The organism is Streptomyces viridochromogenes, from assembly GCF_001270495.1.
In the GTDB taxonomy this organism is placed as follows: domain Bacteria; phylum Actinomycetota; class Actinomycetes; order Streptomycetales; family Streptomycetaceae; genus Streptomyces; species Streptomyces viridochromogenes_A.
Map to the genome: position 1 here is coordinate 1 of NZ_LGUR01000195.1, position 57,671 is coordinate 57,671.

The window sequence follows — 57,671 nt, forward strand, 5'->3', positions numbered from 1 at the left end:
GGGCGGGGGTGGGGTGTGCGTGGTGGCGCTGGCGTCGTGGGGGCGCCGGGCCGCTGCGGCTCGCGGAGACCGCGGCGATGTTGATGCTCTCGGCGTTCCTGGTCGCCAGGCCCTCGTACGACCACTATCTGCTGGTCGTCGTGCCGGTGGTGGTGGCCGGGGTGCCGTGTGCGGGGGCGGTCGCCCGGGGGCCGTGGTTCTGGCTGGCGCTGGTGCCGCAGCTGCCGGGGGTGAGCTGGCCCTATCTGGAGGCGGTTCAGCGGCGGGCCTTCAGGGACGCGGTGACGCTGTGTGGTGTGGCGGTGACGCTGGCCGTCCACTGCGGTCGGGGTGGCCGCGGATTCTCGCCCCCGCCGCCCCTACCCGTCCCGTCCTCCAGGGGCGCCGCCCCTTCGGTCCCGCCAGGGGCGCTGCGCCTGGACTCCGCCGAGGGCGCCGCCCCCGGACCCCCGGCCTCGCCCGCCGCCCACCACCCGACTCGGTCGGCCAAGAGGTCGGCCTCCGGGACGTCGGAGGGGCCCGGGGTGGGGGAGTGAGCGTCGCTGTCGCACTCGATTGCGCTGAACGTCACGCCGCGGGAACGAGGGCTGCGGCGGCAGCTGCCGGGCGGGGCGTTTACGCTGGTAAGCGGGCAGCAGGGGCCAGTCGCAGTCAGGTCATTTTGACCCGGCCGAGGCGGCGAAGGTATCCTGCCTGTTCGTTGTGTATTGGCTTGCTCATTCTCACGGGACGGGCCCTTACACCGGTCCACCGGGCCGATGACCAGCAACCCCACGTACGCGGTATGCGTCGCCGCAGTGGCTCAGGCTGTCGTGATCGTTTCGGTGACCTGTTCAGGACCATTCACTCGAAGCGAAGGCTACGAACCGTGCGTACGTACAGCCCCAAGCCCGGCGATGTGACGCGCCAGTGGCACGTCATTGACGCTCAGGACGTCGTCCTGGGCCGTCTCGCCAGCACCGCCGCCTCCATCCTGCGGGGCAAGCACAAGCCGATCTACGCGCCCCACGTCGACACCGGTGACTTCGTCATCATCATCAACGCCGACAAGGTGCACCTGTCCGGCAACAAGCGGACCCAGAAGATGGCGTACCGCCACTCCGGCTACCCGGGTGGTCTGCGCTCCGTCCGTTACGACGAGCTCCTCGACAAGAACCCTGAGAAGGCGATCGAGAAGGCCGTCAAGGGCATGCTCCCCAAGAACACTCTGGGCCGTCAGATGCTCTCGAAGCTGAAGGTCTACAAGGGTGACCAGCACCCGCACGGCGCGCAGCAGCCGCAGCCGTACGAGATCACCCAGGTCGCGCAGTAAGTCCGGCCACCCCCTAAGACTGAAGAGAATCTGAGGAGAATCGTGGCCGAGACCACCGTTGAGCAGCCGGTCGAAGAGACTGAGCTCGTCGACATTGACAGCTACACCACCGAGTCCGAGGTGCCCGTCGAGGGCGAGTACACCTCCGAGTCCCTCGCCTCGCGCTTCGGTGAGCCCCAGCCGGCCGCCGGCCTGGGCCGTCGCAAGAACGCCATCGCCCGCGTCCGGATCGTTCCGGGCACCGGCAAGTGGAAGATCAACGGTCGCACCCTTGAGGACTACTTCCCCAACAAGGTGCACCAGCAGGAAGTCAACGAGCCGTTCAAGGTTCTCGAGCTCGAGGGCCGTTACGACGTCGTCGCCCGCATCGCCGGTGGCGGTGTCTCCGGTCAGGCCGGTGCGCTCCGTCTCGGTGTCGCCCGCGCGCTGAACGAGGCCGACGTCGACAACAACCGCGGCCCGCTGAAGAAGGCCGGCTTCCTCAAGCGCGACGACCGTGCGGTCGAGCGCAAGAAGGCCGGTCTGAAGAAGGCCCGCAAGGCTCCGCAGTACAGCAAGCGTTAAGCTTCGCTGCCTGTACGTCCGAACGCCCCGGCGGCACGCCACAGTGCCGCCGGGGCGTTCGTTTTCTCACAGGCTTGGGCGTATAACGGCACAAGGTGTTCAAAGGCTGGTGTGCTCGTGTGCCTGTGCGCTCGCGCTCATGCGATCGGGAGATCGGACGATGGGACGATCGGGTGATCTCCGGAAACTGATGCTTCCTCAGGAGGACAAGTGGGACGACTCTTCGGCACGGACGGCGTGCGCGGCGTCGCCAACGCGGATCTGACGGCCGAGATGGCGCTCGGTCTGTCCGTGGCGGCGGCGCACGTACTGGCCGAGGCGGGCACCTTCGAGGGCCACCGGCCGAAAGCGGTGGTCGGACGGGACCCGCGTGCGTCCGGGGAGTTCCTGGAGGCCGCCGTGGTGGCCGGTCTGGCCAGTGCGGGTGTCGACGTGCTGCGGGTCGGCGTGCTGCCGACGCCGGCGGTGGCCTTTCTGACCGGCTCGCTCGGCGCGGACCTCGGTGTCATGCTCTCCGCCAGCCACAACGCCATGCCCGACAACGGCGTCAAGTTCTTCGCCCGCGGCGGCCACAAGCTCGCCGACGAGCTGGAGGACCGTATCGAGACCGTCTACGACGAGCACCGGCACGGTGAGCCGTGGGAGCGGCCGACGGGTGCCGCGGTCGGGCGCGTGCGGTCGTACGACGAGGGGTTCGAGGAGTACGTCGCCCACCTCCTCGGCGCCCTGCCGAACCGGCTGGACGGACTGAAGATCGTCCTCGACGAGGCGCACGGCGCCGCGGCGGGTGTCTCGCCGGAGACGTTCACGCGGGCCGGGGCCGAGGTCGTCACCATCGGTGCCGAGCCCGACGGGCTCAACATCAACGACGGCTGCGGATCCACTCATCTGGACAAGCTGAAGGCCGCCGTCATCGAGCACGGTGCCGCCCTCGGGATCGCGCACGACGGTGACGCCGACCGCTGCCTCGCCGTGGACCACACCGGCGAGGAGGTGGACGGCGACCAGATCCTGGCCGTGCTCGCTCTGGCCATGCGGGAACGCTCCGTGCTGCGCGCCGACACCGTGGTGGCGACCGTCATGTCCAACCTCGGCTTCAAGCTGGCGCTGGAGCGCGAGGGGCTGAAGCTGGTACAGACCGCCGTCGGTGACCGGTATGTGCTGGAGGAGATGAAGGAGCACGGCTACGCCCTCGGCGGTGAGCAGTCCGGGCATGTGATCATCCTCGATCACGCCACGACCGGTGACGGCACGCTGACCGGGCTGCTGCTGGCCGCTCGGGTCGCGCAGAGCGGGCGTACGCTGCGGGATCTCGCCGCTGTGATGAAGCGGCTGCCGCAGGTGCTGATCAATGTGCCGGACGTGGACCGGTCCCGGGTCGGGGAGTCGGGCGAGCTGGCTGCCGCCGTTGCGGAGGCGGAGCGGGAACTCGGCTCTACTGGGCGGGTGTTGTTGCGGCCGTCGGGCACCGAGCCGTTGGTGCGGGTGATGGTCGAGGCCGCGGATATCGAGCAGGCCCGGTCTGTGGCGGGGCGGCTGGCTGACGCCGTGAAGTCCGCGCTGGGCTAGTTCTTCGGGACGGGCGCCCCTGGGGGCGTCTTGTCACGTCGGGATGAAAAGCCGGCGCTGAGGACTCAACCTCCCCACACGTCCTCCTGAATCGCCCAGCACCCTGCTCTCGCGCTGCCATATTCGACAACCACTTCGGAGGTGGTTGTGACGAACGAGGTTGCGCATGTGGCCGGAGGTACCGCTGAGCGCATCACCGATCTGGGCCGGCGGGCGGAGCAGGCGGTGCTGGGGGGTGGGGCGCGCAGGCGCGGGGAGTTCGGGGCCCGGGAGCGGATCGAGCGGCTGGTGGACAAGGGGTCCTTCAGCGAGACCGGGCTGTTCGTCCGGGCCCGGCCCACCGGGGACGGCGGTCGGCGGCCCTACGGTGACGGTGTCGTCACCGGGTACGGCACCGTCGACGGGCGTCGGGTGTGCGTGTTCGCCCAGGACTCCGCCGTGTTCGGCGGGAGCATGGGCGAGGCGTTCGGCGAGAAGACCGTCGCGCTGATGGACCTCGCCCTGAAGACCGGCTGCCCGGTCGTCGGGCTCAACGACTCCGGCGGTGCGCGCATCCAGGAGGGCGTCGCCTCGCTCGCCCTCTACGCCGAGCTGGTGCGCCGCAATGTGCAGGCGTCCGGCGTCATTCCGCAGATCTCGGTGGTGCTGGGGCCCTGTGCCGGCGGGGCCGCCTACTCGCCCGCGATCACCGACTTCACGGTGATGGTCGACGGGGCCTCGCACATGTTCGTCACCGGCCCGGACGTCATCGAGGCGGTCACCGGTGAGCGCGCCACCGCCGAGGAGCTGGGCGGCGCCCGCACCAGCAACGCCGTCAACGGCAACGCGCACTTCCTCGCCGCCGACGAGGAGGACGCCCTGGACGTCGTACGCGATCTGCTGTCGTATCTGCCGGCCAACAATCTGGAGCGGCCTCCGGAGTACGCGCCCGGGGACGCCCCGGGCGGGGACCGGCTCGACTGTCTCGTGCCGGATCGGCTCGGGCAGGTCTACGACATGCGGGAGATCCTGCGGGCGGTCGTCGACGACGGTGAACTGCTCGAGGTGCAGGAGCTGTTCGCGCCGAACATCATCTGTGCCCTGGCCCGCGTCGAGGGGCAGTCGGTCGGTGTCGTCGCGAACCAGCCGCTGCGTGCCGCCGGTGTCCTCGACATCGACGCCTCCGAGAAGGCCGCGCGCTTCGTGCGATTCTGCGACGCGTTCGGGATCCCCCTGCTGACGTTCACCGATGTGCCGGGCTATCTGTCCGGCGTACGGCAGGAGCAGGGCGGCATCATCCGGCGCGGCGCCAAACTGCTGTACGCCTACGCCGAGGCGACCGTCCCCAAGGTCACGGTCGTGGTGCGCAAGGCGTACGGCGGGGGCTACGCCGTGATGGGCTCCAAGCATCTGGGGGCCGACATCAACCTCGCGTGGCCCACCGCGCGGATCGCCGTGATGGGTGCCGAGGGCGCGGTGGGCGTGCTGCACCGGCGTGAACTCGCCGCCGCCGACGATCCGGAGGCGTTGCGCGCCCGCCTGGTCGCCACCTACGAACGCACCCACGGCACGCCCTATCTCGCCGCCGAACGCGGCTACGTCGACGCCGTCATCGCCCCCCGCGACACCCGCGACCACATCTGCCGTGCCCTGCGCGCCCTGCGCGGCAAACGCGCGCCCCTGCCGCAGCGTCGGCACGGCAACATCCCGCTCTGACCAGCCCCCACTGCCCCTACTGCCCCCACAGCCCCACATCTGACCCGCCGGGACCGGCAGCCGCTCGCCGGCCGGTCCCGGACGTGAGGAGCCACGCCAGATGGACAGTCGCCGCCCCCCGCTCGCGCCCTCCTGCCCGTCCCTGCCGCAGTACGTGCGGCACTGGGCCGAGGCCACCCCGGACCGCCGGGCGTTCACCTTCGTCGATCACCCCGCGCCACACTCGCGCGGCGTCCACCGCACGCTGACCTGGCGGCGCCTGGACCTGCGGGTGCGCGCCCTCGCCGCCCGTCTCGCCGAGGAGGCGAAACCGGGGGCGCGGGTGGCGTTGCTGTGTCCGCAGGGAGTGGAGTACGTCACCGGGTTCCTCGGGGTGCTCGCCGCCGGGATGGTGGCCGTACCGCTGTATCCGCCGGGTCTGCCGGGGCACGCGGACCGGCTCGCGGGCGTTCTGGCGGACGCGCGCCCGGCGGTCGTGGTGACCACGAGCCGGGCACGGGAGGAGGTGCGGGAGTTCTGCGGACGGACGCCGGTCGTCTGCGTCGACGAGGTGGCCGACGACGAGGCCGGCGGGTGGCGGCCGGTCGACCCGGACGCCGAGGCCGTCGCGTATCTCCAGTACACCTCCGGTTCGACGCGCGCTCCGGCCGGTGTGGAGATCACCCACGCCAATGTCGTCGCCAACGCCCGCCAGGCGCTGACCGCTTACGGTGTCGACGTCCGTCCCGTGACGTGCGTGGGGTGGCTGCCGCTCTACCACGACATGGGGCTGGTGCTCAGCGTGGCCGCTCCCGTGGCGCGGGGGCTGCTGTCGGTGCTGATGGATCCGGCCGCGTTCCTGCACGAGCCCGTGCGGTGGCTGAGGCTGCTCGCCGCGCACCCGCGTGCCCTGAGCGCGGCGCCCAACTTCGCCTACGACTACTGCGCGTCCGCCGTCACCGACGCCCAGAAGGCGGACCTGCGGCTCGACTCGGTCGCCGCGCTGATCAACGGCAGCGAGCCGGTCCGCCCCGGCACGGCCGACCGCTTCCACGCAGCCTTCGCCGGCCAGGGGCTGGCGCCCACCACGCACTGCCCCTCGTACGGGCTCGCCGAGGCCACCGTCTTCGTCAGTGCCGCCCGGCCCGGTCAACCGCTCGGCCGGTTCGCCCTGGACCGAGACGCCCTCGCCGCCGGGAAGGCGCTGCCCGCGCGGCCCGACGACCCCCGGGCCGTGCTGCTGGCCGGCTGCGGGACTCCGGCCGGGCAGCGCGTCCGTATCGCCGACCCCGCCGGGCGGGTCGCCCTGCCCGAGGGGGAGGTCGGCGAGATATGGGTGCAGGGGCCCAACGTCGGCCGCGGCTACCGGAACCGGGACGAGGAGAGCGAGCGGGTCTTCGGGGCAGGGTTCGCGGACACCGCGGACGCGCCGGGCGGCCGCTGGCTGCGCACCGGTGACCTGGGCGCCGTGCTGGACGGACAGCTGATCGTCACCGGCCGGCTGAAGGACCTCGTCATCGTCGACGGCCGCAATCACTACCCGCAGGACATCGAGGCCACGGCCCAGGAGGCGCACGCGGCCGTACGACGGGACCGGCTCGCCGCGTTCGCCGTTCCCGGCGGGTCGGGGGAGCGGGCCGTGCTGGTGGCCGAGCACGTGCGGACCGCCGTCCTGGCCGACCTCGACGTGCCGGGCGTGGTGCGTGCCGTGCGCGGTGCCGTCTCCTCCCGGCACGGCCTGCGGCTCGACGACGTCGTGCTCGTTCCGCCCGGGACGGTCGCCCGTACCTCCAGCGGCAAGGTGTCACGGGCGCTGACTCGGGCGCGGTACCTGGAGGGGGCGTACCGGGAGGTCGCCGACGCGGGGGCGGGCGGCGCGTCACCGGTCCAGGCGGGGGCGGATGCGCCTGCGGGCGGCAGTGCGGTGGCGCAGGCGGTGGCCGGGCGCAGGGCGGCGGCTGACGCGGTGGCGGGCGGCACCGCATCCGTCGGCGTGACGGCCGGCCGCACGTCTCCGGCCGGCTCGGCGGTGGGCAGCGCGCCCGCGGCCGACATCCTGGCGCACGGCACGTCGGCCGTCGCCCCGGCCGTCGGCGACGCCGCGAGGGCCGTCGGATGAGGGCCGCCGACGCGAACGCGCTGCGGCGGGTGATCGCCGAGCGGGTGGCCTCGTGGCACGGTGGGGCGCCCGAGGAGGTGCCGATGGACCGGCAGCTGGCCGATCTCGGTATGTCGTCGCGGGACGCCGTCGCCCTGGCCGGGGAGCTGTCCCGGGTCACGGGCTGCGAGCTGTCGCCGACGCTGCTGTGGGAGGCGCCGACCGGGGAGGCGCTGGTGGCGCGGCTGTGCGGTACGGCTCCCGGGCCGGCGCCGCTCGTGATGGCGCCCTCCGCGCCCGGTGAGCCGATCGCGGTCATCGGCGTCGGCTGCCGGCTGCCCGGCGGGGTGCACGGGCCCGACGACTACTGGCGGCTGCTGTGCGAGGGCGGTGACGGGATCCGGCGTGTACCGGAGGACCGCTGGCGTGACTTCACCGCTTTCCCGCCCGCCGACGCGCATCCGTACGGCGGCTATCTCGACGACATCGCCGGGTTCGACGCGGACTTCTTCCGGATCACGCCGCGTGAGGCCGCGGTGATGGACCCCCAGCAGCGGATCCTGCTGGAGGTCGTCCACGAGGCGCTCGACCACGCCGCCGTTCCGGCCGCGTCCCTGGCGGGCACCGCCACGGGCGTCTTCGTCGGCGTCTCCGCCCCGGAGTACGGCCAGCTCACCGGCGCCGACCCGGCCGCCGTCGACCCCTGGGCACCGGCCGGGGCGGCACTCAGCGTCACCGCGGGCCGGCTGGCGTACGTCCTGGACACGCGCGGTCCCTGTCTGGCCGTGGACACCGCCTGCTCCTCCTCGCTGGTCGCCGTGCACCACGCCTGCGTCAGCCTGCGGGCCGGCGAGAGCGAGACGGCGATCGCGGCCGGGGTCAACCTGCTGCTGTCACCGGCCGTCACCGTCGCCTTCGAGCGGGCGGGCGTCCTCGCGCCGGACGGGCGCTGCAAGCCATTCTCGGCGGCGGCCGACGGCATCGGACGCGGCGAGGGCTGCGCGGCCGTGGTCCTGAAGCGGCTGTCGCACGCCGAGCGGGACGGCGACCGGGTGCTGGCCGTGATCCGGACGACGGCCGTCAACTCCGACGGCAGGTCGAACGGGCTGATGGCACCCAACCCCGCCGCCCAACGGGCCCTGCTGGAGACCGCGTACACGAGGGCCGGGCTCACCCCGGGGCAGGTCGACTTCGTCGAGGCGCACGGCACCGGCACCCCGCTCGGCGACCCCATCGAGGCGGGCGCGCTCGCCGCGGTGCTCGGCGTCGGCCGCGACCCCGACCAGCCGCTGCTGCTCGGCTCCGTCAAGGGCAACCTCGGCCACCTGGAGTCGGCCGCGGGCATCGCGGGCCTGGTCAAGACGGTCCTCGCCCTGCACCACGACGTCATCCCGCCCTCCCCGCACCACACCGACGGCAGCGCGCTCGGCGACGACCGGCTGCGCGTGGTGACCGAGCCCGAGCCATGGCCCCGCTACGGCGGCACGGCCGTCGCCGGTGTCTCCGGATTCGGCTTCGGCGGCACCAACGCCCATGCCGTACTGGAGGAATGGCGGCCCCTCGGCCCACCGCCGACGCCGGCCGTGGAGCCCGCCGTCCGGCTGCACCTCCTCTCCGACGCCGACATCGGGCGGGTGCGCGACACCGCGGCCCGGGTCGCCGACTGGCTGGACAGCAGTGCCGCGCACCCGGCCGACATCGCCCGTACCCTCGCCGGACGCACCCGGCGGGGGCCCGTACGCGCCGCCGTGGCCGCCCGTGACCGGGCCGACCTCGCCGAGGGGTTGCGCGCGTTGGCGGCGGGCCGCCCGGACGCACGCGTCGTCACCGGCGACCGTGACCTCGTCGGCGGCGACCCGGTGTGGGTCTTCTCCGGCTACGGCTGCCAGTGGCCCGGCATGGGGCGCCGGCTGCTGGAGGAGGAGCCCGCGTTCGCGGCGGCCGTGGAGAAGCTCGACCCGCAGCTCGCCGCGGAGTGCGGCGGCCTGTCCCTGTACGACCACCTGACGTCCGGCACCGGACTGGACCGGCTGGAGACGGCCCAACCTCTGCTGTTCGGCGTCCAGTTGGCGCTCGCGGAGCTGTGGCGTTCGTACGGCGTCGAACCCGCGGCCGTGATAGGCCACTCCATGGGCGAGGTGGCCGCCGCGGTGTGCGCGGGCGCGCTGGACGTGTCGGACGGCGCGCGGGTCATCGCCGTACGCGCCCGGCTGCTGAGCGGGCTGCGGGGCGGGGCGATGGCCGTCGTCGACCTCGACGACTGCGAACTCGACCGCCTGGCGGAGGACTTCCCGGGCGTCCATGTCGCCGTGCACTCCTCGCCTCGGCAGAAGGTCGTCACCGGTGAGGAGGCGGCGGTGGGACGGCTGGTGCGGCTGCTGGAGGGGGAGGGCCGGGCCGCCCGGTCGATGCGGGTCGTCGGCGCCGGGCACTCCCCGCAGGTCGACGGGCTGCTGCCGGAGCTGGCCGCCGGGCTGGCCGGTGTGACGGGACGCCGGCCGCGCCTGCCCGTGTACTCCACCGTCCTTGACGACGCGCGTGGCGCGAGCGCGTTCGACGCCGGCCACTGGGCCGCCAACCTGCGGCGGCCGGTTCGCCTGGACCGGGCCGTCGCGGCGGCAGCGGCCGACGGACACACCGCGTTCCTGGAGATCTCCCCCCACCCGGTCCTCACGGGCGCCGTCACCGACTCCGCGCCCGGCGCGCTCGCCCTGGCCACCCTGCGCCGTGACGCCGACGGCTCGGCCGGGTTCGCCGCACAACTGGGCGCCCTGTACGCGGCCGGGCAGCAACTGCCGCTCCCGCCCGGCCGGGTGGTCGACGTACCAGGGCCGCGCTGGCGTCATGTGCGGCACTGGTGGACGGACGGGAGGGCGGTCCCGGCCACACCCGCGGTGCCGGGACCGACGGGCGGACCCGCGGCCGGCGCGCCCCGGACCGGTGGGCCCGCGGGCGCGGCACAGCTTCCGGCGGGCACGCACGGGCCGCGCTACGGCACGACGAGCGAGCCGCCCGCCGAGGCCACCGCGCCCACGGCGGACCCCTCCCCGGTCCTGGCCCGCCTCAGTCACCACATCGCCGCCGTCAGCGGCCATCCCCCGACCCGGGTCACCGCGGCCACCGCCCTCGCCGACCTCGGCCTCGACTCGCTGATGGCCGTCCGCGTCCGTACGGCCCTGGAGCGCGAGTTCGGCATCGAGCTGCCCCTGCGTGACCTGCTCGGCGCGGCCACCGTCGGTGAGGCCGCCGCCCGCGTCGAGCGGGCCCTTCCCCAGCCGGCCGGTGGCGTGCGGCCGCGTCCCCTGCGCGCCACCGGCTCCCGTCCACCCCTCTTCCTCGTGCACGCGGCCGGGGGACCGACCACCGTGTACGGGCCGCTCACCGAACGGCTCGGCGACGACCAGCCGGTGCTCGGGCTCGACCGGATCGAGCAGGCCCGTACGGTCTCGGACAAAGCGCGGCTCTACGCCGAGGCGATCACCACCGCACACCCCGACGGGCCCGTGCTGCTGGGCGGTTGGTCCTTCGGCGGGTTCGTCGCCCAGGAGACCGCGCGGCAGCTGAGCGACGCGGGACGGGACGTACGGCTGCTGGTGCTCATCGACTCCGTACGCCCCCTCGTCCGCCCCGGACCGGCGCCGGCGGACCGGGTCCGGGCGCACTTCGAGGGCTTCGCCGCCCACGTCGCCGACGCCTACGGGGTCCGGCTGGAGCTGCCGTACGACGACCTTCTGGAGACGGACGACGAGGAGCAGCGCATCGACGCCGTGCTGAAGGCCCTGCGCTCGGCCACCGACGTGCCGTCCGCCGCGCTGGAGCACCAGCGGGCCTCCTACCTGGACCTGAGGATCGGCGAGGCACACCGTCCGGGCCCCTACGACGGCCGAGTGGTCCTCTACCGGGCGACCGACCCCGCCCCGCACACCGTGCGCGACCCTGCCTACGAGCGGGACGACGAGGCTCTGGGCTGGGACGAGGTGTGCCCGGACCTGGAGGTCGTCCGAGTGGCCGGACACCATCTGGCGCTGCTCGACCCGCCGTACGTCGACGAGATCGCCGCCCATCTGGGGCGGGCGCTCGACCGGCCTGCCCCGTCCCCCTGAACCGGAACCCGATTCGCACCGGAACCCGAGGAGCCACCATGTCCCACCACACCACCGGAGTGTCCCGGCGCACCGCCGCCAAGGCGACGGCCGCCGCCGGTCTGGCCGTCCTGTTCGGCGCCGCGACCGGCACCGGTCGTGCCCGGGCGGCGACCGGCCCGGGACCACGCACCCTGGACCTCACCGTGTCCTCCGCCGCACTGGGCCGCGGCGCGCCGGTGCGGCTGATCCTGCCGTCGGGCTTCGCCACGGACACCGGGAAGACGTACCCCGTGCTGTATCTGCTGCACGGCGCCCACGACGACTACACGTCCTGGACCCGGGAGACGGACATCGAGGCCTTCACGGAGGGCCGCGACCTGATCGTGGCCATGCCGGACGCGGGCCCCACGGGCATCCCCAGCGTCTGGCGCGACGGCCAGGACTACGAGACCTTCCAGGTCGAGGAGGTTCCGGCACTGCTCGCGCGGGACTACCGGGCCTCCGGTGTACGGGCCGTCGCCGGCGTGTCCACCGGCGGCTACGGGGCGATGGCGCACGCGGCCCGCCACCCGGGCGCCTTCACCGCCGCCGCCTCCTACAGCGGTGTCCTCGACACCACCGCACCCGGCGTGCCGACCATCGTGGACGCGATCGTCGCCCGCGAAGGCCTGTCGCCGGCCTCGCTGTGGGGCAACCCCCTTCTCAACCTCCTCACCTGGCGGGACTTCAACCCACGCGCCCGCGCCGGGGCGCTGCGTGGCACGGCCCTGTACGTCTCGCAGGGCAGCGGACTGGCCGGTGGCAGCGGCGATCTGCTGCCCGAGGCCCTGGAGAGCGCCTTGTGGCCCTCGGCCCGTGGCTTCACCGCCGGGCTCGCCAGACAAGGCATCCCCGTCACCACTCACCTCTACCCCGGAGGAGGGCACAGCTGGACGTACTGGAAAAGGGAGTTCACGGCGTCGTGGCCTATGCTCGCCGGTGCCCTGGGCGTGCCGGAGTGATGTCCGTGCCGTGGGGGCACGGAACGGAGCGGAAGGGACGTCCGTCATACACAGGACGTCCCACTCGTCCCACGGGCAACGGCCTGTCGGCGAGCCGTTTCCGGGCGAAAGGAGTGTCCGCCATGGCTGTCCCCACCCCGCACGAGGTGCCGGACGCTCGCAGGGCCGCGCCCATGCCGCCCGAGCTGGCGGTGCTGCTGCGGGCCCGGCTGGAGGGCGTGGCGGACGAGGTGGAGGAGGAGGTCCGCAGCCGGGTTCCCGAGTACGCGCGGCCCGGCGACGGTGTCTACCGCAAGCGGCTGCGCGACGGGGTGGTGCAGGCGCTCACCCTGTTCGTCGACCACATCGCCGACCCGCGCGACAACGGGGACGCGATCGCGGCGACGTACTACGCGCTCGGGCGCGGCGAGGCCCTGGAAGGGCGCGGACTGGACGCGTTGCAGTCCGCGCTGCGCATCGGCGGGATGCACGCCTGGCGGGCGCTGGGCCGCACGGCGGAGGAACTGGGGCTGGACTCGACGGTCGTGGCCGCGCTCGGAGAGATCGCCTTCCGGACGGTGCACGAGGTCGCGGAGGCGGCCGCCGCCGGTTACGCGGAGGCCCAGCTGCGCAGCACGGACGAGGTGGAGCGCCGCCGCAGGCGCCTGCTGGATCTGCTCCTGGGCGAGGGCCCGGTGGCCCCGGAGGCCGTGCAGGACCTGGCGCACCAGGCCCGTTGGCCGGTGCCGCGGCAGGTCGCCGTCGTCGCGCTCGCGGCCGCCCCCGAACGGCGCGAGGAGGACCGGCCGTTGGCCATGGCGGGCGCGCTCGTGGACATGGAGTCCCGCCCGCCCCGCATGCTGGTGCCCGACCCCGACGGCTCCGGGCGCTGGGCCGGGCGCGCGTTCGCGCTCGCGCTGCGCGGCCGGCCCGCGGCGATCGGCCCGACGGTGCCGCTCGTCGAAGCCGCGCAGTCGCTGCGCTGGGCCACCCGGGCCCTGGGGCTGATGGGGCGCGGGATCCTGCCCCGGCAGGGCGTGGTGCGGTGCGCCGACCATCTGTCGGCCCTCCTCCTGCACGCCGACGAACCACTCCTCGACACCCTCCGGGCCACCGCCCTCGCCCCGCTCGACGAGGTCTCGGCGGGGCAGCGCGCCCGGCTCGCCGAGACGCTGCTGGCCTGGCTGCTCAGCGGCAGCAACGTGCCCGACGTCGCCGCCCGGCTGCACATCCATCCGCAGACGGTCCGCTACCGCCTGCGCCAGCTGGAGAAGCTGTTCGGCGACTCCCTGCACGATCCGGGAACCCGCCTCGACCTCGTGCTCGCCCTGCGTGCCGAATCGCTGCGGGCACAACAGGACCAGTGCAACCAGGGCTAGTGCAACCAGGACCAGTCCGACTACTCATTCGGCGAAGAAAAAGCCGCCGCTTTTCTTGATTCCGGCAATAACACCCGGCACAGCCGGGCGAATACGTTCGGGGCCTCCTTTCTCGCAGGCGCGTTCACGCGCTCCCCACATGGAGGATGGCTCATGCGTATTCGTTTGTGTCTGGCCGCGCTCTCGCTGCTCGGCGGGGCCTCGGTCACCACCCTCGCGGCGCCCCCGGCAGCGGCCGCGGCCTGCTCGGACATCGACGTCGTCGCGGCTCGCGGCACCTTCGAGCCGGGCACGCTCGGCTTCATCGTCGGCGACCCGGTGTATTCCGCACTGCAGAAGAAGCTGACCGGTAAAAGCCTTTCCAGCTACAAGGTGAATTACCCGGCGGACCTTTCGCTCACCTCGGCCGCACAGGGAAACGCTGACCTGGTGAACCACGTCAAGCAGCAGGCGTCGGCGTGCCCGAACCAGCGGTTCGTTCTCGTGGGCTATTCACAGGGCGCGAACGTGGTCGACAACTCGATCGGCATCAGCAGCCAGGGCGCGGTGGTCGGCAGCCCCATCGTGGCCACCCTGCCGGCCGCGGTCGAGCCGAAGGTCGCCGCGGTGCTGCTGTTCGGCAACCCGATCCGGGCCCTCGGCAAGAGCGTTACCGGCACCTACCAGAGCCGGACGATCGACTTCTGCGCCAAGGGCGACCCCATCTGTGAGAACGGCGGGAACGACGTCGGGGCACACCTCGGCTACACGGCCGACGCGGACGCGGCTGCCACGTTCGCGGCGGGCAAGGTCTGAGCCGTACCCAAGAAGGGCCCGGGAAGCCAGGCTTCCCGGGCCCTTCCTCGCGTACGGCTACCGCGGGTCCGCGGCGAACCCGGCGAGGTGGGTGGAGACCGGCTCGGGCCGGCCGTCGTTCTGCGCCGGTGCCGCGGTCAGCACATCGAGGTGCTGGTAGCCGTCGGCCACCACGGGGTTCAGGTCGGACGGGACGCGGCCCGCCAGCAGCCCGTCTCCCGCGAGCACCGTCAGGGTCGGGTTGGCGGTGAGCCCGTCGGGGTGCACGACGAGCTTCTTCACCTGCGGCGAAGTGGCCAGCTGCAGATCGGTGACCAGCTTGGTCGGGAAGTACTGCTCGGTGAAGTCCAGCGGCTGCTCGGCCAGGCTCCGGGCCAGTTCCTGGATGTCGGTGACCTCCTTGCCGGCCTCGGTGAACGGTGTGCCGTCGGCCGACCGGTACCCGGGGTCGTCGGCGTCACCGACACGGTCGTAGTTGCGCCAGCTGTACAGCGGTCCCCGGGGCCGGTCCGGGATGGCCTTGTACTCGGTGCCGAACAGCGCTGGCTGCTCCTGACCGCCGTTGGCGGCGGGGAAGTCCTTGTCGGCGATCGGCCCGCCGTCGAAGAACCCGACGCTGCTCTGCAGGAACGCCAGCGGTACGGAGTTGTCGTCCATCAGGGCGCCCAGCACGGCCTCGTTGGTGAGCCGGAAGTCCTTCACGCCGGGGGAGCCGGTGAGGAAGGCGGCGGTGTCCTTGGAGAACAGGAACCTGTTGGTGGCCTCGATGTTGAGGCCGGAGGGCAGATAGCGGGGCAGGTCGGCCTCGGCTCCGGGAGCCTGTACGGCGCCGACACCGGCGATGGCGAGCAGCGTCATGGTCTCGGGGTTGAGCAGCACAGGCGCGGACAGCGAGCGCGGCAGCACGCCGCTGTCGAGACCGGCCTGTACGACGCCGTGACCGAGGCCGATGTCGGGCAGGTTGGTGTCGTCCGGGATGCTGCCGCTGAGGTCGGCGAGCGAGGTGGAGACGGTGGTGTCGAGGGCGAAGTAGCCCGCGCACTGGTTGTACCCGGCGTCGGCCGTGGTCGCCGGGTTCCCGTCGAAGTCGGCGGCGGCGAAGTACCCGGTGACGACGCCGCCCAGCGAGTGCCCGCCGCACAGCACCTTGCGCCCCCGCAGCGTCTGGTCGGGCAGTTCGGCGGCGAGCAGGTCGTACTGGTCGCGGACGGTCTGCTCGATGCCGAGCCGTGCCATCCACCCCAACTGGCCGTTCTCCGCGAACCCCTCGAAGGTCCGGCCGTCGACCTGCTTGCCGCGGTAGTAGTAGTCGACGGCCGTGTGCTGGTCGCCGGAGGCGATGCCGGTGCGGTCCTCCAGGCAGTTGGAGCGCCGGTCCAACGCCCAGAACTCGATGTGCCGCCCCTGCGCGGCGGCCGCCGCGACCGTGTTGCGGGCGACGCTGTCGAACGCCCCGGCGCCCTCCAGGATGCCCGGCTGGGCGACCAGGATCCGGTCCGCGTCGGCGGCGGCGTCCGGTCCGTCGGCGGCGCGGTAGCGCAGATACGACAGCCAGTCGCACGCGGCCGGGCGGGGCCCCGCCGACTCGGGCAACGGCACCTTCACCCGCACCACGGACTCCCGCACCCCGGCGACCGGTGACGGCGCCGCGACCGACGACGACACCGCGACCGGCGTCTCGGTCCGTGCGTCGTCCGCGCGGGCACCCGGGGCCGCCGCCGTGAGCGTCCCCGCGGTCAACAGCACCGCCAGCGCGGCGCCGCGCCATGTTCTTTCCCTGCCGCTAATCGTGTCCATGCCACGGACGCTAGGTTCCGGGGCCCGTCCGGCTCAGGAGGTGCTGACAGGAACTCAAGATTCCGCGGCGGCCTTGTCACCGGCGGACAGTGCCGTGCCCGTCACGGGCGACGCGTCGGCGGCGCTGGTTGGCCCACAGCCACTTCTGGGCCAGAAGTGTCAGAGTGCCGGCCAGGATGATGCCCAGGAGGTTCAGGAGCAGCTGGCCTGTCGAGAGCCAGGTCTGCTTTGCGTCGTCGTAGATCAGGGCCACGGCCGCGTTGGCGGCGGCGGGGACCGTCGTCACCGAGATGGCGACTCCGACGAGGGCACCGGACTTGGCGGACGTCAGGGAGAGGGTGCCGGCGGCGCCGGCGAGGACCGCCACGACGAAGGAGAACCAGTCGGGGGCGTAGATGAAGCCGGTGTTGGGCCGCTCGGCCTCCAGCTTGGCCTCGGTGAACAGGCCGACGGCGTCCATGAAGTAGCTGAAGCCGACCGTCACCGCCATCGCCACAGCGAAGCCCACCAGCAGGGCGATCAGCGAGCGCAGCGCCAGCCGCGGTGCCCGCTGGACGATCGCCGTGCAGATGCCCGCCAGTGGGCCGAACTCCGGGCCGACCGCCATCGCGCCCACGATCAGGATCGCGTTGTCGAGCACCACACCGCAGGCCGCGATCATCGTGGCGAGCGTGATGAAGGCGAGGTAGGTGATGGAGAGGGTCGACTCCTCGTGCGTCGCGTCCGTCAGGTGCTCCCACAACACCGCGTCCGCGCCCTCGCCGGGGGCCTCCGCCTCGGCCTTGTCGGCCCGCTTGGAGAGCGACAGGTCGATGTTCTCGACGGCGATGGAGCCGCACTCCTCGATGCCCAGCTGCTGGAGGCTGGTGAGGAGTTCGTCGCCCGCCTCACGTGCCACGTCGCACAGCACCAGGTCCCCGACGGGGTTGCGGGCGGCGCCCGGCACGACGGCGAGATGGGCCGTTCCCACCGTCCTCTCGATCAGGCGGACCACGTCGTCGGTCTTGTCGGACGGCGTGATCAGGCGGAGGTGAAGCATGGAGGCAGCGTAGCCGTCACAGCTTGCGCAGGCTCAGGCGCTGGACCTTGTGGTCCGGGCCCTTGCGGACGACCAGGGTGGCTCGGCCGCGGGTGGGGGCGATGTTCTCCACCAGGTTGGGCTTGTTGATGGTGCGCCACATCGTGCGGGCGTAGTCCAGGGCCTCCTCCTCGGACACCTGGGTGTACTTGCGGAAGTACGAGGAGGGGTTCTGGAAGGCGGTCTCGCGCAGCCGCTTGAAGCGGTTGAGGTACCAGTGCTCGATGTCCTCGGTGCGCGCGTCGACGTACACGCTGAAGTCGAAGTAGTCGGCGAGCCCGACCCGGGTGCGGCCGTCCTTGCCGGGCAGGGCGGGCTGCAGGACGTTCAGGCCCTCGACGATCAGGATGTCGGGGCGGCGGACCGTGAGCTTCTGGTCCGGGACGATGTCGTAGATCAGGTGGGAGTAGACGGGGGCCGTGACCTCGTCCTTGCCCGCCTTGATGTCGGCGACGAAGCGGGTGAGGGCGCGCCGGTCGAAGGACTCGGGGAAACCCTTCCGCGACATCAGACCGCGGGCCTGGAGCTCCTTGGTGGGGAGCAGGAAGCCGTCCGTCGTCACCAGCTCGACGCGCGGGTGCTCGGGCCAGCGGGAGAGCAGGGCCTGGAGGAGGCGGGCCACCGTGGACTTTCCTACGGCGACCGAGCCGGCGACCCCTATGACGAACGGCGTGCCGGACTGGGAGCCCTGTTCGCCGAGGAAGGTGTTCAGGGCGCCGCGCAGGCCGTCGGTGGCGCCCACGTAGAGGTTGAGGAGGCGGGAGAGCGGGAGGTAGATGTCACGGACCTCGTCGAGGTCGATGACGTCGCCCAGACCGCGCAGCTTCTCGACCTCCTCCGCGGTGAGCGGCAGCGGGGTCTTGTCGCGCAACGCGCTCCACTCCGAGCGGGTGAGGTCGACGTAGGGAGTCGCCTCCGGCCTGGGCCGGTGGGCGCTCCGGGGCATCGAGGAGACCGGAGAGATCACAGTCCATTGTTACGGGAGTACGAACGGACGGTGAGGTGGGATCCGTCACGCGGGTCCTCGTCTCGGTCATTTCTGGGAGAAGTGGGGCAAAAGGGGAATGTCAGTGCCGTGCGTCACAGTTGTGGGAGAGGTGGGCCCGGGCCGGGCCCGCTGAACCGAACCCCCGAGGGGTGACCCATGACGTATGCGATAGAGGCGGAAGGTCTGGTCAAACGGTTCAAGGAGACCGAGGCGCTGGCCGGTGTCGATCTCGGGGCCCGCAAAGGCAGCGTGCTCGGACTGCTGGGGCCCAACGGCGCCGGGAAGACGACCGCGGTGCGGATCTTCGCGACGCTGCTCCGGCCCGACGGGGGCCGCGCGCAGGTCGCCGGGCACGACGTGGTCCGGGAGGCCGGGGTCGTACGCGCCATGGTCGGGCTGACCGGGCAGTACGCCGCGGTGGACGAGAACCTGACCGGCACGGAGAACCTGCTGCTCATCGGCCGGCTGCTCGGTCTGTCACGGCGGGACGCCAGAGCGCGGGCGCGTGAGCTGCTGGAGCGCTTTCAGCTCACGGACGCGGCCGGGCGGGCCGTGAAGACCTTCTCCGGCGGCATGCGCAGGCGTCTGGACCTCGCGGCCAGCCTCGTGGGCCGGCCCAGCATCCTCTTCCTCGACGAGCCGACCACCGGCCTGGATCCGCACAGCCGCGGTGAGCTGTGGGACCTGCTGCGGGGGCTGGTCGCGGACGGTGCGACGGCCCTGCTGACCACGCAGTATCTGAACGAGGCCGATGTGCTCGCCGACGACATCGTGGTGATCGACAAGGGGCGGGTGATCGCCGAGGGCACCCCGGATCAGCTGAAGTCGCAGGTCGGAGGGCAGGTGCTGGAGCTGCGGCCGGTGCTGGGGCAGGACCTCGCGCGGGCGCATGTGCTGGTGGCCGGGGCCGCCGGACCGGAGGCCCGGATCGAGGGCGAGACGATCACCGCCCCGGTGAAGGACCCCGAGCTGATGCCGGCCGTCGTGCGCACGCTCGACCGTGAGGGGATCGCGGTGGGGGAGCTCGCCCTGCGCCGCTCCTCGCTCGACGAGGTCTTCCTGGCCCTGACCGGCCACCGCGCCGAACCCGGCGATCCCGAGGGCAACGGCGGCGCGGCAGTCCGGGACGAGGACGCCGACGCGGACGCCGAGCTGCGGAAGGCGGTGATGCGGCCATGACCGCCACCGCCACCACCATCACGGCACCGGTCACCAAGTCGGGCCGTGTACGACCGCTCGACGGACTCCGCCAGACCTTCACGATGGCCTGGCGCAGCCTCGTCGCGGTCAAGCACAACCCGCTGGAACTGGTCGACTACAGCATCACGCCCATCATGTTCGTGTTCCTCTTCACCTATGTGCTGGGCGGGCAGATGGCCGGGTCGCCGGAGGCGTACCTGAAGTACGCGCTGCCGGGGATCATCGTCCAGAACACCCTGTTCATGACGATGTACACGGCCATGGCCCTGAACACCGACCTCACCAAGGGCGTCTTCGACCGCCTGCGCAGCCTGCCGATCGCCCGCTCCGCCCCGCTCATCGGCCGCATCACCGCGGACCTCGCCAAGCACGTCTGGGCCATGCTGCTCATGATCGGCCTCGGCCTGCTGCTCGGCTTCCGGATCACCGGGGGACTGGACGGGCTGCTGCTCGGGATGCTCCTGGTGGTCGTCTTCGCCGCGGCGGTGTCCTGGAGCGCGGTCCTGATCGGGATGCTCGCGGGGGACGCGGAGAAGGTGCAGGCCTTCGCCTTCACGATCATCTTCCCGATCACTTTCACCAGCAGCGCCTTCGTCATGGTGGACACCATGCCGGGGTGGCTCCAGGCATGGAGCGACGTCAATCCGGTGACGCATCTGTCGGACGCGTTCCGGGGACTGCTGCTGGGTGGCCCGGTGGCGGAGCCGGTGCTGTGGTCGCTGGTGTGGGCTGCGGGGATCGCGGTGGTGTTCTATCCGGTGGCGATGCGGGCCTATCGGGCGAAGACGTGAGGGACTTGAGACTCGGGGCCCTCGTTCCCCGGTGGGAATTTCCGAATTCGGGCAGGCGGTGCTGTGTTCGGGGGCGAATGCGGTGAGGATCGGACCGTAGGCTGCCGCGCATGTGCGGAATCGTGGGATACGTGGGGTCGCAGTCGGCGCTGGAGATTGTCACGGCCGGACTGAAGCGGCTGGAGTACCGGGGGTACGACTCGGCGGGGGTCGCCGTCCTGGCGGACGGCGGGCTGGCGGCCGCGAAGAAGGCGGGCAAGCTGGTCAATCTGGAGAAGGAGCTGACGGAGCGGCCGCTGCCGACCGGGACGACGGGTATCGGGCACACACGCTGGGCCACGCACGGCGGGCCCACGGACGCGAACGCGCACCCGCATCTCGACAACGCCGGGCGCGTCGCCGTCGTGCACAACGGGATCATCGAGAACTTCGCCGGGCTGCGGGCCGAGTTGGAGGAGCGGGGGCACGAGCTGGGGTCGGAGACCGACACCGAGGTGGTCGCTCACCTGCTCGCCGAGGAGTTCTCGGTGACCGCTGACCTCGCCGAGGCCATGCGGCTCGTGTGCCGGCGGTTGGAGGGGGCCTTCACGCTGGTCGCGGTACATGCGGACGAGCCCGATGTGGTCGTGGGCGCGCGACGGAACTCGCCGCTCGTGGTGGGCGTCGGGGAGGGTGAGGCATTTCTCGCCTCGGACGTCGCCGCGTTCATCGCCCATACGCGGTCGGCGATCGAGCTGGGTCAGGACCAGGTCGTCGAGCTGCGGCGGGACGGGGTGACCGTCACCGGGTTCGACGGGCGGCCGGCGGACGTGCGGTCGTATCGCGTCGACTGGGACGCCGCCGCGGCGGAAAAGGGGGGCTATGACTACTTCATGCTCAAGGAGATCGCCGAGCAGCCCAAGGCTGTCGCCGACACCTTGCTGGGGCGCATCGACGCCGCAGGATCCCTGACGCTGGACGAGGTCCGGATCAGCGCCTCCGCGCTGCGGGAGGTCGACAAGGTCGTCATCGTGGCCTGCGGTACGGCCTTCCACGCCGGGCTGATCGCCAAGTACGCCATCGAGCACTGGACCCGCATTCCGTGCGAGGTCGAGTTGGCGAGTGAGTTCCGCTACCGGGATCCGATCCTCGACCAGCAGACGCTCGTCATCGCCATCTCCCAGTCCGGCGAGACCATGGACACACTCATGGCGCTGCGGCACGCCCGAGAGCAGGGGGCGCGGGTACTGGCGATCTGCAACACCAACGGGTCGACGATTCCGCGGGAGTCGGACGCGGTGCTGTACACGCATGCGGGGCCCGAGGTCGCGGTCGCCTCGACGAAGGCGTTCCTCACGCAGCTCGTGGCCTGCTACCTGGTTGCCCTGTACCTGGGGCAGGTTCGCGGCACCAAGTGGGGGGACGAGATCCACGCCGTGATCCGGGACCTGGCGCACATCGGGGGTGACGTCGAGCGGGTCCTGGAGACCATGGAGCCGGTACGGGAGCTGGCGCGGAGCCTCGCTCACAAGAACACGGTGCTCTTCCTCGGGCGGCATGTGGGGTATCCGGTGGCCCTGGAGGGGGCGCTCAAGCTCAAGGAACTCGCCTATATGCACGCCGAGGGGTTCGCGGCGGGGGAGTTGAAGCACGGGCCCATCGCCCTGATCGAGGACGACCTGCCCGTCGTCGTGGTCGTGCCTTCGCCTCGGGGCCGGTCCGTACTGCACGACAAGATCGTGTCCAACATGCAGGAGATCCGGGCCCGGGGCGCGCGGACGATCGTGATCGCGGAGGAGGGCGACGAGGCGGTCGTGCCGTACGCGGATCACCTGATCCGGATTCCGGCTACGCCGACGCTGCTTCAGCCGCTGGTGGCCACGGTGCCGCTCCAGGTCTTCGCGTGCGAGCTGGCCACCGCCCGGGGCAACGAGGTGGATCAGCCTCGGAACCTGGCGAAGTCGGTGACGGTGGAGTGAGTTGACTCCGCCACCTTCCCGGGCGGGTGCCGCGGCGTGGGTCAGGGCGTGGGGTCGAGAGAGAAGACGACCCGCTTGCCGTTGCTGGTGTTGACCCTCTCGTTCAGTCCCCACAGCCGCCCGGACGAGGGAGCGTAGGAGAGGTTCTGGGTGAGTGGCGGGGACTTCGTGAGTACACGCGGTTCGGCTCCCACCTCGGCCCGGTGGATGCAGTAGTAGCCGTCGTCGTTCTTGGGATCCGGAACCCAGCCCTTCGGACACTCGCCACTCATGTAGTAGTAGGTGCCGTCGGTCGCGACGCCCTGCATCCGCCACACGGGGCTCGAGTAGGCCGCGTCGGCGGTGGCACTGCCGACGCTCGCGCTGCCGTCCGCCTCGGGCAGAGCCGTAGCGGCATTCAGGTTCCAGCGGATGACGCGCCCACCGCCGCCGGCGTCGCGGTCGCGGTATTCACCGGAGACGAGCGCGTCCGGGGTCTTGCTGCGATCCAGGCTGAGGGAGCTCAGGCAGGGCTTGTCGCCCGTGGCGGGAGCGCACGCGCGCACGTTCGTGCCCTGGGGGACCGTCTGGTAGCGGGCCACCATGGGCAGGGCGTAGTCGTGCCAACGGGCGGACGACACCCCGTTCACGATGCCCGTACGCTCGCTGCGGCTGTCCATCTTCCACAGGTGGCGCATGTCGTAGACCTGCAGTTCGCCGCCGTTGGCGACGAAGAGCTTGTTGCCGTACCAGACGACACCGTCGGCGTGGACGTTCGTGACTGGCTTGAAGTTGGCACTCGCCCCTTGCCCGGTGGGCTGGACCAGCAGGACGTGGCCGTACGACACCGAACTTCCGGTCGATTCAGCGATGCTGACCCGGCCGAACTTGTTGAGGTTGCTCCCCCCGTTGCCCCAGTACCAGGAGGCCAGATAGAGGTGATGGCCGTCGACGGTCCCGGACGGAGACGCGTCGTGGGAACCCGTCAGACCCTGCGGGGTCCAACCGCCGTTGGTGCTCCAGCTGTTGGACGTGTCGTCGGCCTTGTCCCAGCAGAACCCGTCGTACTTGAGCGAGCCGTCCAGGCCGGTGTCGTGGCAGAGGCTGGCCTGACCGGTGTGCTGCCTGGACTGCGCGACGCTCAGCGCGCTCACCTTGCTCACCGCGCCGGACTGAGCCTCCACCCCCTGGACCGCCGCGCCGAGTTGGCGGAAGTCCTTCTCCGCGTCCAGGGACAGCTTGAGACCGCTGTAGGGCACCGCGGTCAGGCCACTCGCGGCGGCGGCCGGCTGGGCTGTCACGAGTCCGGCGGCCAGGGAGGCCAGGCCGACGGCCAGGGCTGCCAGACGTCGGGCGACCGTCCGGCCGCGGGTTCGCGGAGTCAACGATGGTGCGCTTATGTCATGCATCCGGGGAGGGTAGCCGACAAACCCCCTGTACTCGGCATCTTTCCCCGCTCATCGGCGCTTCGCCGGCGCCTCACCGGACTTCACCACGCCCTCGCCTGAGGCATGAACCCGTGCGCCGCCGCGTACGCCGCCATGCGGGCGTTCCGTGCCTCGGCCGCCGGTCCGTCCGGCAGGTGGAAGTCCTTGCCTGCCCGGGCCGATCCGGCCTGCGTGCTCGTGGCGCCCGCCAACCGTCGGCGGACGTAACGGTCCAGGGCGTCGGGCACCCCGGCCGGCGTCGCGCCCGCGAGGACGTCGCCCAGTACCGCCGCGTCCAGGATCGCCTGGGCCGCCCCCTGTGCCTGGAACGGGACCATCGCGTGGGCGCTGTCGCCGAGGAGGGTCACCCGGCCGATGTTCCAGCGGGTGAGCGGCGTGCGGGTGTAGATGCCGTAGCGGAAGACCTGGCCCGCGCGTTCGAGGACGCCCAGCACCCGGGGGTCCCAGCCCGCGAACTCGCGCAGTTGCTCGCCGGGATCCGCCCGCGCCGTCCACGACTCCTGGGCCAACTCCCCGGTGCTGAACACGGCCACGACGTTGAGCAGTTCACCGCGCCGCACCCAGTAGTGGACGAAGTGGCGGTGGGGGCCGAGCCAGGCGGCGAGCGGGGGGAGGCCGAGGTCGGCCACTTCCTCGGCCGGGAGCAGGGCCCGGTATGCCGCTGTTCCCGAGAACTTCGCCTCGTCCTTGCCGAAGAGCCACTGGCGGGCCGCGGACCGGATCCCGTCCGCGGCCACCACCAGGTCCGCGGTCAGACGCTCGCCCGTCGCCGTCATCACCTGGGCGTGGTCGTCGTCCTGGCCGATCGCGACGACCGTCGTGTTCAGGCGTACCGACTCCGGTGGCACCGCCGCGGCCAGGGCGCCGTGCAGATCCGCCCGGTGGACCACCAGATACGGCGCCCCGAACGCCTCCTCCGCCTTGCGGCCCAGCGCGTAGCGGCAGATCTCCGACCCGTCCGACCAGGTGTGGAAGCTCACGTGCGGGGGGCGGGCGGCCTGCGCGGCGACCGCGTCGAGCACGTCCAGCCGGCGCAGCACGCGGGTGGCGTTGGGGGCGAGCTGGATCCCGGCGCCCACCTCCGTGAAGCGCGCCGCCTGCTCGACCAGCGTCACCTCGACGCCCGCGCGACGCAGGCTCAGTGTCGCGGCCAGTCCTCCGATGCCGGCTCCGACCACGATCGCCCTCATGCGGCGCCGCCCGGTGAGACGGGCGGCCGCCGTGTCCTCGTCTCGTCAGCCCCGTACATCCCGCCAAGCCCCCGGAATCCCCTCGGCCACGTCATGCGCCCCGACCGGCGCCCCGTCCGCCGCGAATCTCGCCGAGAGGCCATGGAGATACGCCGCCACGCTCGCAGCGTCCACCGGCGTGAGCCCCGCCGCCAGCAGCGATCCCGCCAATCCGGACAGCACGTCACCGCTCCCGGCCGTGGCCAGCCAGCCGGTTCCGGTCGGGTTGACGCGTACCGGCCCGCGGTCCGGCCCCGCCACCAGAGTCGTCGACCCCTTCAGCAACACCGTCGCCGCGTACCGCCCCGCCAACTCCCGTACCGAAGCCAGCCGAGCCCCCTCGACCTCCTCCCGGGAGACCCCGAGCAGCGCCGCCGCCTCCCCGGCGTGCGGGGTCATCAGGGTCGGTGCCGCACGGCCCCGTACCGTCTCCGCGTCCGCCAGCCGCAGCCCGTCCGCGTCGAGCAGCACCGGTACGTCCGTCGCCAGCACCTCGGCCACCGCCGCCGCGTCGTCCCCGGCGCCCGGCCCGACGACCCACGCCTGCACGCGTCCGGCCTTCTTCGGCCCCCGGTCCGACACCAGCGTCTCGGGGAACCGGGCGATCACCGCGTCCCCGGCCGGGCCGACGTACCGTACGGCGCCCGCACCGCCCCGCAACGCCCCCGCGACCGCCAGTACGGCCGCGCCCGGATACCGCGCCGATCCCGCGGCGATGCCCACGACGCCGCGCCGGTACTTGTCCGTCTCCGCGGCCGGGAGCGGCAACAGCGCGGCCACGTCGTCGTGTTGCAGCGCCTCCAGCTCCACCGCGTCGTTCGGCAGCGCCAGACCGATGTCCACCAGGCGCACGACACCGGCGTACTCCCGCGCCGGATCGATCAGCAGACCCGGCTTGTGGGTGCCGAAGGTGACGGTGAGGTCGGCCCGCAGCGCCGTGCCGCGCACCTCGCCCGTCCCGACGTCCACGCCGCTCGGCAGGTCCACGGCGACCACGGCCGCCCTCGACCGCGCCACCGCGTCGGCCAGCGGTGCCGCCTCGGGGCGTAGCCCGCCCTTGCCGCCGATTCCGACGATGCCGTCGACGACCAGGTCCGCCCGCTCGATCAGGTCCTCGGCGCCGGCGGTCCCCGCCGCCCGGCCGCCCGCCCGCCGCAGCGCCGCGAGGCCCCCGGGGTGGGCCCGCTCGGGCGTCAGCAGGATCGCCGTGACTCCCGCCCCGCGCCTGGCCAGCCGGGCCCCGGCGTAGAGCGCGTCGCCGCCGTTGTCGCCGCTGCCGATCAGCAGGGCGACCCGGCTGCCGTACACCCGGCCCAGCAGATCCGCGCAGGCGGCGGCGAGTCCGGCCGCCGCCCGCTGCATCAGCGTCCCGTCCGGAAGCCGTGCCATCAGCTCCCGTTCGGCCGCCCTTACCGTCTCCACGCCGTACGCAGTCCGCATGCGTTCGAGTCTCCCGTACGCGGCGAAACTCGTCGCGTCCGTCAACGCTTTGTCGCATCCATTGACGCTTTGCCGTGCCTTTGCCAAACTCACCGGCCCCCACAGGATGAATCGATTCAGTCGAATGGGTTCGATGAGATCCGGTTCGGTGAGATCGGTTCGACGAGAGGACCCCCCATGGCACGCAGAGCCTCCCTCCTTGCCGCCGTCGGTGCCACCGCCCTCCTCACCGTCGTCGGCACCCTGACCGGTCCCGCGCCGCAGGCCGCGGCCGCCGCCTGCGGCGAAGGCTCCTACCAGGCCGAAGCCGTCCTGAGCGGCAGCACCTGGACCGCGCGGCGTGGCAGCAGCACCGTCTACACGGGTGGTGACATGCGGGCCGCGGTCCAGGCGGCCGTGAACAGTCTGACCGCCGGGCGTACCGCCAAGGAGCGGGTGGTGGTGCGGGGTTCGGGCGCCATGTCGGCCGGGTCGCGCGTCTCCCTGCCGAGTTACACCGCGCTCGACGTCTGCGGGACCATCAACGTCACCGGCAGCGGTTCCGGCGACCAGGCGCCCGTCTACTCGCGCGGCACCCGGGACGTCGAGGTCCAGCATCTGAACCTCACCGGCAGCCCGTTGTACGGGATCTTCCTGCGGAACGTGCAGAACGTCGTCCTCGGCCAGATCGACATGCGGCTGTCCGCGGGGCTGGGCGTGCGGATCGACAACCGGGGCGACACCAGCCAGTGGACGCGGAACGTCCGGATCGACAACGTCTACGTCTCCGGGGCCTCCAGCCACGCCGTGGAGACCTACGGCGTCGACGGCATCACCATCGGGACGGTGACCGCGCGCAACGTCGGCGAGTCGGGGCTGCTGCTCAACCAGACCATCAACGCCACCGTCACCAAGGTCGATGCCGAGAACGCGGGCACCGGCACCGGGTACGCCGCCTTCCGCATGGCCAACCGGAACGGCCGGGTGGGGAGTTCCTACCCGACCAACATCAGGGTGGGCGAGGTCATCGCGCGTGGGGGCGGGCGCGGGGTGTTCTGCGTGTCCGAGAGCGGTGGGGCCGTCATCGACCGGGTCACGCTCTCCAACACCGGCAACAACTCGGTCCTGATCGAGAACTGCTACAACGTCAGCCTCGCCGCCCAGAGCGGCACCGTCACGGGCGGCGGCGAGCTGCGGCTGGCGGCGCGGTCCGAGTTCCCGAACAACCGGGACATCACCGTCCAGAACCTGACGGTGACCAACTCGGCGATCAGGGAGAGCCCCTGCGGGGAGAACACGACCTTCCGGAACATCACCCGGGTGAACAGCAGCCAGTCGATCTGCTGACCGTCGAGTGCGTGGTGGCGGCGGCTCAGCCCTCCGCCACCACCACCGCCGACGCCACCCCGGCGTCATGGCTCAACGACACGTGCCAGGACCGTACGCCCAGTTCGGCCGCCCGTGCCGCCACCGTCCCCGTCACCCGCAGCCGTGGCCGGCCGCTGTCCTCGACGAAGACCTCGGCGTCCGTCCAGAGCAGACCGGCCGGGGCGCCCAGCGCCTTCGCGAGGGCCTCCTTCGCGGCGAAACGGGCGGCGAGCGAGGCGCTGCCCCGGCGTTCGCCGCTGGGCAGCAGCAACTCGCTCTCCAGGAACAGCCGTTCGGCCAGCCCAGGTGTGCGTTCCAGCGCCGCCTCGAACCTGTCGATCTCGGCCACGTCGATACCGACCCCGATGATGCTCATGCCGAGCACCCTATGGCTCTCTCGAAAACGCTCCTCTAAAGAGTGACCTCGCCGCGCGGCGCCTGCCGCACGGCAGGTCCTCACGCTTCCCTGTCCGCATGATCAGCGGACGTATCGCAAGCCGGAGCATCGCCTTGCTGCTCGCCGGCGCCGCCGTGCTGCCCATGGGCAGCGCCTCGGCCGACCCCGAACCCCCGGCTTCCGGACCGCAGGCCGAACTCGTACCCGGCGTCCCCCTGAGCACGCTTCCGCTCTGGGCCACCGACACGCCCGACCAGGCGCTGCCGCCGGAGGTGTACACACCCAGCGTCGAGGAGGACGCCGTCGAGCCGCCGGACGCTGAGGGCGAGACGAACGAACTCGTGGAGTACGTCGACCCCTGGGACGTCCTCGACGAGCCGAAGTGCAGTGAGCAGACGGGCCCCCATCAGCGGCAGGTCGAGGAGTGGCTGAAACGGGAGGCCGACGGGAAGCAGTCGGCCGCCGACTGCCGGGCCATCCGCGCTTTTCAGACCAAGCACAAGATCAAACCGGCCATCGGCTTCGCCGGGCCTGTGACTTGGGCCACCATGCAGCTCGTCGCGGCCGGGAAGAACCCCAACGCCGCCGGGAAATGCCCGGTGCGGGCGTACCGGATCGCCTGTGTCGACCTCGACCGGCAGCTGGCCTGGGTGCAGCAGGGGAAGAAGGTCGTGTACGGGCCCGCCCACATCCGCAGCGGACGCAAGGGATACGAGACGCGAACCGGATGGCACCGCGTCTACTGGCGGCACAAGAACCACGTGTCGTCGCTCTACAACAGCCCCATGCCCTACTCCCAGTTCTTCAGCGGCGGCCAGGCGTTCCACGGCGTCTACGCCAGCCTCTTCACCCCCGTCGGCTCCAGGGGCTGCGTCAACATGCGCCTGGACGACGCCCGGCAGCTGTGGGGCGTGCTGAAGAACAACGACCGGGTGTACGTGTGGGGGCGCCGGTCGGAGCCGTAAGGCCCACGGCCAGGGCACGGGGGGTCCCGGCTCTGCGGCGTTGTCGGTGCCCTCTGAGACACTGGGGACGCCATGACAGAAACAGCAGCCCTGCGGACCGCGCCCCTGCGCGCCCGCGCCGAGATCGACCTGGCCGCCCTGCGAGCCAACGTACGGACCCTGCGCGCCCACGCGCCGGGCGCGGCCCTGATGGCCGTCGTGAAGTCGGACGCGTACGGCCACGGGGCGGTGCGGTGTGCCCGCGCGGCGATCGAAGGGGGCGCCGGCTGGCTGGGTACGGCCACCCCCGAGGAGGCCCTCGTGCTCCGCGCCGCCGGGCTGGACGGCGTGCGCATCATGTGCTGGCTGTGGACACCGGGCGGGCCCTGGCGGGAGGCGATCGAGGCCGACCTGGACGTCTCGCTCAGCGCGATGTGGGCCCTGCGGGAGGTCACCGAGGCCGCCCGGCAGGCCGACGCCCCCGCGCGCGTGCAGCTCAAGGCCGACACCGGGCTGGGGCGCAACGGCTGCCAGCCGGGTGACGACTGGGCCGAACTGGTCCGGGAGGCCCTGCGGGCCGAGGCCGAGGGGCTGGTCCGCATCACCGGGCTCTGGTCGCACTTCGCCTGCGCCGACGAGCCCGGCCACCCGTCCATCGCCGCCCAGCTCTCCCGCTTCCGCGAGATGGTCGCGTACGCCGAATCGCAGGGCGTGCGGCCCGAGGTGCGGCACCTCGCCAACTCGCCCGCCACGCTCACCGTCCCGGACAGCCACTTCGACCTGGTGCGCACCGGAATCGCGACCTACGGCATCTCGCCCAGCCCCGAGCTGGGCAGCTCCGCCGACTTCGGGCTGCGGCCCGTGATGACCCTCTCGGCCTCCCTCGCCCTGGTGAAACACGTCCCGGGCGGCCACGGCGTCAGCTACGGCCATCACTACATCACCCCGGGTGAGACCACCCTCGGCCTCGTCCCCCTCGGCTACGCCGACGGCATCCCACGGCACGCCTCCGGCGCCGGGCCCGTCCTGGTGGGCGGCAAGTGGCGGACGGTCGCGGGCCGGATCGCGATGGACCAGTTCGTCGTCGACCTGGGCGGGGACGAGCCCGCGGCGGGCGCGGAGGCGGTGCTGTTCGGGCCCGGCGACCGCGGTGAACCCACCGCCGAGGACTGGGCGCAGGCCGCGGGCACCATCGCATACGAGATCGTCACCCGGATCGGAACGCGCGTTCCACGCGTCTACAAGAATGCGGCCATGTGACACGGCCATGTGATGACCATGTGATGCGTCCACGTGATTGTGGTCCTAGGAAAGCTTCCATGGGCATGCGTTCATGTGAATGAGGAACGAGACGGGTAACCAGAGGAGCGGTACGTGAGCGAGAGCAGCGCGGAGGCCGTCGCGGCCGTCGCCTCCGCCACGGGGGCGGCCGCGAACTGGCGCAGGGCGACCGGCTTCGCCGGTGCGGCGATAGGCGTGATCGCGGCCGGGGCGGCCGCCGGTGTCGCCATAGAGCGGATGACGGTCGGCCGGGGCATGCGGCAGAAGGCCCGCCTCGCCCTCGATTCGGCGGGACCGTACGGCTCGCTGCGCGGCATGCCCGGCAAGGCGTACGCCGACGACGGCACCGAGCTGTACTACGAGGTCGACGACATCGACCCCGAGGCCGCTCCCGCCCTCACCCCGCGTCGCCGGCGGCTCTTCGGGCGCAAGGCTCCCGCCCCCGTCACGGTCGTCTTCAGCCACGGCTACTGCCTCAGCCAGGACTCCTGGCACTTCCAGCGCGCCGCGCTGCGGGGCGTCGTGCGCACCGTGCACTGGGACCAGCGCAGCCACGGCCGGTCCGGGCGGGGCGTCGCCCAGATGGAGGAGGGCACGCACGTCGACATCGACCAGCTCGGACGCGACCTGAAGGCCGTCATCGACGCGGCCGCGCCCGAAGGCCCGCTCGTGCTGGTCGGGCACTCCATGGGCGGGATGACCGTCATGGCGCTGGCCGACCAGTATCCGGAGCTGATCCTCGACCGGGTCGTCGCCACCGCCTTCGTCGGTACGTCGTCCGGGAAGCTGGGCGAGGTCAACTTCGGGCTGCCCGTCGCGGGAGTGAACGCGGTGCGGCGGGTGCTGCCGGGTGTGCTCAGGGCGCTGGGGCAGCGGGCCGAGCTGGTGGAGAAGGGGCGCCGGGCCACCGCCGACCTGTTCGCCGGGATCATCAAGCGGTACTCGTTCTCGTCCCGGGACGTCGACCCGGCCGTCGCCCGGTTCGCCGAGCGGATGATCGAGGGGACGCCGATCGATGTGGTCGCGGAGTTCTACCCGGCCTTCGCCGACCACGACAAGACCGAGGCGCTCGCCCACTTCACGGACATGCCGGTGCTCGTCCTGGCCGGCGTCGGCGACCTCGTCACGCCCAGCGAGCACAGCGAGGCGATCGCCGATCTGCTGCCGGACGCCGAGCTGGTGCTCGTGCCGGACGCCGGGCACCTGGTGATGCTGGAACACCCGGAGGTCGTCACCGACCGTATGGCCGACCTGCTCACCCGCGCGGGTGCCGTGCCCGCAGGGGCTACCGTAAGTGGCTATGGAAGCACCAGCAGCACCGCACAACGCGGGTGATCTAGAGCTCACCGTCACTTCCCCCGACCAGATGCGGGAACTGGGCCGCCGGCTCGCCAAGCTGCTGCGCGCCGGCGACCTCGTGATGCTCAGCGGGGAGCTCGGCGCGGGCAAGACGACGCTGACGCGCGGGCTCGGCGAGGGGCTGGGGGTCCGGGGCGCGGTCACCTCGCCGACCTTCGTGATCGCCCGTGTGCACCCGTCCCTCGGCGACGGTCCGCCGCTCGTCCACGTCGACGCGTATCGCCTGTCCGGCGGGCTCGACGAGATGGAGGACCTCGACCTCGACGTCTCGCTGCCCGAGTCGGTGATCGTCGTGGAGTGGGGCGAGGGGAAGGTCGAGGAGCTGACCGAGGAGCGGTTGCAACTCGTGATCCACCGGGCCGTCGGTGACACCACCGACGAGGTGCGGCATGTGACGGTGACCGGGCTGGGGGAGCGGTGGGCGGCCGTGGATCTGAGCGTGCTCTCCGCCTGAGCCGGATGAACATTCCGACAAGACGTCGGCAAGATATTGCGTTTGCCGTCTTGTGCGTGGTCACATGGTATCCAGTCCGTAGTTAGGTGTACCTAACTACGTCCGCCCCCGGCCCCAGGAGGCGTCCATGTCGGCATCGGAGAACAAGGTCCAGCAGCGACCCCAGGCGGTCGCCGGGGTGTCGATGCGGGATCTGTTGGCGGCGGGGGCGGCAGCGAGGGCGATTTCCACGCCGCCACGGGTGGCTGAGCCGGAGGCGACTCGGCCTGCGGCCGATCAAGGGCATCCCAAAGCGGCTTAGCTCCGCCGGGGGTGCCGTGAGGCCGTCGGGTGTCCGCGGGTTCGGTGTGGCTGGTCGCGCCCGCGCGGTGGAGCCGCAGATCGACACAGCCCCGCGCCCCTTCCGGGGGCGCTGCTTCAGTGGATCACCACTACCGTGCGGCCGATGGTCGCGAAGTCCCACATGGCGTTGCCGTCCTCTCGGGATTCGCGGATGCCGCCCGTCTTCACCGTCGGGTTGACGGGCTGGGGGGCCGAGCCGTCGGCGGGGGCGCTGAACCCGACGGTGGTGTTCTCGATGGTGGCGAAGCGGACGACGTGTTCGACGGGGAGGCCGTCGGTGCCGGTGACCGCGTTGGAGCGGGACGTGACGGTGTAGGCGCCCGGAGGCGGGTCGACCGTTCCGGGGGTGACGCGGAACGTGCGCTTGACCTTCTCACCGGCGTCGACCAGCCACACCCGGTCGTCGTCCACCGAGTACACGACCCGTTGCCCCGCACCGGATCCGGAGGGCAGTGTGCCGGGAGCCTTCCTGTCGCGGGGTGCCTTGGACGTACTCACCTCGGGTGAGCGGGCGGCGTGCGGCTTGCGCAGGTCGGCCGGGACGTTCGCCGAGGCCTGGTAGGTGAGGAAGCCGACGGTCGCGAGGGCCGCCACGGTGAGCCCCGCCACGATTCCTGAGCTGCTGCCTGCCACCGTCACCACCTCAGCGTTCGTGTCGTACGTCGTGATCGAGCCGACCGTAGCAGTCGTCAAGCGGCCGACCGGGGCGGCGCTTCTGGGGGCGCGGGCGCCGTAGGCTGTTTGCGTGCTCTTGCTCGCTCTGGATACCGCCACCCCCGCCGTCACCGTCGCGCTGCACGACGGTACGGACGTCATCGCCTCGTCGAGCCAGGTGGACGCGCGCCGGCACGGCGAGCTGCTGCTGCCGGCCGTCGACCGGGTCCTCGCCGAGGCCGGACTCAAGCTCGACGCCGTCACCGGCATCGTCGTGGGCATCGGCCCCGGCCCGTACACCGGGCTGCGCGTCGGTCTGATGACCGCCGACACCTTCGGGCTCGCCCTCGGCGTCCCCGTGCACGGTGTGTGCACGCTCGACGGTCTCGCGTACGCCGCCGACATCGAGAAGGGCCCCTTCGTCGTGGCGACCGACGCCCGGCGCAAGGAGGTCTACTGGGCGCGCTACGCCGACTCCCGCACGCGGCTGAGCGACCCGGCCGTCGACCGGCCCGCCGACATCGCCGACCAGGTCGCCGGGCTGCCGGCCGTCGGCGCGGGCGCGCTGCTGTACCCCGACACCTTCCCCGGCGCCCACGAGCCCGAGCATGTGTCGGCGGCGGCCCTCGCGGCGCTGGCCGCCGAGAGGCTCGCGGCGGGCGAGGAACTTCCCGCGCCCAGACCGCTGTACCTGCGCCGGCCCGACGCCCAGGTCCCCAAGAACTACAAGGTGGTCACCCCCAAGTGACAGGACAGCCGACCGGACCGGAGACCGGGCCGCCCGTGACTCCTGTGCTGCGCGAGATGCGCTGGTGGGACATCGACGCCGTACTGGGACTTGAGAAGGTCCTCTTCCCCGAGGACGCATGGTCCCGGGGGATGTTCTGGTCCGAGCTGGCCCACTCGCGCGGGCCCGGGGCGACACGGCACTACGTCGTCGCCGAGGACGGCGAACGGATGGTCGGATACGCCGGCCTCGCCTCCTCCGGGGACCTGGCCGACGTCCAGACCATCGCCGTCGCCCGCGACCAGTGGGGGACGGGCCTGGGCGGCCGTCTCCTCACCGAACTGCTGCGCGCCGCCACCGCCTTCGAATGCGCCGAAGTGATGCTGGAGTGCCGCGTGGACAACATCCGCGCGCAGAAGCTGTACGAGCGCTTCGGCTTCGAGGCCATCGGCTTCCGGCGCGGCTACTACCAGCCGGGGAACGTGGACGCCCTGGTGATGCGACTGAACACGAAATCCAACGGCGGCTCCGCCGCGGGTTCACCTTCCGTACAAGGAACCGAGATCAATGGCTGACTCACGCGACGAGCCGCTCGTCCTGGGCATCGAGACCTCCTGCGACGAGACCGGCGTCGGCATCGTCCGCGGCACCACCCTGCTCGCCGACGCCATCGCCTCCAGCGTCGACGAGCACGCCCGCTTCGGCGGCGTCGTGCCGGAAGTCGCCTCCCGGGCACACCTGGAGGCGATGGTCCCGACGATCGACCGCGCGCTGAAGGAGGCGGGTGTCTCCGCCCGTGACCTGGACGGCATCGCGGTGACCGCGGGACCAGGGCTCGCGGGCGCGCTGCTGGTCGGCGTGTCGGCGGCCAAGGCGTACGCCTACGCGCTGGGCAAGCCGCTCTACGGCGTCAACCACCTCGCCTCCCACATCTGCGTGGACCAGCTGGAGCACGGCGCGCTGCCGGAGCCGACGATGGCGCTGCTGGTGTCCGGCGGGCACAGCTCGCTGCTGCTGTCGTCGGACATCACCTCGGACGTCCGCCCGATGGGCGCGACCATCGACGACGCGGCCGGCGAGGCCTTCGACAAGATCGCCCGGGTGCTGAACCTGGGCTTCCCGGGCGGTCCGGTCATCGACCGGTACGCGCGCGAGGGCGACCCGCAGGCGATCGCGTTCCCGCGCGGTCTGACCGGGCCGCGCGACCCGGCGTACGACTTCTCCTTCTCCGGTCTGAAGACGGCGGTCGCCCGCTGGATCGAGGCCAAGCGGGCGGCGGGCGAGGAGGTTCCGGTGCGGGACGTCTCCGCCTCCTTCCAGGAGGCCGTCGTGGACGTGCTGACCCGCAAGGCCGTCCGCGCCTGCAAGGACGAGGGCGTCGACCACCTGATGATCGGCGGCGGTGTCGCCGCGAACTCCCGCCTGCGTGCCCTCGCGCAGGAGCGCTGCGAGGCGGCAGGCATCCGGCTGCGCGTGCCCCGGCCCAAGCTGTGCACGGACAACGGGGCGATGGTGGCGGCACTCGGCGCGGAGATGGTTGCGCGGGGCCGGCCCGCGTCCAGCTGGGACCTGTCGGCGGACTCCTCGTTGCCGGTGACGGACCCTCATGTGCCGGGGCACGACCACGATCACGACCATGTGCACGAGGTCAGCAAGGAGAACCTGTACTCGTGACGGTCGCGTTGATGTGGGAGGCGCGGGCGGTTCCGGGACGGGGGGAGGAGCTGCTGGCCTGGGCCCGGGCGCAGGAGTTGGCCGTACGGCCGCTGCGCCGGGAGACCCTCCGGGCCGCGCAGGACCGGGTGCTCGTCATCACGTGGTGGGACGCGGATTTCGAGGACGACCTGCCTGAACTGCCGGAGCCGGACGGCGAGTTGGTCGCCAGGGCCGTGCACCGGTGGCGGTTCGAGTCCGTCGCGGTCGAGTCGCCGGGTGTGAAGTGACCATGGCCGGCACCAGAGTGACGTAAGTCCGCGTCAGGCCGGTGCCGACACCTCCACCTCGCACCGCAGCCGCCGGTCCGGCCCCAACTCCCGTACCGGGCCGGTGAGGTCGAGCCGCGCCGTATGGCGTACGTCCGCACTCGACGCCGCCAGCCGCAGCTCCAGCGCGCCCGGTTCGACCACTCTGCGCCCGGAGCGGTCCGTGAACGACGACAGGTCCGCGTGGAAGCGGAACCTCACGCGGCTCGCCCCACCGGGCGCCAGCTCCACCCGCTGATAGCCGATCAGCCGCACGTCCGGCCGCGTCACCGACGCCACGGGGTCGTGCAGATAGAGCTGGACCACCTCCGCGCCCTCGCGGTCACCCGTGTTGCGGACGGTCAGCGACACGTCGTACGACCCGTCCGTGCCGATCTCCGTCACACCCTCGCCGCCCGTGAAGTCCCCCCACGTGAACGACGTGTACGACCCTCCGTGCCCGAACGCGTACAGCGGCGTCGGGTCCAGGTTGCTGACCTCCCCCGCCAGCCCCAACGGCGGCTGGAGGTACGTCCACGGCTGGCCCCCGGGCACCCGGGGCACGCTCACCGGCAGCCGCCCCGACGGGTTGACGCGGCCCGACAGCACCCCCGCCACCGCCGGGCCGCCCTCCTCGCCCGGGAAGAACGCCTGGACGACCGCCGCCAGCCGTCCGTGCCAGCGGCCCAGCGCGTAGGGGCGGCCGGTGAGCAGGACCAGGACGACCGGGACGCCCGTGGCCACGAGGGCGTCCAGCAGCTCACCCTGAGCGCCCGGCAGCCGGAGGTCCGTCACGTCGCAGCCCTCGCCCGACGTGCCCCGTCCGAACAGCCCCGCCCGGTCGCCCAGCACCGCCAGGCACACGTCCGCCTCCGCGGCCCGGGCCACCGCCTCCTCGAAGCCCGCCGTGTCCGGGTCGGAGACGCCGCAGCCCTCCGCGAACGTCACCTTGGCGTCCGGGAGTTCGGCGCGCAACGCCTCCAGGACCGTCGGGATCTCGATGCCCAGCGGGACCTCGGGGTGGTGCGTGAGGACGTGGGACGGGAAGGAGTAGCAGCCCAGCATGGCCAGGGCGTCCGCCGCGCGTGGGCCGACGACCGCGACACGGGCGTCCGGCGGGAGCGGCAGCACCCCGTCCGGGTTGTCCAGCAGGACCACCGACTCCTCGGCCACGCGGCGGGCGAGGGCGCGGTTCGCGGGGGAGTCCAGGTCGATGCGTGTCGTCGCCGCCGGTTCCGGGGCCCAGTCCTCGTCCAGGAGGCCGAGCTCGCACTTCTGGAGGAGGACCCGCCGGGCCGCGCGGTCCACCAGCTCCTCAGGGATCTCGCCCGCCCGGACGGCCTCCACCAGCGGTTTTCCGTAGCACTTCAGGGTGGGGAGTTCTACGTCGACACCGGCCGCCAGCGCCGTGTGCGCCGCCTCGGCCGGGCTGCCCGCCACGCGGTGCAGGGTCTCCAGGAAGCCGATGCCGAAGTAGTCGGCGACCACCGTGCCCGTGAAACCCCATCGCTCGCGGAGGAGTTCCGTCAGCAGGCCCGCGTCCGCGGAGGCCGGCACGCCGTCCGTCTCGTTGTACGCCGCCATCACCGAACGCGCCCCGCCCTCGCGCAGCGCCATCTCGAACGGGGGCAGGGTGATGTCCGCGAACTCGCGGATGCCCGCGCGTACGGGCGCGAGATTGCGGGCGCCCGCCGAGGACGCGTACCCGGCGAAGTGCTTGAGCGTCGCGACGACGCCGGCCGACTCCAGGCCCCGGACGTACGCCGCGCCGACCGTGCCGACCAGGTACGGGTCCTCGCCGGCGGTCTCCTCGACCCGGCCCCAGCGTGGATCGCGTACGACGTCCAGGACGGGGGCCAGCCCCTGGTGGATGCCCACCGAGCGCAGGTCCTCGCCGATGCGGTGGGCCATCTCCTCGACGAGCGGGGGGTCGAAGGTGGCCCCCCACGCCAGCGGGACCGGGTAGGCCGTGGCCTGCCAGGCCGTGAAGCCCGCCAGGCACTCCTCGTGGGCCACCGCCGGGATGCCGAAGCGGCCCGCCGCGGCGATCCGGCGCTGGGCGCGGGCCAGTGCCTGCGCGCCCAGCGCCGGGTCCACGGGGGCCGTGCCGAAGGAGCGGGTGAGCTGGCCGAGGCCGAGGGCGATCAGCTCGTCCCATTCGTCGTCGGAGCGGTCGGCGGTCATGTCGTGCTGGTGAGGGGCGACGCCGTCGCCGTCCGTGGCGGCGCCCACCCACACGCCGTACAGCTGGGCGGTCTTCTCCTCCAGGGTCATCCGGGAGAGGAGGTCGTCGACGCGGGCGGCGGCGGGCAGGGCGGGGTCGCGCCAGGGGGCGGTGGTCATGAAACTCCTGTCGGGGCGATGGCCCACTCGCGAATGTTTCGTTATTCACCTCGAATGTTCCGGGAACCTAGGCGCGGTGAGAAGGGTTCGTCAAGAGGTCATGCAGGGATACGATCGCCGCCATGACTGCCCGTGAGCCCGCTGAAAGCCGGACGCCGCCGGGTGAAACCCGGAAGACACTGAGTGAAACCCGGACGACCTCACCGTCGGCCGGTCGGTCCACGCAGACCGCGACGCTCGCCGAGATCGCCCGCGAGGCCGGCGTGTCCGCGCCGACTGTTTCGAAGGTCCTCAACGGACGCGCCGACGTCGCCCCGGCCACCCGCACCCGGGTCGAGGAGCTGCTGCGCACCCACGGCTACCGCCGCCGACGCGCCGAGGCCAGCCGGTCCCCCCTGATCGACCTGGTCTTCCACGAGCTGGAGAGCGCGTGGGCGATGGAGGTCATCCGGGGGGTGGAGAACGTCGCCCGGGACGCCGGGCTGAGCGTCGTGCTCAGCGAGAGCGCCGGGCGGCTCACTCCCGGCCGTACCTGGGCCGACCAGGTCGCCGCCCGTCGCCCGCACGGCGTGATCCTCGTCCTGTCCGGCCTCGACGAGTCCCAGCGCGCCCTGCTGACCAGCCGCTCGGTCCCGTTCGTGGTGATGGACCCGGCGGGCGACCCGGGCGACGACGTGCCGTCCATCGGGGCGACCAACTGGCAGGGCGGGCTGGCCGCCACCCGGCATCTGGTCGATCTGGGGCACCGCAGGATCGGCGCGATCACCGGGCCGTCCCGGATGATGTGCAGCCGCGCCCGCATCGACGGCTACCGCGCCGCCCTGGAGACGGCCGGACTCCCGGTCGACCAGGACCTGATCCGACCCGGCGACTTCCACCACGAGACCGGCTACCGGCAGGGCCTGGAACTGCTGCGCCGCCCGGACCGGCCGACCGCCGTCTTCGCCGGCAACGACCTCCAGGCGCTCGGGCTGTACGAGGCCGCGCGCGAGCTGGGACTGCGGATTCCGGAGGACCTCAGCGTGGTCGGCTTCGACGATCTGCCGATCGCGCGCTGGGTAGGACCGCCGCTGACGACCGTACGGCAGCCGCTGACGGAGATGGCGGAGGCGGCGGCGAAGCTGGTCCTCGACCTCGCGCGGGAGGAGGGGACACCGGCGGCCACGCGGGTGGAGCTGGCGACCAGCTTGGTGGTGCGCAGCAGCACGGCGGCGCCCGACGGGACCTGAGTGGCCCAGGTGGCCGGAAGTTGACGTATTGACGGGTGGGGCGGTCGCCTCCACACTCCTCCGAAGTCAATCGGTTGCACGACCGAAACTTTCGGAGGCCCCGCCATGAGACCCTCCAGATCGTCACGTGCACGTCTTGCCGCGCTCCTCACCGGAGCCGCGGCTCTCCTGCTGACCCTGGGCGCCACCCCCGCCCAGGCTGCCGACCCGCCGCTGCGCGACCTCGCGGCCGCCAAGGGCAAGGTCATGGGCACGGCCGTCACCGGCTCCAAGCTCACCGGGACCTACGGCGACATCGCGGGCCGGGAGTTCAACGCGCTGACCCCCGGCAACGCCATGAAGTGGGGTTCCGTCGAGCCGACGCGTGGCACCTTCAACTGGGCCGAGGCCGACCAGATCGTGGCCTTCGCCGAGGCGCACGGCCAGCAGGTGCGCGGCCACACGCTGGTCTGGCACAGCCAGAACCCGAGCTGGCTGACGAACGGCAGCTGGACCCCGGCCCAGCTGGGCCAGCTGATGAACGACCACATCGCCACCGAAGTGGGCCGCTACAAGGGTCGGCTGGCGACCTGGGACGTGGTGAACGAGCCGTTCAACGAGGACGGCACCTACCGCCAGACCCTCTGGTACAACGGCCTCGGCGCCGACTACATCGCCCAGGCCCTGACCGCGGCCCGCGCCGCCGACCCGAGCGCCAAGCTCTACATCAACGACTACAACGTCGAGGGCGTCAACGCGAAGAGCACCGCCCTGTACAACCTGGTCAAGTCGCTGAAGGAGCGGGGCGTGCCGATCGACGGGGTAGGGCTCCAGGCCCACCTCATCCTCGGTCAGGTCCCGTCCACCCTGCAGCAGAACATCCAGCGGTTCGCCGATCTCGGCGTCGACGTGGCGATCACCGAGCTGGACATCCGTATGCAACTGCCGTCGGACAGCGCCAAGCTGACGCAGCAGGCCGCCGACTACAAGGCGGTCATGAACGCCTGCCTCGCGGTGTCCCGGTGCGTCGGCGTCACCGTCTGGGGCTTCACCGACTCCGACTCCTGGATCCCGAGCACCTTCCCCGGGCAGGGCGCGGCGACGCCGTACGACGAGAACTACGCGCCGAAACCGGCCTACCGGGCGATCGCCGAGTCGCTGGGCGGCGGCACGACGACACCGCCTCCCATGGACGAGTGCACGGCGACCTACAGCGTCACCAGCCAGTGGAACACCGGCTTCACCGGGCAGGTCCGGATCGCCTGCTCGGGGGCGGCGCTGTCGTCCTGGAAGGTGGGCTGGACGTACGGCGCGGGGCAGCAGCTCACGCAGGCGTGGAACGCGAGCTGTACGCAGTCGGGGGCGGCGGTCACCTGTTCCAACGCCTCGTACAACGCGACGGTTCCCGACGGTGGTTCGGTGACCTTCGGGTTCAACGGGTCGTGGAACGGGAGCAATCCGGTGCCGACGGTGACGCTGGGGTGAGGCAGCCCCGGGAAGTCTGAGAATTTCCGAAGAAAAGCCGCCCTGCCGTCCCTGCCCGTAATAATTCGGACGTACGTTCCTGCCTGTGACGGGACATGGCGCCAACGGGCGGGAAACGAACGGGGACCACGGCAGACGCGTGGGCCGGCGGTCCAGGGTGCTGAAGGCCGCCGGCCTCGTCCTCGCGGGCGGCCTGGTGCTGGGCGTGGGCACGGCAGGCTGGGCCTACTGGCACCTGAACGACAACATCAAGAGCGTCGACATCAACAGCGCGCTCGGCGACAACCGGCCGCCGAGGGGCGTGACGACGCCCTCACCGTCGTCCTCCGCCGCGGCCTCCCCGCTGCCGACCGGATCCCTGAACATCCTGGTCCTGGGCTCGGACTCGCGCAGCGGCGCGGAGAACCAGGAGTTGGGCGGCGGCAGCGGCACCGGAGCCCGCTCGGACACGGCGATGGTGGTCCACATCGACGCCGGCCGCACGGCGGCGACGGTCGTCAGCATCCCGCGCGACACCCTCGTCACCCGTCCGTCCTGCCCGCTGCCGTCGGGCGGCTCGACGGAGGTGGCCTACCGCACGATGTTCAACGGCGCGTACGCGGTCGGCGGCCCCGTGTGCGCGGTCAAGACGGTCGAGTCGCTCACGGACGTCCGCATGGACCACTACGTCGAGATCGACTTCTCGGGCTTCGCGAAGCTGGTGGACGCGCTGGGCGGCGTCACGGTCACGACCGACGAGGACATCGACGACGAGGACAGCCACCTGACCCTGGAGGCCGGCACCCACCGGCTGGACGGCACCACGGCCCTGGCCCTCGCCCGCACCCGGCACGGCATCGGCGACGGCAGCGACCTGGGCCGCATAGGCCTCCAGCAGAAGCTGGTGAAGGCCCTCCTGGACCAGATCTCCGCCACCGACCTGCTGACCGACCCGACCCGCCTCTACCGCGTCGCCGAAGCGGTGACGGACAGCCTGACGACGGACACGGGACTGGACTCCCTGAGCGAGCTGATGAGCCTGGGGGAGAGCCTGCGGGGCCTGTCGTCGGACACGGTGCGGACGGTGACGATGCCGGTGGCGCCGGCGCCGTCGGATCCCAACCGGGTGGTGGCGCGGGAGCCGGAGGCGGGGGATTTGTGGGAGTCGCTGCGGTGAGCGGAAAAGATCTTCGAAGAGAATCCGGGGAGCGTGTCGATCCGGGAGCCTCCCGTTCGACGCAGGAGTGAGAGGCCGGGAAGGACCCGGTCACCGCCCTTGAGTCCCTGAGGAGTCACCATGCCGCGTTACCTCTCCCTCGTCCGGATCGACGAGTCCACCGCGCCCGCCGAGGGCCCCAGCCCCGAGATGATGCAGCGCATGGGCGAACTGCTGGAAGAGATCACCAAGGCCGGCGTGATGCTCGACACCGCCGGGCTCACCCCGTCGGCGCAGGGCACCCGCGTGCACTGGGACGGTGCGAAGACCTCCGTCACCGACGGGCCCTTCACCGAGTCCAAGGAGGTCGTCGGCGGTTACGCGATCATGCAGTGCAAGGACAAGGCCGAGGCGCTGGAGTGGGCCTCGCGGTTCCTGAAGGTCCACGGCCCGGAATGGCAGGTCACCTGCGAGGTCCGGGAAATCGCCGAGGGCTGATCCGCCTTCCTTGGATCCACGGCCGTACGGGTGTTGCATGGTGGGCTGTGACCCCGCAGCCCACCGCAGACCCGCACGGCACCATCGAGACCGTCTTCCGTATCGAGTCCCCGCGCGTGATCGCCGCCGTCGCCCGGATGGTCCGCGACGTCGGCATCGCCGAGGAGCTCGCGCAGGACGCGCTGGTCGCCGCGTTGGAGCAGTGGCCCCGGGACGGGGTCCCCGACAACCCCGGCGCCTGGCTCATGGCCGCCGCCAAGCACCGCGCCGTGGACCTGATCCGCCGCCGGGAGAACTACGCCCGCAAGCTGGCCGAGATCGGCCGCGACCTGGAGACGACGGCGCCGCCCGAGGAACCGTCCGCCTCGTACGACCCTGACGACATCGACGACGACCTGCTCCGGCTGGTCTTCACCACCTGCCACCCGGTCCTGTCCGCCGAGGCCCGCATCGCCCTCACCCTGCGCCTCCTCGGCGGCCTGACGACACCCGAGATCGCCCGGGCGTTCCTGGTGCCGGAGGCCACGGTCGCCCAGCGCATCGTGCGGGCCAAGCGCACCCTCGCCACGAAGAACATCGCCTTCGAGGTGCCCTACGGCCCCGACCGCGAGGCCCGCCTCGACTCGGTCCTCGACGTCATCTACCTGATCTTCAACGAGGGTTACGCCGCCACGGCCGGTGACGACTGGCTGCGCCCGGCACTGTGCGAGGACGCGCTGCGCCTGGCCCGTCTGCTGGCCGGACTGATGCCGAAGGAGCCCGAGGTGCACGGCCTGGCCGCCCTCCTCGAATTCCAGTCGTCCCGCGCGGCGGCCCGCACCGGCCCGTCCGGCGAACCGATCCTCCTCAAGGACCAGAACCGCCGCCGCTGGAACCGCATGCTCCTCGCCCGCGGCATCACAGCACTGGACCGCGCGGGCGCCACGGCCACCGGCGCCCCCGGCCCGTACGCCCTCCAGGCCGCGATCGCCGCCTGCCACGCGCACGCGTACACGTACGAGGAGACCGACTGGCGGACCATCGCCACCCTGTACGGCCTGCTGGCCGCGCGATCCCCTTCCCCCGTCGTCGAGTTGAACCGCGCGGTCGCCGTGTCGATGGCGGAGGGGCCGGAGCCCGCGCTGGAGATCGTCGACGCGATCGCCTCCGCACCGGCCCTGCGGGAGTACCACCTGCTGCCGAGCGTGCGGGGTGACCTGCTCCTGCGTCTCGGCCGTACGGCGGAGGCCCGGGCGGAGTTCGAGCGGGCGGCGGGGCTTACGCGTAACGAGCCGGAGCGGGAGATGTTGTTGAGGCGGGCTGCGGAGTGCTGAGCGCTGCCGGGTTAGCAGTGATCACTCTCCGGCTCGGAAGTCCAGCCAGCTGGGGTCCGTCTGCCACAGTCGCAGGGTCCGGTCGGCGCTGACGGTGGCGAGCAGCTCGCCGCCCGGGCTGAAGGCCAGGGTATTGATCAAGCCCGTATGCCCCCTCAGAGTGGCGGTCCGGACCGGCTCGCCATAGGGGCAGTGCCAGATGTGCACTGTGTGTTCGTACCTGTCGACGGCGGCCAGGATCGGGGCTGTGGGACTGACGGCCACGACGTAGGCGGCTGGGCACCAGGGCGTTTCCCGCCAAGGCGCTTCCCGGCTGGAGCGCGTCCACAGCCCCGCACGGTACTCCCCGTCGGCGCCATCGCCCGTGTCGAAGGCGAGCAGGCCGTGCCGCCAGTTGGCGGAGAGGTCGTAGTACCTGTTGTCCTCGCCCTTTCGGCGTGTTTCGGCCAGCGGTTGTCCCTCCCGTTCCAGTGACGGCACGGAATGTCGCCAGACCCGGCCGGTGTCATCAAGGGTGACCGGCCTGCCTTCCGGGTCGAAAAGAAGTGATGCTGTACCGCCGGAATTATGAGCCACCTCGTGGGAGACAGGCGTGCCGGTGAATTCGTGATCGTTTCCCGTCTTCCAGAGCCGCAGCACCTTGCCCTCGCTGACAATCAGGAGTTCGCCCTGGTGAGAGAACTTCACATCAGGTGAGCCTTCTCTGTTCTTGAGGAGTCTCTTTGTGCGAACCCTGTTCTTCGTGTGCCAGACTTCCGTTGCGGCGTCGTCGCTGACGATGAGTTGTGGACGGAAAGGGTGATGAGCCAGGCCCCGCACCGCCGGCTCGTGTCGGGGTTTACCCCGAACCTGGTGTTTCCCGAGAGGCAGCGGGTGCTCCTCGTAATCCCACAGCCAGACCGATCCGTCCGCAGCGCCGACCGCGATACTCGTCTGCTGTCCCGGAATGAAGGCCAGCGCCGTAAGTTCCGTGTGTGCCGGAAAAACCCTGAAACTCTCGTCCCGAGTGCTGCTGCCGACGGCAGCCGTAATAGCGGTGGCCGCCCCGGCCGTGAGAACGACCCGGCGCCGGAGGATTCTGCCGCTCGTCGCGTCCGGGTGTCCGTCCGTGTACGTCGGCCGGCCCGCGAGCGTCTCCTGTAGCCGGACATGCCGAAACTGGTAGACGCCACCGGACTGACGCAGGAGTTCCCTGCGCCGGGCGTCGGCCAGAAACTCCATCAGCCGCAGCGGAAGTCGCCGCCGCGCCGCGAGGAAGAGCCGGACCAGAACAAAGCGGGGCCAGGCCCGGGTCAGCAGGAGCAGGAGCGCGAACACGGTCCCCGGAAGCGCGACGGTCAGCCCGACCCGCACGGAAGTGTGGTCGCCGAACGTCTCCATCACCGCGTGCCACTTGTCCGGGGCCAGGAGCGCGAGGTTCCGGATTCCGGGCCAGCCCACCCAGTCGTTGACCTCGCGATTGAGCCACGCGCCCGTGAACACCCCGGCGTACCAGCCCAGTAGCCCGGTGGCGGCTACGACGCTCCCCGCGACGGCCGCTCCGGTGAGGGCGGAAGCGCGGTCCTGGGTGACCGAGTTCGTGGGACTGACCTGCGTCGCATGGTGCGGGGGCGCGTTGAGCCAGTTGTGCGCGGCCAGCGCGAGGCCAATGATGATCAGCAGGCTCAGACCGGTCATGACCATCTCGTAGTAGAACTCCACGGCGCCGAAAGAACCGGCACCCCCCTCGCTGTCCAGCGCGACGAAACTGGTCACGCCGACGAGCACGGGAGCCACGGCGAACGCCGTGAGCATGGCCCCGTTGCGGAATCCGCGTCTGAGCCGGCCCATCGACCCCTGGACGGAGAACAAGAGACGTCCGGGCGGCCGCCCCGGGGCGGTGTACCACACGATCGTCGACAGCAGCGCGAAGCCGCCGGCGACGGAACCGGCGATCACGGGCAAGGCGCCGGTGGTGTTCTCCCCGAGCGCACGGGTGCCCATGATCCAGGCGACGGAGCCGATCCCGAGGACCAGACCGGCGACGACACCGAGAGCGGGCGCGAACCACGGTTTCAGCAACCGCTCGCTCATCCGCCACCAGGCGAGGTCGCGTTCCCGGTGGTCGTGCAGGTAGCAGGCGAGGAACGTCAGCCACCTGCGGGCCTGTTCGGCGGTCCAGCGACCGTCCCGCCCGGAGTCGGGGAGCCGGGGGTGGGGGGCGTACGCGGCGTCGACCAGGTGCTCGGTCAGATGCTGCTCGACGGCGTACTGGCAGTCGAACCGTGAACGGTCCAGCAACTCCGCCGGATCCAGCCCGAGCCGTTCGTGGACGAGGCGCGCCGAGGTCACCATCAGGGGCGTGGACAGCGCCGTGGCGACCGGGCTGCCGGGCTCGGAGCGCAGGTGGGCGTAGACCGGGGTCCAGTCGGTGCCCGCCGGCCAGTCCACGTCCCGCAGATAGGCGATCGCGTCACCGGGCGCGACGGGGCAGACCTCGATGACCGGCGCCTCGCGCAGGGTGGGGGCGCCGCCGCGGATCAGGTCCTCGTACTCGGCCGCCCGGCACGTGACCACGACGGGGCGCTCGGCTCCGATCGCCGCGTTGATTCCCCGGATGGCGCTGCGGCGGGCGGACTCCGGGATCTCGTCCAGACCGTCCAGTACGGGCACGAGCAGGCCGTGCGTGAGCAGTGCGCGGGGGATCTCCGGACGACCGCTGTAGTGGGGCTCCGCCAGTGTGGTGATGATCCAGTCGTCGAGAGGCTGGCGGACCGGGTCCCAGGAGGAGGCGGTCAGCAGGACGGGGACGGGGCCACCGGCCTCACGCGTGCCGAGCAGGCCGAGGGTGAGCAGGATCGCGAGCACGCTCTTGCCGGAGCCCGGTTCGCCGATGGCGACCAGCCGGCCGTTGGGCAACTGGGTGTATCCGTGGGCCAGTCGACTGGTCGTTTCGTCGAAGCGGCCGTCGAGCCTGCCGTTGAGGCGCATGCGCAGCGTGCGGGCGTTGGCGGTGCGCGGCAGGTGGGTGACCGCCCGCTCGGTGGCCTTCCACGCGAGCGGCAGGACGCGCGGGTCGCGCAGGCCCCGGGCGGTGGCCTCCTCCAGCCACTGCTCCTTGAGGACGAGGGCGAGGTCGTCTGCGAGTGCGGCCGGGTTCAGGGGAGCCGGCTCCTGGCGGAAGAAGTCGACCAGCGCGAGGAAGAGGGTGACGAGGCCGACGAACAGGCTTCCCACCGTGGCCACGAAAGCCGAGTCGTTCTCGTCGCTGAAGATCAGCATCCAGCCACCGAGTCCCGCGCAGGTGACCGCGGTGGACACGAGCAGAACACGGCGGATCAGCCGCCTGCGGGCGCGGTTGAGAGCACTCCAGGTCACGGCAGCATGGTGAGCCGCCCTGGTCGGAGGCGTCCGGGAGAGCCCGGGGCTGTCACCCCAACGGGTGGCCGACCAGCATCGTCGGCGCCCCCGCCACCCGAGTAAGGAACACCGTCGCCGAGTTGGGCCCCTGGGGCTTGACCTTCTTGCGCAGCTCCTCCGGCTCGACGGCCGACCCCCGCTTCTTCACGGTCAGGATCCCGACTTCGCGTTCCCGCAGCAGGGCCTTCAACTTCTTGACGTTGAAGGGGAGTTGGTCGGTGATCTCGTACGCCGTCGCATACGGTGTGGCGCGCGGCTCGTCCGCCGTGACGTACGCGATCGTCGCGTCGACGAGCCCGCCGTCCAGCTGCTGGGCGACCTCGGCCACGAGATGGGCGCGGATGACGGCGCCGTCGGGCTCGTACAAGTACCGCCCGACGGGCCGGACTTCGGGGTCGGGGAGACCGCTGGAAAGCAGCGAGCGCGGCCCTGGCAGCAGGGTGGCCCGCACGGCGCCCGGGGCGATGCCGGTGCCGAACCAGAGCACCGCCTCCTTCACGTCCCCGCTGTCCGAGATCCACTCGGCCTCGGCGTCCTCCGGGATCGCCTCGTGGGGGATGCCGGGCGCGATCTTCAGAGCGGCCCGCGGGGCCTTGCCGGCCGCCTCCACGGCCCAGGACAGCGGCGGCGAGTATGCCTCGGGGTCGAAGATCCGGCCGCGGCCGCCCCGCCGGGCCGGGTCGACGAACACGGCGTCGTAGCCGGTCGTGTCGACGCCCATGACATCCGCCTCGTGCACCTCGACGAGGCCGGCGAGTCCCAGAGCCTCCACATTCGCCCGCGCCACCGCCACCGTCACCGGATCCCGGTCCACCGCCAGCACCCGGATCCCGGCCCGCGCCAACGCGATCGCGTCGCCTCCGATCCCGCAGCACAGGTCGGCCACCGAGCCCACCCCCAGCTCCTTCATCCGGCCGGCCCGGTACGTCGCCACGCTCGCCCGGGTCGACTGCTCGACCCCGTTCGGCGTGAAGAACATCCGCCCCGCGTCCGCCGCCCCGAACTTCGCCACCGCCCGCTGCCGCAGCCGTGCCTGCCCGAGGGCCGCGGACACCAGCTCGGCGGGGTGCTCGCGGCGCAGGCGGGTGGCGACGGCGAGTTCCTCGGCGGGATCGGTGTCGCGTACGGCGTCGAGGAGGGCGCGGCCCTCGGGGGTGCGGAGGGAGGAGAGGGAGGCGAGGTCGTTCACCGGGCCATTGTCGGCCAGTCGGTGGATGGTCCGCCGCCGGCGGCGGTGTCGGCCGGGCTTCGGGACGACTGCCTGCGAAGATCCGGCACCATGCGACTAGTAGTACAAAATGACAAAAGTCACCCCAATGGGGCAGTCGTCAGGCGCCGTCGTGGGACACCCGGGCGTGCCCGGTTCCGTGGCGGAATCGCCGCGCTCGCCGTCGCGGCCATCGCCGCAGGGTGTGCACCGGCCGGCGACCCCGGGGGCCCGGGCGCCCCACACGGTGCCGGGACCGCACGCCCCACCCCGAGCCGGCAGCCCCTCAAGGCGCCGCCCCCGGCCGCCACCCCGGACCCGCACACCAAGAAGTTCCGGTCGGGGAAGTCCGCCCTCGCCGCCCGCGCCGCCGCGGCCAGACGCTGGGGCCTGGCGAGGATCCCGCTCACGCCCCCGCCGCCCCCCGCCGCCAAGCCGAAGATCACCACCCGTGAGGGCTTCGAGGTGGACGGACACGAGGAGCTCGGCCTCCCGCCGGTCTTCACCACCATCCCCACCAGGCAGCGGGTCGTCTTCCTCACGATCGACGACGGCGCCGAGAAGGACCCGGCCTTCCTGCGGATGATGAGCGACCTCCAGGTCCCGTACACCGCCTTCCTCAGCGACTACCTGATCAAGGACGACTACGGCTACTTCGGGCGGATGCAGCGTGCCGGCGTCGTCCTGAACAACCACACCCTCCACCACCCCTACCTCCCGGCGCTCTCCTACCGCCGCCAGCAGTACGAGATCTGCGCCATGCAGGACGTGATCGAGGAGCGCTACGGCAAGCGGCCGCTGCTCTTCCGCCCGCCCTTCGGGAACTACAACAGGAACAGCCTGCGCGCCGCGAAGTCGTGCGGCATCAAGTACGTCCCGCTGTGGAACGAGGAGGTCTTCGTCGACCGCTGGGACTACCGCGAGTGGGACCGGAAGATCCGACCGGGTGACATCGTCCTCACGCACTTCCGGGGCCGGGCCGACTGGAAGGGCACAATGCCCGACATGATCCGCCGGTTCCTGAACAAGGTCACGGCCGAGGGGTACGCGGTGGCCCGGCTGGAGGACTACCTGTGAGGCCGACGCCGGGGCCGGGACCGGGGCCGCGCGCTCCGCAGGCCGTGCTCGCGGCCGTGCTCGCGGCCGTGCTGGTCCTGGCGTCCGCCCTGCTCAGCGGCTGCGCCCGGCCGGCCGGTTCGGTCGCTCCCGGCGCAGGACCGGGCGAGGCGGCGGCGCAAAGCGCCCGCTCGGCGAAGGGCCAGACGCACACGGCACAGCCGTATCGCCACTGGGGCCTGACCGCCCCGCTCCCCGCGCCGCCGTCCCCGCCCGCCCGGCGGCTGCGGCTGCCCGGCGGCACCCCGCTGCCCGTCGTGCACCGCGTCCCCACCCGCGACAAGGTCGTCTTCCTCACCTACGACGACGGCGCCGAGAAGGATCCCCGCTTCGTCGACATGGTCCGTGAACTACGGCTGCCCGTCAGCATGTTCCTCACGGACAGCGTGGTAGGCCCGGGCTACGGCCACTTCGCGCGCCTGCGCTCGGTGGGCGCGTCCCTGCAGAACCACACCCTCGACCACGCCGCCCTGCGCGGCCTGCCGTACGGCGGCCAGCGCGCCGAGATCTGCGGCCAGCAGAACAAGCTCCGCGCCCGCTTCGGCATCCGCCCCCGCCTCTTCCGGCCGCCCTACGGCACGTACGACTCCACCACGCTCCGCGCGGCGGCGGACTGCGGGATCACGGCGGTGGTGCTGTGGCGGGCGGCGATGGAGGGCGACGGCGGGCTGACGTACGCGCACGGCCCCGGACGGCTGCGGGCCGGCGACATCGTCTCCGTCCCGTCGGGCGAGCCCGCCGGACTGACCCTGAAGGAGCGGACGACGAGGCTGCTGCGGGAGGTTCAGGGGCGGGGGCTGACGGTGGGCCGGTTGGAGGACTACATCTGACGGGACTTTTTGCCGAAGCGGAGGTCCGCAGGCGGCGGCCCCCGGGGACGCGACTGGCACTCCGCTTGACCGAGTGCTAATCGCGGTCATAGTCTCGGGTCTGGCACTCCCCCCTGGAGAGTGCCAACTACGCGACGGGCAGGTCCGGCACCCGCGACGACGGATCCACCTGGTCGCCACCTCAGACAGTTAACCCCGTGAGATCTCCGAAGGGGGAGGTCGGATCGTGACGACCACCAGCTCCAAGGTTGCCATCAAGCCGCTCGAGGACCGCATTGTGGTCCAGCCGCTCGACGCCGAGCAGACCACCGCCTCTGGCCTGGTCATCCCGGACACCGCCAAGGAGAAGCCCCAGGAGGGCGTCGTCCTGGCCGTGGGCCCGGGCCGCTTCGAGAACGGCGAGCGCCTGCCGCTCGACGTCAAGACCGGCGACATCGTGCTGTACAGCAAGTACGGCGGCACCGAGGTGAAGTACAACGGCGAGGAGTACCTCGTCCTCTCGGCTCGCGACGTGCTCGCGATCATCGAGAAGTAATTCATCTCAAGCAATTTGCTTGTGAGCTGCGCCCCGGGCCCCCGCGACCTTATGAAGCCGGGCGTCTGGGGCGCAGTTCGTTTCACCCACGTTTTCCGAGAGGGCTGAACCGCTCCCATGGCGAAGATCCTGAAGTTCGACGAGGACGCCCGTCGCGCCCTCGAGCGCGGCGTCAACAAGCTTGCCGACACGGTCAAGGTGACGATCGGCCCCAAGGGCCGCAACGTCGTCATCGACAAGAAGTTCGGCGCGCCCACCATCACCAACGACGGTGTCACCATCGCCCGTGAGGTCGAGGTCGAGGACCCGTACGAGAACCTCGGCGCCCAGCTGGTGAAGGAGGTGGCGACCAAGACCAACGACATCGCGGGCGACGGTACGACCACCGCCACCGTGCTGGCCCAGGCGCTGGTCCGCGAGGGCCTGAAGAACGTCGCCGCCGGTGCCTCCCCGGCCGCCCTGAAGAAGGGCATCGACGCGGCGGTCGCCGCGGTCTCCGAGGAGCTCCTCGCGACCGCCCGCCCGATCGACGAGAAGTCCGACATCGCCGCCGTCGCCGCGCTGTCCGCCCAGGACCAGCAGGTCGGCGAGCTCATCGCCGAGGCGATGGACAAGGTCGGCAAGGACGGTGTCATCACCGTCGAGGAGTCCAACACCTTCGGTCTGGAGCTGGACTTCACCGAGGGCATGGCCTTCGACAAGGGCTACCTGTCGCCGTACTTCGTGACGGACCAGGAGCGCATGGAGGCCGTCCTGGAGGACCCGTACATCCTCATCAACCAGGGCAAGATCTCCTCCATCCAGGACCTGCTGCCGCTGCTGGAGAAGGTCATCCAGGCCGGTGCCTCCAAGCCGCTGCTGATCATCGCCGAGGACGTCGAGGGCGAGGCCCTGTCGACCCTGGTCGTCAACAAGATCCGCGGCACCTTCAACGCGGTCGCCGTCAAGGCCCCCGGCTTCGGTGACCGCCGCAAGGCGATGCTCCAGGACATGGCGACGCTGACCGGCGCCGAGGTCATCTCCGAGGAGGTCGGCCTCAAGCTCGACCAGGTCGGCCTGGAGGTGCTGGGCTCCGCCCGCCGCATCACGGTCACCAAGGACGACACGACGATCGTCGACGGCGCCGGCAAGTCCGAGGCCGTCCAGGGCCGTGTCGCCCAGATCAAGGCCGAGATCGAGAACACCGACTCCGACTGGGACCGCGAGAAGCTCCAGGAGCGCCTCGCCAAGCTGGCCGGCGGCGTGTGCGTGATCAAGGTCGGCGCCGCCACCGAGGTGGAGCTGAAGGAGAAGAAGCACCGTCTGGAGGACGCCATCTCCGCGACCCGCGCCGCGGTCGAGGAGGGCATCGTCTCCGGTGGTGGCTCCGCGCTGGTCCACGCCGTCAAGGTCCTGGAGGGCAACCTCGGCAAGACCGGCGACGAGGCCACCGGTGTCGCGGTCGTCCGCAAGGCCGCCGTCGAGCCGCTGCGCTGGATCGCCGAGAACGCCGGCCTGGAGGGTTACGTCATCACCTCCAAGGTCGCCGAGCTCGACAAGGGCCAGGGCTTCAACGCCGCCACCGGCGAGTACGGCGACCTGGTCAAGTCCGGCGTCATCGACCCGGTCAAGGTCACCCGCTCCGCCCTGGAGAACGCCGCCTCCATCGCCTCCCTGCTCCTGACGACCGAGACCCTGGTCGTCGAGAAGAAGGAAGAGGAAGAGCCGGCCGCCGCGGGCCACGGCCACGGCCACGCCCACTGAGCCAAGCGCTCACAGCGTGCAGCGAGAAGGCCCCGCCTCCGCACTCAGGTGCGGGAGCGGGGCCTTCCCCTTCGCGGGCGTCACTGACCGAGTACCCCCAGCTGCTCCAGCAGTCCCGCCCGGTCGTACTGCCAGTGGCTCTCGCAGATCACGCCGTCCCGGAACCGCTGCCAGGTCATGCCCTGCATGCTCACGTCCTGTCCGGTCGCGGGAATCCCCAGGAACTCGCCCCTGTGGCGCGCGACCCAGGTCCACCGGGTGCACACCCGGTCGTCCTGGGCCATCTGGTCGTCGATCCGGAACACGAACTCGAAGGCGCCGTACCAGCCCGCGTACACCTCGCGCATCCCGTCGGCGCCCTGCACGGGCTGCGGGTGCGACGGATCGTGGTCGACGTAGTCGTCCGTGAGATGCTCACCGATCCGCTCCGGCGCCGTCTTGCCCAGGGCCTCGAAGAAGGACCGCGCCGCCAGGACGTTCAGCTGCTCGTCGCGCACCACGTCCAGATCGGTGAACGTGGGTTCCCCGTCACAGAGCGCCACCATCTCCTGGAAGATCCGGTCGGTCTCGGGCAGGTTGGAGTTCCGCATCGCCTCCTCGTACGAGGCGAACTCCACGATCTCGATGAAGTGCGCCGGGTCGGACCGGTCCTTGCCGATGATGTCGTGCGTCGCCGTCCGCTTGCCCTTGGTCTGTTCGACCCACCTGTCCATCAGCCGGTTCATCTCGTCGAAACGGCTGGTCCTGCAGTCGATGAGCTGTACGAAGGTCATGAGGTCGTCGCCTCCCGGCCCCCCTGGGTGCGGCTGGACAGCACCATTCTCCCCACCGCGACGGCCGTGCGCCTGTTCACCCGTGCCGTGCCGACCGGCGCCCGCCCGCTCGCCTACTGCGGCCCGTACTTCCGCCCCGTCTTCGAGCTGATCCCCCCGAGCATCCCCCGCGGCACCAGCTTCGCCGCCCCCATCAGCACCTTGTACCGCGGGTCCGGAATGGACAGCGACCTCCCCCGGGCCAGATCCTCCAGCGCCGTGGCCGCCACCTTGTCGGCGTCGAGCCACATCCACCCCGGGATGTTGTCCGTCCCCATCCCGGCCCGCTCATGGAACTCGGTCCGCACGAACCCCGGGCACAGCGCCATCAACCGCACCCCGCTCCCGGCCAGATCCCGCGCCGCACCCTGGGTGAACTGCACGACCCACGCCTTGGACGCGCCGTACGTGCCGCGCGGTACGAAGGCCGCGACCGACGCGACGTTGACGACGCCCCCGCGTCCCCGCTCCCGCATCGCCTCCGCCGCCGCCGACGTCAGACGCAGTACGGCCTCGCAGTGCACCTTGAGCATCTTCAGCTCGTCGGCCATGGAGACGTCGAGGTAACGGCCCTTGTTGCCGAAGCCGGCGTTGTTGATCAGCAGGTCGACGGGGTTGCGGCGGTCGCCGAGGCGGGCGGTGACCGTCTCGATGCCGGCGTCCTCCGCCAGGTCGGCCGTCAGCACCTTGGCCTCGATGCCGTGCCGGTCGTGCAGTTCGGTCGCCTGCTCGCGCAGCCGCTTGGTGTCCCGGGCCACCAGGACGAGGTCGTGCCCGTCAGCCGCCAGCCGCCGTGCGAACGCGGCGCCGATGCCCGCGGTCGATCCCGTAATCAATGCCGTTGTCATGGCGCAAGATTAGTGACCCGGACCGCGTGCATCCGTTTGCTGCACGGGCCCTCCCGATCAGTGAAGCCCGGGCGAAGGCCCCTGCGGTGAGCGTGCGTCAGCCCCCGTGCTGCGCCGCATACTTCCGTGCCGCGTCCAACGCCTCCGGATGCAGCGCCGCACCCGCCGCCAGCAGCCGCGGCAGCAGTGTCCGATCCGTGGTGACCGCCCGGAACTGGAGCGCCACCGTCACCTCGTGATCCGGACGGTGGATGATCTCCAGCGCGTCGCCCGCCCGTATCTCACCCGGCTCGATCACCCGCAGATACGCGCCCGGTGCCCCCTTCGCCGTGAACCGCTTCACCCACTGCTTCTCACCCAGATGGCCCTGGAAGGTGAGACAGGGAATCCGGCCGCACGTCACCTCCAGCACCACCTCGGACCCGATCCGCCAGCGCTCGCCGATCAGCGCGCCGGACACGTCCAGGCCGGACGTCGTCAGGTTCTCGCCGAACCCGCCGTTCGCCAGCGACCGCCCCAGCTCGCGCTCCCACGCGTCGAGGTCCTCGCGCGCCACCGCGTACACGGCCTGGTCGTCACCGCCGTGGTGCTCCCTCTTGCACACCGCGTCCCCGGCCAGCCCGCTCCCCCCGATGCCCTTGGGCCCGGGCGCCGCCACCCGCACCGGCCCCGCCACCGGCCGCTTGTCGATGCCGGTCACGGCATGGGGGTCATCAGTGTTCGGCACGGGCTTCGCCTGGCCCAGGTTCACTGAGAGAAGCTTCATGACGGGCACGGTAGGGGACGGGCCTCCAAAGTGTCGACGCATTATTCGGCGAGTGCCCCAAGGTTCGCTTATGCTCGGTTCCGTGCTCGAAGCCCGCCACCTCCGCGTCCTGCGCGCCGTCGCCGCCACCGGTTCCTTCTCCGCGGCCGGCCGCGAACTGGGCTGCACCCAGCCCGCCGTCAGCCAGCAGATGAAGGCCCTGGAAACCTCCGTCGGCACGCCCCTGCTGATCCGCAGCGGACGCGAGATGCGGCTCACCCAGGCCGGCGAGGCCCTGGTGCGGCACGCCGCCGGAATCCTGGCGGGACTCACCGCCGCCGAGGAGGAGGTCGCCGCCATCGCCGGGCTGCGCGCCGGGCGCGTCCGGCTCGTCTCCTTCCCCAGCGGCAGCTCCACCCTCGTCCCGACCGCCCTCGCCGCCCTGCGCGCCGCGCACCCCGGCACCCGGGTCTCCCTGGAGGAGGCCGAGCCGCCGAGATCCGTCGAGATGCTGCGCGAGGGCGACTGCGACGTGGCCCTCGCCTTCCGGTACGAGGGGGCCGCGGGCCCCGAGGAGTGGGACGACCTGGTCGTACGCCCCCTGCTGACGGACCGTCTCGTCGGCCTCGTCCCCGAACGGCACCGCCTCGCACGCACCGCGTCCGCCGGGCCCGTCGCCATCGGGGAACTCGCGGCCGAGCCGTGGATCGCCGGATGCCCACGCTGCCGGGGGCAGCTGGTCGAGGTGTGCGAGAGCGCCGGCTTCACGCCCCGTATCGACTTCGCCACCGACGACTATCCGGCGGTCGTGGGCCTGGTGGGCGCGGGCCTGGGCGTGGCCGTCCTGCCCCAGCTCGCCGTCGAGTCCGTACGGCCGCGAGGGGTGCGCATGGTGACGCTGGAACCGGCGGTCCGGCGGGAGATCGTGGCGCTCACGCTGCCCGACCTGGCGCAGGTGCCGGCCGTCGCGGCGACCCTCGACCAACTGGCCCGAGCCGCCGCCCGCTAGCGAAGAAGAAGGGCACGCGTGCGCGTGCCCTTACGTGCAGAAACGTTCCTTCAGGTATGCGAGCCGGCTTCTCCGCTGGTCGTCGACGCTGCCGACACCAGCCGGTTGCGTGCCCGCCCCATGAGCTCCTCGCGCTCGTCCTCGGTCAAGCCGCCCCAGACGCCGTACGGTTCGCGCACCGCCAGCGCATGTGCCGCGCACTGCGCGCGGACCGGGCACCTCATGCAGACCTCCTTGGCCGAGTTCTCTCGAGCGCTCCGAGCCGCACCGCGCTCGCCCTCCGGATGAAAGAAGAGCGAGCTGTCCACCCCGCGACAAGCAGCCAGCAGCTGCCAGTCCCACAGGTCCGCGTTCGGTCCGGGAAGGCGGGAGAAATCTGCCATTGCGTGACCCCTTGTAGCCGTTCTGGGCGGATACGGTGTCTACGACCGTACATCTACGATCTAAGAAGATGAAAATATGACTCATTGCGAATCTAGCCCCAAACGCCAGCAAACAGGAAGAAAAAGGGCTGAATGGGGCATGGGTTGTGATGAAAGGTTGAGGGTCCGTCGTGCATGTCTGCCCCGTGTCCGCCCCCTCACGTAGAGTGCCGAAGACGGCACATGCCCCCGTAACTCTTTCGAGTGACCGTCGTTGAGAGGGCGGAGGCGGTTGAAGGAACAAGGGCTCGGGCAGGCGTCCGAGACGGTCGACCGCACAGGTGACGATTTCGTACCAGCCTGGAGGCTCAAGGTGACGTGCATCAGCTGCGGAGGGCGGCCATGACATCCGTCCTCGTCTGCGACGACTCCCCGCTTGCCCGAGAGGCGCTTCGCCGCGCGGTCGCGACCGTGCCCGGCGTCGAGCGCGTGACGACGGCGGCCAACGGCGAGGAAGTCCTCCGCCGCTGGGGCGCCGACCGCTCGGACCTGATTCTGATGGACGTACGCATGCCCGGTCTGGGCGGCGTCGAGACCGTGCGGCGGCTGCTGTCCGCCGACCCCGGTGCGCGCATCATCATGCTCACCGTCGCCGAGGACCTGGACGGCGTGGCCCTCGCGGTCGCCGCCGGTGCCCGCGGCTATCTGCACAAGGACGCCTCGCGCGCGGAGTTGCGCGCCACGGTGACGCAGGCGCTGGCCGACCCGACCTGGCGCCTTGCCCCGCGGCGGCTGCGCTCCGCCGAGATGGGCGCCGCGCCGACGCTCACCGCGCGTGAGATCCAGGTGCTGGAAGGCATGAGCCACGGTCGCTCCAACGCCGAGATCGGTCGCGAGCTGTTCCTCTCCGAGGACACCGTGAAGACGCATGCTCGGCGGTTGTTCAAGAAGCTGGGTGCGTCGGATCGGGCGCATGCGGTGGCGCTCGGCTTCCGGTGGGGCTTGGTGCGCTAAGCGCTCCACCGGGGTGCCGCCTTGTGCCGTCCGGCGGCTGCGGGTTTGTTGTGGCTGGTCGCGCAGTTCCCCGCGCCCCTTTGGGGGCGCGGCTGCGAGGTCGGCCAATCGGTCCTGTCGGCGCCCGCTGCTCGTTTCGGCGCGGATGCCGCATCCTTGAGGTGTGGAGTCTCTCGGGGACGAGTCGGTCGAGCGGAAGGGGAGGGCGCAGGGGATGAGTGCCGGCGCACCTGCTCATA

General features: G+C 71.7%; 47 protein-coding genes and 1 pseudogene. 33 read left to right on the plus strand and 15 right to left on the minus strand.

What is annotated here, in order from left to right:
- The 10 genes and pseudogenes from ADK36_RS50260 to ADK36_RS19505 form a co-directional block, all read left to right on the plus strand.
- Positions 1 to 536 (plus strand): annotated as a pseudogene (locus tag ADK36_RS50260) (hypothetical protein); the annotation flags it as partial.
- Positions 537 to 868: 332 nt separating this feature from the next.
- Positions 869 to 1,312 (plus strand): 50S ribosomal protein L13, encoded by a 444-nt coding sequence (gene rplM, locus ADK36_RS19465; RefSeq protein ID WP_030046395.1) that lies wholly within the window; start codon positions 869 to 871, stop codon positions 1,310 to 1,312.
- A gap of 42 nt (positions 1,313 to 1,354) precedes the next feature.
- The gene (gene rpsI / locus ADK36_RS19470; protein ID WP_030046396.1) at positions 1,355 to 1,876 is read left to right on the plus strand and encodes a 30S ribosomal protein S9; all 522 of its coding nucleotides are present in this window, start codon (positions 1,355 to 1,357) and stop codon (positions 1,874 to 1,876) included.
- Positions 1,877 to 2,086: 210 nt separating this feature from the next.
- The gene (glmM, locus tag ADK36_RS19475) at positions 2,087 to 3,445 is read left to right on the plus strand and encodes a phosphoglucosamine mutase (protein WP_048584874.1); all 1,359 of its coding nucleotides are present in this window, start codon (positions 2,087 to 2,089) and stop codon (positions 3,443 to 3,445) included.
- A gap of 168 nt (positions 3,446 to 3,613) precedes the next feature.
- On the plus strand, positions 3,614 to 5,140 hold the full coding sequence (locus ADK36_RS19480) for an acyl-CoA carboxylase subunit beta (protein WP_048584873.1): 1,527 nt from the start codon (positions 3,614 to 3,616) through the stop codon (positions 5,138 to 5,140).
- Positions 5,141 to 5,240: 100 nt separating this feature from the next.
- Complete coding sequence (locus ADK36_RS19485) at positions 5,241 to 7,238, plus strand: fatty acyl-AMP ligase (RefSeq protein ID WP_234329808.1); 1,998 nt, start codon at positions 5,241 to 5,243, stop codon at positions 7,236 to 7,238.
- Entirely contained in the window at positions 7,235 to 11,320 is a 4,086-nt protein-coding gene (locus ADK36_RS19490) for a type I polyketide synthase (protein ID WP_053198442.1), read from the plus strand. The genes ADK36_RS19485 and ADK36_RS19490 overlap by 4 nt, the downstream gene beginning before the upstream one ends.
- 38 nt (positions 11,321 to 11,358) lie before the next feature.
- Positions 11,359 to 12,303 carry an alpha/beta hydrolase gene (locus ADK36_RS19495; protein ID WP_048584871.1) on the plus strand — a complete coding sequence of 315 codons (945 nt, stop codon included), beginning with the start codon at positions 11,359 to 11,361 and terminating at the stop codon, positions 12,301 to 12,303.
- A gap of 122 nt (positions 12,304 to 12,425) precedes the next feature.
- Complete coding sequence (locus tag ADK36_RS19500) at positions 12,426 to 13,661, plus strand: PucR family transcriptional regulator (protein WP_048584870.1); 1,236 nt, start codon at positions 12,426 to 12,428, stop codon at positions 13,659 to 13,661.
- A 153-nt stretch (positions 13,662 to 13,814) separates the two neighbouring features.
- Positions 13,815 to 14,456 (plus strand): cutinase family protein, encoded by a 642-nt coding sequence (locus ADK36_RS19505; RefSeq protein WP_048584869.1) that lies wholly within the window; start codon positions 13,815 to 13,817, stop codon positions 14,454 to 14,456.
- A gap of 57 nt (positions 14,457 to 14,513) precedes the next feature.
- On the opposite strand, the gene ADK36_RS19510 is transcribed toward ADK36_RS19505, so the two are convergent.
- The 3 genes from ADK36_RS19510 to coaA form a co-directional block, all read right to left on the minus strand.
- The gene (locus tag ADK36_RS19510) at positions 14,514 to 16,253 is read right to left on the minus strand and encodes a hypothetical protein (protein ID WP_048584868.1); all 1,740 of its coding nucleotides are present in this window, start codon (positions 16,251 to 16,253) and stop codon (positions 14,514 to 14,516) included.
- Between the two features lie 76 nt (positions 16,254 to 16,329).
- A complete protein-coding gene (locus ADK36_RS19515; protein WP_053198444.1) occupies positions 16,330 to 17,292 on the minus strand; it encodes a DUF389 domain-containing protein in 963 nt (320 codons plus the stop codon).
- A gap of 16 nt (positions 17,293 to 17,308) precedes the next feature.
- Positions 17,309 to 18,277, minus strand: coding sequence for a type I pantothenate kinase (gene coaA, locus ADK36_RS19520; protein WP_048584866.1), 969 nt, complete (start codon positions 18,275 to 18,277; stop codon positions 17,309 to 17,311).
- A gap of 198 nt (positions 18,278 to 18,475) precedes the next feature.
- Here coaA and ADK36_RS19525 point away from each other — a divergent pair, with 198 nt between their 5' ends.
- The 3 genes from ADK36_RS19525 to glmS all read left to right on the plus strand — a co-directional run bounded on the left by ADK36_RS19525 (position 18,476) and on the right by glmS (position 22,268).
- On the plus strand, positions 18,476 to 19,498 hold the full coding sequence (locus ADK36_RS19525) for an ATP-binding cassette domain-containing protein (protein WP_053198445.1): 1,023 nt from the start codon (positions 18,476 to 18,478) through the stop codon (positions 19,496 to 19,498).
- Positions 19,495 to 20,310: an ABC transporter permease gene (locus tag ADK36_RS19530; RefSeq protein ID WP_048584864.1), complete on the plus strand. Its 816-nt coding sequence runs from the start codon at positions 19,495 to 19,497 to the stop codon at positions 20,308 to 20,310. Before ADK36_RS19525 ends, ADK36_RS19530 begins: the two co-directional genes overlap by 4 nt.
- A 110-nt stretch (positions 20,311 to 20,420) precedes the next feature.
- Positions 20,421 to 22,268 carry a glutamine--fructose-6-phosphate transaminase (isomerizing) gene (gene glmS / locus ADK36_RS19535; protein ID WP_048584863.1) on the plus strand — a complete coding sequence of 616 codons (1,848 nt, stop codon included), beginning with the start codon at positions 20,421 to 20,423 and terminating at the stop codon, positions 22,266 to 22,268.
- Between the two features lie 41 nt (positions 22,269 to 22,309).
- Here the strand turns inward: glmS and ADK36_RS19540 are convergent, their stop codons facing one another.
- The 3 genes from ADK36_RS19540 to ADK36_RS19550 all read right to left on the minus strand — a co-directional run bounded on the left by ADK36_RS19540 (position 22,310) and on the right by ADK36_RS19550 (position 26,364).
- A complete protein-coding gene (locus ADK36_RS19540; RefSeq protein ID WP_234329809.1) occupies positions 22,310 to 23,656 on the minus strand; it encodes a hypothetical protein in 1,347 nt (448 codons plus the stop codon).
- 80 nt (positions 23,657 to 23,736) lie between these two features.
- Complete coding sequence (locus ADK36_RS19545) at positions 23,737 to 24,885, minus strand: FAD-dependent monooxygenase (RefSeq protein WP_048584862.1); 1,149 nt, start codon at positions 24,883 to 24,885, stop codon at positions 23,737 to 23,739.
- A gap of 45 nt (positions 24,886 to 24,930) precedes the next feature.
- Positions 24,931 to 26,364, minus strand: a complete 1,434-nt coding sequence (locus ADK36_RS19550) for a bifunctional ADP-dependent NAD(P)H-hydrate dehydratase/NAD(P)H-hydrate epimerase (protein WP_053198448.1) — start codon at positions 26,362 to 26,364, stop codon at positions 24,931 to 24,933.
- 177 nt (positions 26,365 to 26,541) lie between these two features.
- Here ADK36_RS19550 and ADK36_RS19555 point away from each other — a divergent pair, with 177 nt between their 5' ends.
- Positions 26,542 to 27,690, plus strand: a complete 1,149-nt coding sequence (locus ADK36_RS19555; protein WP_048584860.1) for a hypothetical protein — start codon at positions 26,542 to 26,544, stop codon at positions 27,688 to 27,690.
- Positions 27,691 to 27,715: 25 nt separating this feature from the next.
- On the opposite strand, the gene ADK36_RS19560 is transcribed toward ADK36_RS19555, so the two are convergent.
- The gene (locus ADK36_RS19560) at positions 27,716 to 28,087 is read right to left on the minus strand and encodes a holo-ACP synthase (protein ID WP_030046416.1); all 372 of its coding nucleotides are present in this window, start codon (positions 28,085 to 28,087) and stop codon (positions 27,716 to 27,718) included.
- Positions 28,088 to 28,185: 98 nt separating this feature from the next.
- Here ADK36_RS19560 and ADK36_RS19565 point away from each other — a divergent pair, with 98 nt between their 5' ends.
- The 4 genes from ADK36_RS19565 (at position 28,186) to tsaE (ending at position 32,146) form a co-directional block, all read left to right on the plus strand.
- Positions 28,186 to 29,073 (plus strand): L,D-transpeptidase family protein, encoded by an 888-nt coding sequence (locus tag ADK36_RS19565; RefSeq protein WP_048584859.1) that lies wholly within the window; start codon positions 28,186 to 28,188, stop codon positions 29,071 to 29,073.
- A 72-nt stretch (positions 29,074 to 29,145) separates the two neighbouring features.
- Entirely contained in the window at positions 29,146 to 30,312 is a 1,167-nt protein-coding gene (alr, locus tag ADK36_RS19570) for an alanine racemase (protein ID WP_048584858.1), read from the plus strand.
- Positions 30,313 to 30,426: 114 nt separating this feature from the next.
- Positions 30,427 to 31,668 (plus strand): alpha/beta fold hydrolase, encoded by a 1,242-nt coding sequence (locus tag ADK36_RS19575; RefSeq protein WP_048584857.1) that lies wholly within the window; start codon positions 30,427 to 30,429, stop codon positions 31,666 to 31,668.
- Positions 31,634 to 32,146, plus strand: coding sequence for a tRNA (adenosine(37)-N6)-threonylcarbamoyltransferase complex ATPase subunit type 1 TsaE (tsaE, locus tag ADK36_RS19580; RefSeq protein WP_048584856.1), 513 nt, complete (start codon positions 31,634 to 31,636; stop codon positions 32,144 to 32,146). Before ADK36_RS19575 ends, tsaE begins: the two co-directional genes overlap by 35 nt.
- Before the next feature lie 417 nt (positions 32,147 to 32,563).
- On the opposite strand, the gene ADK36_RS19585 is transcribed toward tsaE, so the two are convergent.
- The gene (locus tag ADK36_RS19585; protein ID WP_053198477.1) at positions 32,564 to 33,121 is read right to left on the minus strand and encodes a L,D-transpeptidase; all 558 of its coding nucleotides are present in this window, start codon (positions 33,119 to 33,121) and stop codon (positions 32,564 to 32,566) included.
- A 112-nt stretch (positions 33,122 to 33,233) separates the two neighbouring features.
- Between ADK36_RS19585 and tsaB the strand changes: the two genes are divergently transcribed.
- Genes tsaB through ADK36_RS19605 form a run of 4 tightly spaced genes read left to right on the plus strand, consistent with a single transcriptional unit; the run spans position 33,234 to position 35,812 of the window.
- Complete coding sequence (gene tsaB / locus ADK36_RS19590; RefSeq protein WP_048584854.1) at positions 33,234 to 33,890, plus strand: tRNA (adenosine(37)-N6)-threonylcarbamoyltransferase complex dimerization subunit type 1 TsaB; 657 nt, start codon at positions 33,234 to 33,236, stop codon at positions 33,888 to 33,890.
- A 56-nt stretch (positions 33,891 to 33,946) separates the two neighbouring features.
- Complete coding sequence (rimI, locus tag ADK36_RS19595) at positions 33,947 to 34,444, plus strand: ribosomal protein S18-alanine N-acetyltransferase (protein WP_048584878.1); 498 nt, start codon at positions 33,947 to 33,949, stop codon at positions 34,442 to 34,444.
- Positions 34,437 to 35,543 carry a tRNA (adenosine(37)-N6)-threonylcarbamoyltransferase complex transferase subunit TsaD gene (gene tsaD, locus ADK36_RS19600; RefSeq protein WP_048584853.1) on the plus strand — a complete coding sequence of 369 codons (1,107 nt, stop codon included), beginning with the start codon at positions 34,437 to 34,439 and terminating at the stop codon, positions 35,541 to 35,543. Before rimI ends, tsaD begins: the two co-directional genes overlap by 8 nt.
- The gene (locus ADK36_RS19605; protein WP_053198450.1) at positions 35,540 to 35,812 is read left to right on the plus strand and encodes a hypothetical protein; all 273 of its coding nucleotides are present in this window, start codon (positions 35,540 to 35,542) and stop codon (positions 35,810 to 35,812) included. Before tsaD ends, ADK36_RS19605 begins: the two co-directional genes overlap by 4 nt.
- 33 nt (positions 35,813 to 35,845) lie before the next feature.
- On the opposite strand, the gene ADK36_RS19610 is transcribed toward ADK36_RS19605, so the two are convergent.
- Positions 35,846 to 38,173, minus strand: coding sequence for a glycoside hydrolase family 3 N-terminal domain-containing protein (locus tag ADK36_RS19610; protein WP_053198452.1), 2,328 nt, complete (start codon positions 38,171 to 38,173; stop codon positions 35,846 to 35,848).
- Positions 38,174 to 38,295: 122 nt separating this feature from the next.
- Here ADK36_RS19610 and ADK36_RS19615 point away from each other — a divergent pair, with 122 nt between their 5' ends.
- The 5 genes from ADK36_RS19615 to ADK36_RS19635 all read left to right on the plus strand — a co-directional run bounded on the left by ADK36_RS19615 (position 38,296) and on the right by ADK36_RS19635 (position 43,812).
- Positions 38,296 to 39,402: a LacI family DNA-binding transcriptional regulator gene (locus ADK36_RS19615; RefSeq protein ID WP_048584850.1), complete on the plus strand. Its 1,107-nt coding sequence runs from the start codon at positions 38,296 to 38,298 to the stop codon at positions 39,400 to 39,402.
- A gap of 105 nt (positions 39,403 to 39,507) precedes the next feature.
- Positions 39,508 to 40,866: an endo-1,4-beta-xylanase gene (locus tag ADK36_RS19620; protein ID WP_053198454.1), complete on the plus strand. Its 1,359-nt coding sequence runs from the start codon at positions 39,508 to 39,510 to the stop codon at positions 40,864 to 40,866.
- A gap of 79 nt (positions 40,867 to 40,945) precedes the next feature.
- Positions 40,946 to 42,022, plus strand: a complete 1,077-nt coding sequence (locus tag ADK36_RS19625) for an LCP family protein (protein WP_078942667.1) — start codon at positions 40,946 to 40,948, stop codon at positions 42,020 to 42,022.
- 120 nt (positions 42,023 to 42,142) lie between these two features.
- Positions 42,143 to 42,499, plus strand: a complete 357-nt coding sequence (locus ADK36_RS19630; RefSeq protein ID WP_048584847.1) for a YciI family protein — start codon at positions 42,143 to 42,145, stop codon at positions 42,497 to 42,499.
- Between the two features lie 47 nt (positions 42,500 to 42,546).
- Positions 42,547 to 43,812 carry an RNA polymerase sigma factor gene (locus tag ADK36_RS19635; RefSeq protein WP_048584846.1) on the plus strand — a complete coding sequence of 422 codons (1,266 nt, stop codon included), beginning with the start codon at positions 42,547 to 42,549 and terminating at the stop codon, positions 43,810 to 43,812.
- A gap of 21 nt (positions 43,813 to 43,833) precedes the next feature.
- On the opposite strand, the gene ADK36_RS19640 is transcribed toward ADK36_RS19635, so the two are convergent.
- A complete protein-coding gene (locus tag ADK36_RS19640; protein ID WP_048584845.1) occupies positions 43,834 to 47,169 on the minus strand; it encodes a WD40 repeat domain-containing protein in 3,336 nt (1,111 codons plus the stop codon).
- A 52-nt stretch (positions 47,170 to 47,221) separates the two neighbouring features.
- Complete coding sequence (locus tag ADK36_RS19645) at positions 47,222 to 48,400, minus strand: class I SAM-dependent methyltransferase (protein WP_048584844.1); 1,179 nt, start codon at positions 48,398 to 48,400, stop codon at positions 47,222 to 47,224.
- A gap of 90 nt (positions 48,401 to 48,490) precedes the next feature.
- Between ADK36_RS19645 and ADK36_RS19650 the strand changes: the two genes are divergently transcribed.
- From ADK36_RS19650 to groL, 4 genes are all read left to right on the plus strand, one after another.
- Positions 48,491 to 49,495, plus strand: a complete 1,005-nt coding sequence (locus ADK36_RS19650) for a polysaccharide deacetylase family protein (protein WP_078916534.1) — start codon at positions 48,491 to 48,493, stop codon at positions 49,493 to 49,495.
- The gene (locus ADK36_RS19655) at positions 49,492 to 50,364 is read left to right on the plus strand and encodes a polysaccharide deacetylase family protein (RefSeq protein ID WP_107086890.1); all 873 of its coding nucleotides are present in this window, start codon (positions 49,492 to 49,494) and stop codon (positions 50,362 to 50,364) included. Before ADK36_RS19650 ends, ADK36_RS19655 begins: the two co-directional genes overlap by 4 nt.
- 226 nt (positions 50,365 to 50,590) lie before the next feature.
- A complete protein-coding gene (gene groES, locus ADK36_RS19660; RefSeq protein WP_003998759.1) occupies positions 50,591 to 50,899 on the plus strand; it encodes a co-chaperone GroES in 309 nt (102 codons plus the stop codon).
- Between the two features lie 117 nt (positions 50,900 to 51,016).
- Positions 51,017 to 52,642 (plus strand): chaperonin GroEL, encoded by a 1,626-nt coding sequence (gene groL / locus ADK36_RS19665; RefSeq protein WP_048584842.1) that lies wholly within the window; start codon positions 51,017 to 51,019, stop codon positions 52,640 to 52,642.
- A gap of 80 nt (positions 52,643 to 52,722) precedes the next feature.
- Here the strand turns inward: groL and ADK36_RS19670 are convergent, their stop codons facing one another.
- The 3 genes from ADK36_RS19670 to ADK36_RS19680 form a co-directional block, all read right to left on the minus strand.
- Positions 52,723 to 53,415, minus strand: a complete 693-nt coding sequence (locus tag ADK36_RS19670) for an ester cyclase (protein WP_053198458.1) — start codon at positions 53,413 to 53,415, stop codon at positions 52,723 to 52,725.
- A gap of 113 nt (positions 53,416 to 53,528) precedes the next feature.
- Positions 53,529 to 54,302 (minus strand): SDR family NAD(P)-dependent oxidoreductase, encoded by a 774-nt coding sequence (locus ADK36_RS19675; RefSeq protein WP_048584840.1) that lies wholly within the window; start codon positions 54,300 to 54,302, stop codon positions 53,529 to 53,531.
- A 97-nt stretch (positions 54,303 to 54,399) separates the two neighbouring features.
- Positions 54,400 to 55,068: an MOSC domain-containing protein gene (locus ADK36_RS19680; RefSeq protein ID WP_048584839.1), complete on the minus strand. Its 669-nt coding sequence runs from the start codon at positions 55,066 to 55,068 to the stop codon at positions 54,400 to 54,402.
- An 82-nt stretch (positions 55,069 to 55,150) separates the two neighbouring features.
- Between ADK36_RS19680 and ADK36_RS19685 the strand changes: the two genes are divergently transcribed.
- Complete coding sequence (locus ADK36_RS19685) at positions 55,151 to 56,056, plus strand: LysR family transcriptional regulator (RefSeq protein ID WP_048584876.1); 906 nt, start codon at positions 55,151 to 55,153, stop codon at positions 56,054 to 56,056.
- A gap of 50 nt (positions 56,057 to 56,106) precedes the next feature.
- On the opposite strand, the gene ADK36_RS19690 is transcribed toward ADK36_RS19685, so the two are convergent.
- A complete protein-coding gene (locus ADK36_RS19690) occupies positions 56,107 to 56,439 on the minus strand; it encodes a WhiB family transcriptional regulator (protein WP_030046445.1) in 333 nt (110 codons plus the stop codon).
- A 381-nt stretch (positions 56,440 to 56,820) separates the two neighbouring features.
- On the opposite strand from ADK36_RS19690, the gene ADK36_RS19695 reads away from it, so the two are divergent.
- Positions 56,821 to 57,432, plus strand: a complete 612-nt coding sequence (locus ADK36_RS19695; RefSeq protein ID WP_003948568.1) for a response regulator transcription factor — start codon at positions 56,821 to 56,823, stop codon at positions 57,430 to 57,432.
- Positions 57,433 to 57,671 lie beyond the last annotated feature (239 nt).

Coding starts and splice junctions, on each gene's coding strand:
- ADK36_RS19530 (WP_048584864.1), top strand. CDS start 19,495: ATGACCGCCACCGCCACCACCATCACGGCACCGGTCACCAAGTCGGGC.
- ADK36_RS19510 (WP_048584868.1), bottom strand. CDS start 16,253: ATGGACACGATTAGCGGCAGGGAAAGAACATGGCGCGGCGCCGCGCTG.
- ADK36_RS19610 (WP_053198452.1), bottom strand. CDS start 38,173: ATGACCACCGCCCCCTGGCGCGACCCCGCCCTGCCCGCCGCCGCCCGC.
- ADK36_RS19690 (WP_030046445.1), bottom strand. CDS start 56,439: ATGGCAGATTTCTCCCGCCTTCCCGGACCGAACGCGGACCTGTGGGAC.
- ADK36_RS19515 (WP_053198444.1), bottom strand. CDS start 17,292: ATGCTTCACCTCCGCCTGATCACGCCGTCCGACAAGACCGACGACGTG.
- rimI (WP_048584878.1), top strand. CDS start 33,947: ATGCGCTGGTGGGACATCGACGCCGTACTGGGACTTGAGAAGGTCCTC.
- ADK36_RS19620 (WP_053198454.1), top strand. CDS start 39,508: ATGAGACCCTCCAGATCGTCACGTGCACGTCTTGCCGCGCTCCTCACC.
- ADK36_RS19695 (WP_003948568.1), top strand. CDS start 56,821: ATGACATCCGTCCTCGTCTGCGACGACTCCCCGCTTGCCCGAGAGGCG.
- ADK36_RS19560 (WP_030046416.1), bottom strand. CDS start 28,087: ATGAGCATCATCGGGGTCGGTATCGACGTGGCCGAGATCGACAGGTTC.
- ADK36_RS19565 (WP_048584859.1), top strand. CDS start 28,186: ATGATCAGCGGACGTATCGCAAGCCGGAGCATCGCCTTGCTGCTCGCC.
- ADK36_RS19485 (WP_234329808.1), top strand. CDS start 5,241: ATGGACAGTCGCCGCCCCCCGCTCGCGCCCTCCTGCCCGTCCCTGCCG.
- ADK36_RS19615 (WP_048584850.1), top strand. CDS start 38,296: ATGACTGCCCGTGAGCCCGCTGAAAGCCGGACGCCGCCGGGTGAAACC.
- ADK36_RS19500 (WP_048584870.1), top strand. CDS start 12,426: ATGGCTGTCCCCACCCCGCACGAGGTGCCGGACGCTCGCAGGGCCGCG.
- ADK36_RS19675 (WP_048584840.1), bottom strand. CDS start 54,302: ATGACAACGGCATTGATTACGGGATCGACCGCGGGCATCGGCGCCGCG.
- tsaD (WP_048584853.1), top strand. CDS start 34,437: ATGGCTGACTCACGCGACGAGCCGCTCGTCCTGGGCATCGAGACCTCC.
- ADK36_RS19680 (WP_048584839.1), bottom strand. CDS start 55,068: ATGAAGCTTCTCTCAGTGAACCTGGGCCAGGCGAAGCCCGTGCCGAAC.
- tsaE (WP_048584856.1), top strand. CDS start 31,634: ATGGAAGCACCAGCAGCACCGCACAACGCGGGTGATCTAGAGCTCACC.
- ADK36_RS19525 (WP_053198445.1), top strand. CDS start 18,476: ATGACGTATGCGATAGAGGCGGAAGGTCTGGTCAAACGGTTCAAGGAG.
- ADK36_RS19490 (WP_053198442.1), top strand. CDS start 7,235: ATGAGGGCCGCCGACGCGAACGCGCTGCGGCGGGTGATCGCCGAGCGG.
- ADK36_RS19555 (WP_048584860.1), top strand. CDS start 26,542: ATGGCACGCAGAGCCTCCCTCCTTGCCGCCGTCGGTGCCACCGCCCTC.
- ADK36_RS19495 (WP_048584871.1), top strand. CDS start 11,359: ATGTCCCACCACACCACCGGAGTGTCCCGGCGCACCGCCGCCAAGGCG.
- ADK36_RS19540 (WP_234329809.1), bottom strand. CDS start 23,656: ATGCATGACATAAGCGCACCATCGTTGACTCCGCGAACCCGCGGCCGG.
- ADK36_RS19505 (WP_048584869.1), top strand. CDS start 13,815: ATGCGTATTCGTTTGTGTCTGGCCGCGCTCTCGCTGCTCGGCGGGGCC.
- groL (WP_048584842.1), top strand. CDS start 51,017: ATGGCGAAGATCCTGAAGTTCGACGAGGACGCCCGTCGCGCCCTCGAG.
- ADK36_RS19550 (WP_053198448.1), bottom strand. CDS start 26,364: ATGCGGACTGCGTACGGCGTGGAGACGGTAAGGGCGGCCGAACGGGAG.
- coaA (WP_048584866.1), bottom strand. CDS start 18,277: ATGCCCCGGAGCGCCCACCGGCCCAGGCCGGAGGCGACTCCCTACGTC.
- glmS (WP_048584863.1), top strand. CDS start 20,421: ATGTGCGGAATCGTGGGATACGTGGGGTCGCAGTCGGCGCTGGAGATT.
- ADK36_RS19545 (WP_048584862.1), bottom strand. CDS start 24,885: ATGAGGGCGATCGTGGTCGGAGCCGGCATCGGAGGACTGGCCGCGACA.
- alr (WP_048584858.1), top strand. CDS start 29,146: ATGACAGAAACAGCAGCCCTGCGGACCGCGCCCCTGCGCGCCCGCGCC.
- ADK36_RS19650 (WP_078916534.1), top strand. CDS start 48,491: ATGCGACTAGTAGTACAAAATGACAAAAGTCACCCCAATGGGGCAGTC.
- ADK36_RS19630 (WP_048584847.1), top strand. CDS start 42,143: ATGCCGCGTTACCTCTCCCTCGTCCGGATCGACGAGTCCACCGCGCCC.
- ADK36_RS19670 (WP_053198458.1), bottom strand. CDS start 53,415: ATGACCTTCGTACAGCTCATCGACTGCAGGACCAGCCGTTTCGACGAG.